We start from the raw sequence: 57,671 nt of genomic DNA, 5'->3' as shown, positions 1-57,671 counted from the left end.
GCGCGGCAGCAGCGCAGCACCTTCCGGCACCAACCGGCCTGAGATCCAGAAGCATGCGCCAAAGCCGCAAAGGGCTGCGATATAGGGCGCCGAATAGGCGTCGCAGGCCGTCTGCAGCATGGCCCTAGGTCCGATGAAGGCAATCCCCGAGACAAGCGCGACCACCACCATGGATATTCCGGTCTCGACCAGCATCCGGCGCGCGAAGGGAACCCGCAACACGAAACCCATGGCAATGAGCGCAAGCGCTACGGCGACGAAGGGCAGGCATTCCAAGCCGATCACGAGAGAGATCGCTGCTCCGGATCCGACGAATCGACCACCGCGCCCCTGGTCTCTGACAAGTCCGTACAGGATCACCATCATCGCCAGGATCTGAGCATTGTGGTGGTCGATGCGTCCCGGTGAAAATTCGAAGGCGGCAAAGATCAGCACGAAGCCGACCACCAGCCAGCCGGGAACGCTGAGGGCCTCCGGCGGTGTCAGCGCCTGCACCGTCCGCACGGTGAGAGCGGCAAACATCAGCAGCATCACCGGCGGCCAGATCTGTGTCGCGAAGACCAAAGCAAGATCGAGCCCGAGGAACGGCTGAAGGAGCAAGGTTAACACCGCATAGGGCAGATCGATCAGGCGCGACCAGGGCGAAAGATAAATCTCGGGCGACTGGACCATAGGCAGAGTGAGGTCATACCAACCGCCTGTCACCATCAAATGTTTGAGCTGCAGCAACCTGAGATCATCGTCGATATCACCGAAAAAGGAGATCCCGTCCATCCTGTCGAAAGCCACCATGACCAGCAGGAGACCGGCCACAATGACGAAGGGCCGCACGCCGCCTGGCCCCGCTGCCGATCGCTCCGTCTCCGCCATGCCTGATCCCCGACCTTCGTTTGATGCGTGGAAGCTAGACGCAAAGGAATGAAAATTCCTTTGCCCTCGATCAAGGCCGTTGATTGACAGACGGGGTACAGCAGGCAACACAAGGGAAAATGCAAGGGGATCCAGATGTTTGCAGAGCGACAGTGGCTCGACAGCCCGAGCGGGGCTCGCCTCGCCTATCACCACCAGCCTGCCGAGACCGCCCCGCGCGGCATCCTCCTCCTCTGCCACGGCCTTGCAGAACATTCGCGGCGTTATGAGGGTTTCGCGGGAGCGCTTTCAGCGTCTGGCTATCACGTCTACGCCCATGATCACCGTGGCCATGGCGAGACCACGGCGGCAGATGCGACGCTAGGATCGTTCGCCCGCAAGGACGGACCTGCAAAGGTCGTGGCCGATGTCATGGCGATGCGCGACCTTGCGGCCGCCAAACATCCGGGACTGCCGATCATTCTGTTCGGCCATTCCATGGGTGGCCTGATCGCGCTGAATGTCGCGACCGAACATCCGCAGGCCTTCGCGGCGCTCTCGATCTGGAACTCCAATTTCAATCCCGGCCTTGCCGGTCGCTTCGCCCAAGGCGTCCTTTACCTTGAGCAGATGCTGAAGGGGTCCGATGTCCCCTCCCTGATCCTGCCGAAGGCGACCTTTGCCGCCTGGGGCCGCGCGATCCCAGGCCATCGCACGGCCTTCGACTGGCTGTCGCATGATCCGAAGGAAGTCGACGCCTATATCGCCGACCCACTGTGCGGCTTCGATTCCAGCGTCTCCATGTGGCGCGACATTTTCCGGCTGACCTTTGCCGGCGCAGACCCGGAACGCCTCGTCCGCCTGCCGCAGCGGCTCCCGGTTTATCTCGTCGGCGGCGCTGAAGATCCGGCAACCAACAAGGGCCGCGAAATCCGCTGGCTCGGCCAGCGTATGCTGGATGCGGGCATGATCGATGTCGAAACCACCGTCTACGAGACCATGCGCCACGAGACGCTGAACGAGATCGGTCGCGAAAAGGCGATCGGCGATTTCCTGAGCTGGCTCGGCAATCTCGGCCCCTGACGCTCCGATCTCTTGCCGAAACGGAATGATGCCATGAGAGAATATCAGGTGCGGACGGCAAAATCCGGCGGTATAGCTCGCTCGACAGTAGTTCTTGTCATGGCCAGCGGTCCGAAAGGGTCAGATAACAGGGCCTGACAACACGGCACAGGATCGCGCCATGACGACCAAGCCCTCCGCCCCTGCCCCGCTCGCCGGCATCCGCGTGATCGAACTCGCCCGCGTGCTTGCAGGCCCCTGGGCGGGCCAGATGCTGGCCGATCTCGGCGCCGATGTGATCAAGGTGGAAAACCCAGAAGGTGGCGACGACACCCGCGCCTGGGGGCCACCCTTCGTCGAGGGCGCCGATGGCGAAAACCTCTCGGCTGCCTATTACCACTCTACCAACCGCAACAAGCGCTCGATATCAGTCGATCTGAAGACGCCGGAAGGCCAGGAAATCGTCCGCCGCCTCTGCGCCTCGGCCGATGTCGTCATCGAAAACTTCAAGCGCGGCGGGCTTGAGAAATACGGTCTCGACTATGAGAGCCTGAAGGCGATCAACCCCAAGCTCGTCTACTGCTCGATAACAGGCTTTGGCCAGAACGGCCCCTATGCCGATTTCGCCGGTTACGACTACATCGTCCAGGGCATGTCTGGCTTCATGTCGATCACGGGCGAGAAGGACGGCGAGCCGATGAAGGCAGGCGTCGCCATTGCCGACATCTTCACCGGCATCTATGCCGTCACCGCCATCCAGGCCGCCCTCATCCATGTCATGAAAACAGGCCAGGGCCAGTTCGTCGACATGGCGCTGCTCGACGTAATGTCGGCGGTGCTTGCCAACCAGAACATGAACTACCTGATCTCCGGCAAGCCGCCTGTTCGCCTCGGCAATGCCCATCCGAACATCAGCCCCTACGAAGTCGTGCCGACAGCAGATGGCCATTTGATCCTCGCCGTTGGCAATGACGGCCAGTTCAAGCGCCTGTGTAAAATCCTCGGCATCCCCACAGTCGCCGAGGACGAGCGCTTCGCCACCAACAAGGCACGTGTCGCCAACAAGATCGAAGTCCGCCAGATCGTCACCGCCGAGACAGAGAAGTGGCAGAAGCGCGATCTGCTTTCCGCCTGTGAGGCGAATGCCGTGCCGGCAGGACCGATCAACTCGATCGAGGAAATGTTCGCCGACCCCCAAGTCCAGGCGCGCGGCCTCAAGATCGAGCTGACCGACGACAAGGGCACCGTGATCCCCGGCGTGCGCACGCCGATCATGCTCTCCGAGACCCCCCTGCGCTACGAGCGCCCAAGCCCGCGCATCGGCGAGCACGGAAACGAAATTCTGGCCGAACTGGCCGAGCTGGAAAGGAAGACGCAATGAAGAGAACCGGCGGTGAACTGATCGTCGAGGCGCTGAAGGCCAACGGCGTCGAACGTGTGTCCTGCGTTCCCGGCGAAAGCTATCTGGCCGTGCTCGACGCGCTGAAGGACAGCGGCATCGAGACGCTGGTCTGCCGCCAGGAAGGCGGCGCCGCGATGATGGCAGACACCTGGGGCCGCCTCACCGGCAAGCCCGGCATCTGCATGGTGACCCGTGGTCCCGGCGCCACCAACGCCTCCGCCGGCCTGCATGTCGCAAAGCAGGATTCGATCCCGATGATCCTCTTCATCGGCCAGATCGGTCGCGACATGAAGGAGCGCGAAGCCTTCCAGGAAGTCGAATACCGCCGCGCCTTCACCGAATTTGCCAAATGGGTCGGCGAGATCGACGACGCCCGCCGCATCCCGGAATTCGTCACCCGCGCCTTTGCGGTCGCCACATCAGGCCGTCCCGGCCCCGTCGTGCTGACGCTACCGGAGGACATGCTGCTCGACGAAGTCGACGCCCCGGAAGCCAAGGCTTACACCCCGGTCGAGGCCCATCCCGGCCCAAGCCAGATCGCCGCCCTCGGCGCGATGCTGAAGACCGCCAAGCGCCCCATGGTCGTCCTCGGCGGCACGCGCTGGAGCGAGACCTCGGTCGCCGGCATCCAGGCATTCGCGGAAAAGTTCAAGCTGCCGGTCGGCTGCTCCTTCCGCCGCCAGATGCTCTTTGACCACCTGCATCCGTCCTACGCCGGCGATGTCGGCATCGGCATTAATCCGGCGCTGGCCAAGGAAGTGAAGGAAGCCGATCTGCTGATCCTGCTCGGCAGCCGTTTCTCCGAAATGCCCTCCTCCTCCTACACGCTGATGGACATCCCCTACCCGGCCCAGACGCTCGTGCATGTGCATCCGGACCCGTCCGAACTCGGCCGCGTCTACCGCGCTGATCTCGCCATCTGCGCGGCCCCTGAGGAATTCGTCGCAGCGCTCGTATCGCTCGATGCACCCGTCGCCCCAGTATGGGCCGAGCGCACAGAAGCTATGCACGCCGCCTATCTCGCCTGGTCGACGCCGCCGAAGGCTGGCCCTGGCGCCGTGCAGATGGGCCCGATCATGGAGTGGATCGAGGCGAACACGCCGAAGGACGCGATCTTCACCAATGGCGCCGGCAACTATGCCACCTGGCTGCACCGTTTCCACCGCTTCCAGGCCTTCAACACCCAGGCCGCCCCGACCTCCGGCTCCATGGGCTATGGCCTTCCGGCAGCCGTTGCTGCCAAACAGCTGTTCCCGGAGCGTGAGGTCATCTGCTTTGCTGGCGATGGCTGCTTCATGATGCATGGCCAGGAATTCGCGACCGCCATCCGCTACAACCTGCCGATCATCACGCTCGTGATCAACAACAGCATGTATGGCACGATCCGCATGCATCAGGAGCGCGAATATCCGGGCCGTGTCAGCGCCACCGATCTGACCAACCCCGATTTCGCCGCACTCGCCAAGGCCTATGGCGGCCACGGCGAAACCGTCGAAAAGACCGAAGACTTCGCCCCCGCCTTCCTGCGTGCCCGCGCCTCCGGCAAGCCCGCGATCATCGAAATCAAGCTGGATCCGGAGACGATCACGCCAAGCCGCACCTTGACTCAAATTCGCAACAAAGCCTGACAGGCAGTTGAGTAGAAACAAAAAAAGGCCGGGATCGCTCCCGGCCTTTTGCATTCTTCACTTGCCCTGAAAAATCAGATGGCAGCGGTGACGATGAACTCGACCTTGTAGTCCGGGGTCGCGAGCGGCGCACCGCTGGTGGCGCGGGCCGGCGGGTTGGCCGGGTCGATCCAGGCTTCCCAGACGGCGTTCATTTCGCCGAAGGTCGACATGTCGGAAAGGTAGATGATCGTCTGCAGGATCTTCGACTTGTCCGAGCCGGCGGCCGCCAGCAGGCGGTCGACTTCGGCGAGAGCCGACTTCGACTGCTCGGTCACGGTCGAACCTTCGCCGACCTGGCCGGCGAGGTAAACGGTGTTGCCGTGGACGACGGCGCCGCTCATGCGCTTGCCGGGCTCGATACGCTTGATGCTCATGGGAAAACTCCTGCTTGAGGCTGGTTTAGAAAACAGACCGGCCGGACACGAAGGTCCGGCCAAGGATGATGGAAAAGGCGCGTCAGCCGCGCTGGCGCTGCGCGTGTTCGTAGGTTGCCGCCGAACGGGCGCCGGAGCGGCAATAGCCGAGCATCGGGCGTTCGAATTCCTCGAGCGCATCGACCATATCGGCGACAGCATCCGGCGTGACACCCATTGGGCCCACTGGCACATGCTTGATCGTGAGGCCAAGTTCTTCCGCGCGCTTGGCAACGGCTGTGAATTCCGGCTGGCCGAATTCTTCACCATCGGGGCGATGGCAAACGATCGACTTGAAGCCGAGCGCCTTTACCTCATCGACCTCATCAACAGTGATCTGGCCGCTGACCGAATATTCCTCGTTGATCTGGCGGATGTTCATCGGTGCACCTCGTCAATTTCTTGGGGCCAAACATCTACGACGGGCATCCGTAGGCGTCAATCTCGACAGCCTCGCCATCCTCCCTCAGACGAAGGAAAACGCGAGCCCGTATTCGCGGCTCTCGCCGGGTTGGAGAATGTCGAACTCGCCGGCGGCTTCGAGCTCGTTTCGGCCGACCCAGCGATGCGAGACGGGTTCGATACCGAGCACATGGGCCGGCAGCCTCTGGTTCCGCCAGACCTGCAGGTGCGGCAGGGTGTCTGTGCGGAAGCGCACCTTCAGCCGCTTGCCGCCGATCGCCTCCATCGGCCCGAGCCGGAACTCCGCCCAGCCACCATGCCCAGCGGGCACGCAGAAGATCCCGCCGTCTCCTTCGCCGAAGGCCCAGGGCAGACCACCGCCCTCAAGCATGGCCCCTTCGAGCCGGGTTCCGGGATCGAAGTGCTTGGCACCCAGATTGATGTGATACATCAGGAAGGTCGGGAACGGGGCCTCGCCCACATTGACCACCGTGTCGGCAAGCTGCACCTCGCCGCTCTCGCCCTTGAGGCGCCACTGACGGCGCAACTGGGCATGTCCGCCGGCCGCAAGCGCAACGTCGACGACGGCCCGCGCCACGAGATCCTCGCCCTCGACCGACAATTCGATCGAATGCGCCGGATTGGCGGAAAAGGAGCCATGCAGCGGATAGGCAGCATCCGTGCCGAATATCGGCTCCCGGTGCCGGATGTGGTCTGGACCGCATGTGAACAGGAAGCCTTCGAGCGAATGATCGATGCGGGGGTCGCCGTCATCGGGAATGGCCCGGCCGGGCGCCACATCAACGCCGTCGACAATGCAGGCGCCGACATCGAAGACGGAGCCTTCGTCGAGAGCAAGACGCGGCCCCTTGGGGCCGGAAAACATGATCATGCGAGCGGTTCCTCGGCCTGCTGCTGCGGCGCTCTGAGGTGACCGGTGGAAATCAGATCCTCCAGTCCGACGAGTCCGCTGTCGAGCGAGGAGAGATAGGCGATGTTGACACTGCGCTCAAGCCAGCGCTGGAAGCCGCTTGCTTCGCCGGCCAGTCGCTCGAAACGCTCTTTTCCCCTCTGCGTCAGGGACAGCAGTTCGAAACGACGATCGGACCTGTCTCGTTTGCGGTGCAGATAGCCCTTGTCCTCGAGAACCTTTACGGCGCGGCTGATCTTGGTCTTGCTGAGACCCGCATAACCGGAAATGGCCTTGGCAGTGGTCGGTGAACGCTCACCCAGAGACCAGAGCACCTGCCACTCCGACCAGGACAGTTCATCCTCCGGACCACAGAAGTGCGCAAAGCCGTTATCGACAGTTTCCGCGACCCGGATCAGCCGGAAGGGTAAAAAGTCTTCCAATCTCAGTCGATCCTGCATCTTCCCCCCTTACAGCCGAACCACAAAGCTCTGTTTTAAAGCGTGTCGGCTCTACTGCCCCCACAGTAAGTTAACCCTATATTCACTATGAATTCACCTTTTCCACATTAGTGTCAAATTTCACGCGTTTGTCGCTGGTTCAGACGAGGAAAAAAGAATCGTGTTCGATATCAAGAATACTGGCCTGGGATTGGCTGCCTTGACCGCCGTATCGCTGACGACGGCGCTTACCGCCTCGGCGCAATCCGTCTATGACGACCGCAATTCGCACACGCTTCTAATCTCGCCGGAGGGCGATATCCTCGATTTCGTGCCGGAAGTGGGCGAAGTCGTGATTAGCCGCGATCGCATGGGCCGCACCGTTCTCATCGACCGCATGGGCAATCTCGTCGCGACCGAAATTCCGGCCGAGAGCTACTACCCGCCACAGAACCGTGGCGGCGATAGGGGCCTGCCGGGCGTCTATGGCCCTTACGGCCAGCCCCAGGAGCCGGAACCGCGCGGCTGGGACGATGACGTGACGACAGCGTCGATCCCCGATGCGATGCCCGGCGACCAGCTTCCGCTGGATCAGATGCCGCAGGACATGCCCTATGGCGGCCCTGATCTGCCCGCCCCCGCCGACAACGCCCCTGCTCGGATCGTCACCCCGGAAATTCCGGTGAAGAGCAATCTGTCGCGGCTCGAGATCACCGCCCTTCAGGTCTTCCTCGATCGCGAAGGCATTTCGCCCGGCGTCATCGACGGCAAGATGGGCCAGAACGTCAACAAGGCGATCGTCGCCTGGGAAGAGATGACCGGCGAAACGCTCGACCCGAACAATGCCGACGATATCCTCGAACGCCTGCGCCTCTCCGGCGGCCTCGCAATCAAGAGCTACACGATCACGGCAGGCGATGCCGCTGGCCCGTTCGTCGCCTCGATCCCGGACGACTATGCCCACAAGGCACAGCTGCCCGCCCTGTCCTACACGTCGACCGTCGAAATGCTCGCCGAGCGCTTCCACATGGACGAAGGCTATCTGCGCGAACTGAACCCCGGCGTCGACTTTTCGATCCCCGGCACAACCATCAAGGTGGTCGAGCCGGGTCCGGTCAAGAAGGGCAATGTCGCACGCATCGTCGCGAACAAGGGTTTGAAGCAGGTCTTTGCCTATGGTGAAGACGGCAGCCTGATTGCCGCCTATCCGGCGAGTATCGGATCGGCCGACACTCCCTCGCCGTCGGGCACCGTCACCATCGAACGCATCGCGCTCGATCCGGGCTATACCTACAATCCGAAGGTCAATTTCCAGCAGGGCAACAACACCAAGGTCCTGTCGATCCCGCCAGGCCCGAACGGTCCAGTCGGCACGGTCTGGCTTGCACTCTCCAAGCCAACCTACGGCATCCACGGCACGCCCGAGCCATCCAAGATCGGCCGCACCCAGAGCCACGGCTGTATCCGCCTGACAAACTGGGACGCGACCGAGCTGGCCAAGATGGTCAAGGCCGGCGTGACGGTGGAATTCGTCGAATAAGACACGGAGCCTGCCCAGACTCGTCTGCGCACTGACAAACTCCGATTTTTATACAAAGAGACCGCCGGCAGCACCGGCGGTCTCTTCGTTTCTGGACTATTGGAAGGGGAGCACTCAGGCGGCTGAGCGCACCAGGCGGAACAGACGACGCGGCTCGCTGGAGCGGATGACCTTCACCGGCAGCAGGCGCATGACTTCCGAGGCAAACGACTTGGCGTTTTCCTGGGCCTTGTCGAGATTGCTGATCTTCGCTGCATCCATCGAATACAGCGTGCCACCACAGTCGAAGATTTCGCGATAGGCGCTGCGCTCGACGATCGGCGTGTTGACGACATTGACGCCCCGCGCGGCGAGCAGGCCCTTGATGGTCAACAAAGCGCGCGTTGTTACCATCGAGGTGACGCGGGTGAGGACCACAGAATGCGGAATGACCAGGTTGCCGGCGTCTTCCATCAGCTTGATCAGGTCAAGGATCTGGGCACCGCCTTTGGCATCCATGGCACAGCCCTGAACCGGGATCATGACATGATCCGAAAGACCAATGGCTGTCGTGACCATGGCGTCACGCGCACCGGCGAGGTCCATGATGATGTAGTCGTTGGTGCGCGACAATTCGCGAATATGCCCCTGAACCGAAGCGACCGTCACTTCGGAGATGACTTCGATATTGCGCTGCGGGCCGGAGATCTCGTGCCACTGGGTGATCCAGCGTTGCGGATCGGCATCCAGAATGGCGACGCGATATCCTTGATGTGCCAGTTCGGTGGCGAGAAGAAGGGCTGCGGTGGTTTTGCCGGCACCGCCCTTGGCATTGGCAAAAGAAATGACTGGCATGCTGCTTCCTTGGGAGGTCGGATCCGAGCGGCTCATCGCTCTTGAGCAGCCAGCATCATCGGCGCCCCATACGTTGATTATGGCGCAAACATGGTTAACAAAGTGGAAACGGGACACTTGGCGCCCTCCCCCTCAATGGGGAGAAGCGACGGAAAAACAAAGTATATTCGCAAATAAGAATGCGTAGGTCCGTCGCTACAGAGCCGCGCACAGCTAGGCATCTGCCGACATGCGACGGCGCGACTCGGCCGGCCCTAACATCTGCCAGCAAAGGGCTGGACGGATCACCAACGCATGAGCAAGACACGAAAAAGACCCCGCCACACATTGTGACGGGGTCCTCAATGCGATCAGCACGCGCTGTTAGAAGCAGTCGGCAAACAGCTTCTTGGTGTTTTCGAGCGTCATCTTCACCGGATTGCCGCCAGCGCTCGGATCCTCGATCGCCATCGCCGAGAGTTCGTCGATCCGGTCATTGGCAATGCCCATGGCGGTGAGGTTCGCCGGCACATGCAGTTCAGCCCGGAGTGCCAGCACGTAGTCGTAGAAGCCGTCGAAGCCGCCGGCGATACCGAGATAGGCGGCGGCCCGCTCGATGCGCTCCTCGATCACATGGCGGTTGAACTTCAGCACCGGCGGCATCACGACCGCATTCGTCATGCCATGATGGGTGTTGTAAACGGCGCCGATCGGATGCGACAGCGCGTGGATGGCGCCGAGCCCCTTCTGGAAGGCGGTAGCGCCCATGGCAGCTGCCGACATCATGTTGGTGCGGGCCTCGATATCCGTGCCGTCGTGATAGGCGCGCGGCAGGAACTCCTTGACCAGCCGCATGCCTTCAAGCGCGATACCCTGGCTCATCGGATGATAGAAGGGCGAGGAATAGGCTTCGAGGCAATGGGCGAACGCGTCCATTCCCGTACCAGCCGTGATCATCTTCGGCATACCGACGGTCAGTTCCGGGTCGCAGATGACGACGCCGGGCAGGAACTTCGGGTGGAAGATGATCTTCTTCACGTGGGTTTCGGAATTGGTGATGACCGAAGCGCGACCGACTTCCGAACCGGTACCAGCCGTCGTCGGCACGGCAACGATCGGAGCGATGGCGTCGGAGTTTGCCCGCGTCCACCAGTCACCGATATCCTCGAAATCCCAGACAGGCCGCGTCTGGCCGGCCATGAAGGCAACGCACTTGCCGAGATCGAGGCCCGAGCCGCCGCCGAAGGCGACGACGCCGTCGTGACCGCCATCCTTGTAGGCCTTGATGCCGGCTTCCAGGTTCTTCTCGTTCGGGTTCGGATCGACATCGGCGAAGAGCGCGCGACCAAGGCCCGCCTCTTCCAGCACGTCGAGCGCCGTCTGCGTGATCGCCATCGGGGCAAGTCCCCGGTCGGTGATCAACAGCGGCTTCTTCATGCCGAGCGACTTGCAGGCGTCCGCCAGTTCCTTGATACGGCCACGTCCCATCTTGACGGCGGTGGGGTAGCTCCAATTGGCGACGATGTTCATTTCGTGACTTTCTTCAGATGGTAGGATTTCGGACGGGTAAGGTTCTGGAAGCCGAGCACCGAGAGCGAGCCGCCCTTGCCGGTTTCCTTGACGCCGGTCCAGCAGAGCGCCGGGTCGAGATAGTCGGCGCGGTTCATGAAGACGGTACCTGTCTCGATGTCGCGACCGATGCGGGCAGCGCGCTCCGGATCCTGCGTCCAGAGCGAGGCGGTCAGGCCATAGGGGCTGTCGTTCATCAGTTCGAGCGCCTGTTCGTCGCTCTTCACCTTCATGATGCCGACGGCCGGACCAAAGGTTTCGTCCTTCATGAAAGCCATGGAGTGATCGACGTTCGTGAGGACCTGCGGCATGATATAGGCGCCGCCGTCATCGGCCGGGAAGAGCTTCGGATCGATCAGCGCCTTGGCACCCTTCGAAACGGCGTCGGCGATCTGCTCGCGCACCACCTTAGCGAAGCGCTTGTTGGCCATCGGGCCGAGCGTCGTTTCCGGATCCAGCGGATTGCCGAGCTTGTAGTTCGACACCCAGGCGACCGACTTCTCGACGAAGGCGTCGTAGAGGCTCTCATGCACATAAATGCGCTCGATGCCGCAGCAGCACTGGCCGGAATTATAGGTCGCGCCATCCATCAGCGTATCGACGGCGGCCTCCAGGTCGGCGTCTTCCATGACGTAACCCGGGTCCTTGCCGCCAAGCTCGAGGCCGAGACCGGCAAAGGTGCCGGCAGCGGCCCGCTCGATCGAGCGCCCGCCTTCGACCGAACCGGTGAAGTTGATGAAGTTGAAATTGCCGGCCGCAATCAGCGCCGAGGTTGTGGCGTGGTCGAGGAAGAGGTTGATGAAGACATCATCGGGAACGCCCGCCTCGACGAACGCGCGCACCATGCGCTCGCCGACGAGAAGCGTCTGGGTCGCATGCTTGATGACGACGGTATTGCCCGCCATCAGCGCCGGCGCGATCGTATTGATCGCCGTCATGTAGGGGTAGTTCCACGGCGCGATGACGAAGACAACGCCATGCGGCTCGCGCTCGATGCGGCGCTCGAATTTGTCGCTGGCTTCCACGACCAACGGCGCAAGCGAGTCGGCGGCGATCGCTGCGACATAGTTCGAGCGCTCGTTGAAGCCTTTGTATTCGCCGCCGTAGCGCACAGGACGGCCCATCATGTGGGCCAGTTCCGGCACCACTTCATCAGACATCTCGTTCAGGCGCGCAACGCCCTTCAGCACCAGCTGAACGCGGTCTTCCAAAGGCCGGCGCGCCCAGGCCTTTTGCGCCTTGCGCGCACGAGCCACAGCCTCGGTCGCCGCTTCCAGCGACATAGCCGGACGTTCCGCGTAAACCGATCCATCGATCGGCGAAATGCATTGGATCATCGTCATGATCGTCTTCCTGTTGTTCTAGAACGAAATGACAGCGGCCGCAGCCGCTGTCCTTGTTTCCACCCATACGCCGGTGATGGTGGCGGGCTCAAGGCCGCCTTTGGTCACGCGCGCTCGAAGCCGCGCGCAACCTCCCAGTCTGTGATCCGGCGATCATACTCTTCCTGCTCCCACTCGGCCGCACGAACGTAATGGTCCACCACGTCATCGCCGAAAGCGGCACGCAGCATGGCTGAGCCGCGAAGCGTTTCAGCCGCCGCCCGCAGCGTCCTTGGAATTTCGCGGGCGCCCTGCGCGCCATAGGCATCGCCTGAGAATTCCGGTTCGAGCGCCATCTTCTTCTCGATCCCGTCGATGCCGGCAGCCAGCAGGGCTGCCATGGCCAGATAGGGGTTGAGGTCGGAGCCGCCGACGCGGCATTCCACACGGATGCCCTTGCTGGCCTCGCCGCACAGGCGGTAGCCCGCGGTGCGGTTGTCCTTCGACCAGATCGCCTTGGTCGGCGCGAAGGTCCCGGCGACGAAGCGCTTGTAGGAGTTGATGTAGGGTGCCAGGAAATAGGTGAAATCGCTGGCATGGGCGAGCAGCCCGGCCATGTAGTGCTTCATGGTATCGGACATGCCGTACTGCCCGTCCTTGTCGAAGAACAGCGGCGTCTTGCCGTCGGCAGACCACAGCGACTGGTGAATATGCGACGAGGAACCGGCAGCGTTGTAATGCCACTTGGCCAGGAAGGTGATGGCCTTGCCCTTCGACCAGGCGATCTCCTTGCAGCCGTTCTTGATGATCACGTGGCGGTCGGCCATTGTCAGCACGTCGGCATAGCGGACGTTGATCTCTTCCTGGCCGGCAGAAGCCTCGCCCTTGGAGTTCTCGACCGGAATGCCGGCGCCCTGCAGACCCTTGCGGATCGCGCGCATCACGTCCTCTTCCTTCGTCGTCTGGAAGATGTGGTAATCCTCGTTATAGCCAGAAACCGGCTTCAGGTCGCGATAGCCCGAAAGCCGCGCCTCGTCATAGGTCTGGTCGAAGAGGAAGAATTCAAGCTCGGTCGCCATGAAGGCCTTCATGCCCATGGCCTCAAGCCGGGCGACCTGCTTCTTCAGGATGGCGCGCGGCGAATGCGGCACTTCGGCATGGGTCGCGTGGTCGAGCATGTCGCAGAGAACCAGCGCCGTGCCTTCGAGCCAGGGAATGCGGCGAAGCGTCGAAAGATCGGGCTTCATCGTATAGTCGCCGTAGCCCTTCTCCCAACTGGTCGCCTTGTAGCCGGAGACGGTCTCCATCTCCATGTCGGTGGCCAGCAGGTAGTTGCAGCTGTGGGTTTCCTTGTAGGCGCTCTCGACGAAGAACTCGGCCTGGAATCGCTTGCCCATCAAACGGCCCTGCATGTCCACCTGACACGCCAGAACCGTGTCGATGCGCCCTTCTGCGACGTCTTTTTTCAACTCTTCGAATGTGTAAGTGGTCATCTCGGTGTTCCCAGGGCAGCGCTCGGCTCATGCCGTCTTGTTTTATGAAGGCGACCCGGCCGAAGCCGGATCGCCATGTCGTGTTATCAGCCGTAACGGTAAGGCTTACCGGCCTTTTCCATGTCGGCATTGTACTTCTTCAGGATCTCGACCACCTTGCCGGTGCGCGGCGTCTGCTTGGCGACCTCTTCCCAGAAGACATGCGCCGCATCTTCGACGGTCTTCCATTCGGCATCCGGGATGCTGGTGAGTTCGAGGCGGCCACCTTCGGCGCGAAGTCGGGCTTCGCCACCCCAGTACCAGTGCAGACGCTTGTAGTGGGATGAATCCATGCACATCTGCCACAAGGTCTGCAGGTGCGGCGGGACTTCATTCCAGCGGTCGGCATTGGCGAAGAACGAACCCGCCCAGCCGCCAGAGACGTTGTTGGTGAGGAAGTACTTGGTCACATCAACCCAGCCCGACGTGAAGACTTCCGTGATGCCAGACCAGGCGATCGCATCGATTTCACCGGTCTGCATCGCAACCGGCACGTCTTCGAACGGAATGGTGACCGGCACGACACCGAACTGCGACAGGAACTGACCGGCCGTCGGGAAGGTGAAGACGCGCAGGCCCTTGAGATCATCGAGCTTGGTGATCGGCTTGTTGGTGGCGAAGTTGCACGGGTCCCATGCGCCTGCCGACAGCCACTTCACTCCGACTTCCGTATAGGCTTCGTCCCAGATCTCGGCGAGACCATATTCGTAAAACAGCGTCGGCACGTCGAGGCTGTAGCGCGAAGCAAACGGGAAGTAGCCGCCAAACACCTTGATATCGACCGGCGAATTCATGGAATCGTCGTCCGACTGGACGGCGTCGATCGTGCCGGCCTGCATGGCGCGGAACAGCTCGCCCGTGGGCACGAGCTGGTCAGCCGTGTAGAGCTGGATTTCCATCTCGCCATTGGCCGCCTTGTTGAAGGCGTCGACGGCCGGGCGGATGACGAATTCGGCAAGTGCCGCACCGGCATAGGTCTGCAGGCGCCAGGTGATCTTGGCATTCTGGGCTTTGACATAAGGTGCGGCCAGAACGGCGGGTGTCGCCATGGCGGCCGTCTTCAGGAATGAACGTCTGCTGTTGGTCATTTCGTTTCCCTCTGTTCTTTGGTTCTCTTAATGCCCACCATCCCTGATGGTCCGGCGGGTAGTCCTGGTGCCGGGCCCGTTTGCCGGGCCTCTTGTCATTCGAACGCTAGCCTCTGAGATAGATCTGGCTTGGTAGCCAGGTCGCGATCTGCGGGAAGATCATGATGATCACCATGCCGAGCAGCATGATCAGCACGAAGGGGATGACGGATCGATAGATGTCGATCAGCCGGAAATCGGGCGGCGCCATCGCCTTCATGAGGAAGAGATTGTAGCCGAAGGGCGGGGTCATGTAGGCGATCTGGCAGGTGATAGTGTAGAGCACGCCGTACCAGATCAGTGCGTTATCGACGCCCAGATCGAGCTTGCCGACCAGCGGGATGTAGAGCGGCGCGACGATGACAAGCATGGCCGTGTCGTCGAGGAAGGCCCCCATCACCAGGAACGACAGCTGCATCATGATCAGGATCTGCCAGGGTGTCAGACCGATATCATTGACCAGCAGGTTCTCGATCGCCTTCACAGCCCCCAGGCCATCGAAGACGGCGCCGAAGCAGAGGGCCGCCAGAATGATCCACATAAACATGCAGGAGATGCCGAGAGTCTGCTCCAGAACCCGGTTCCAGACCGCCTTGGTCAGGCGCCCCTTGTACCAGGCGGCGAAGAGCGCACCCAGCGCACCGACGGCGGAGCTTTCCACCAGGCTGGTAATGCCCATCAGGAAGAGCCCCATCATCAGGAAGAAGATGAGGAACGGCAGGATACCAGCCTGCAGCAGTTTTAGCTTCTCGCGCATCGGCATGTCGCGCTCTTCCTTGGGAAGGGCGGGGCCGAGCGCCGGATTGAGGCGGCAACGGATATAGATGTAGATGCAGAACAGGGTCGCGAGCAGCAGGCCCGGGAAGACACCCGCAAGCCACAGCTGGCTAACCGGCTGGCGCGCGATCATGCCGTAAAGCACAAGCACCACGCTCGGCGGGATCAGGATGCCGAGCGAACTACCCGCCTGAATGACACCGGAGACCATGATCTTGTCGTAGCCGCGGCGCAGCAGTTCAGGCAGTGCGATTGAAGCACCGATCGCCATGCCCGCAACCGAGAGCCCGTTCATCGCCGAGATCACGACCATCAGTCCGATCGTGCCGATCGCCAGACCTCCCGGCATGCCGCCGAACCAGACATGGAAGGCCTTGTAGAGGTCTTCTGCAATGCCCGATTCCGACAGCATGTAGCCCATGTAGATGAAGAGCGGCAGCGTCAGCAGCGGGTACCACTTCATCAGCTTCATGCCGGCCGAGAAGCCCATCTCGAAGCCACCATTGCCCCAGAGCACGGCAGCCGCGACCACACCAACGAAACCGATCGTCGCAAACACGCGCTGCCCTGTCAGCATCGACATCATCATCGATGAGAACATCAGGAGGGCGATCATTTCATAGCCAAGGTACTCGCTCATGCGAACGGCCTCCCCATCGCTGTGGCAAGGTCCTTGATGAAGATCGAGGTGGCCTGCAGGAAGGTGAGGAAGATACCGATCACCATGACAATCTTGATGGGCGCCATGTAGGGCGACCAGGAGGAATAGCTGGTTTCACCATACTGCAGTGCATAGGTCGTGCTCGATACGCCACCCCACAGCAGGAAGAACAGGTAGACGAAGAGCATCATGATGGTGATCACATCCACGATGGCCTTCGTCTTCGGCGACCAGCGGCCGTAGAGCAGATCCATGCGCACATGGCTGTCGAGCTGCAACGAATAGGCGCCGCCCAGCAGGTAGTAGCCCGCCATGACGAACTGCGCCATTTCAAGCGTCCAGCTGGCCGGCAGGAACATGGTTTTGGAGATCGACGAGTAGAGCAGGATGCCCATCATGACGAAGATGCCATGCATGACGATCCGACCGACGCGGCGATTGAAGGCGTCGACGACGCGCACATAGGTCTGCAACGCTTGCGGCATCAGTCCACCGCCGCCCCGGACCGCTTCCGCAGTCCTTGTCTCATCCAATGATATGCCGGCATCCGTTCCCTCTTTGATGTCTGGTTTGCCCAGCGGCTGGAAGTATTTATGCGACCCTTTCGAGTGCTCCTGAAATCAAGTCCGCGAGATAGGAGGAGATTGCCTCCACACCCGCAGCGTCACGCACGAGGTCGTTGCGAACCTCGATCATGACATTGGCAAATCCTTGCGGAATGGCGTGCAGACGAAGCGTATGGGTGACGCCGTCTTCCGGACCATAGGGAGAGTTGCGCTCGACCCGGTAAGGGCCGCCTTGTGCAGCCTCCAGCATCGCATCCGCCAACCGGCTGTCCGTATCATGCAGGATGCCGATCTCGACCTCCCGAGGCTTGCCGAAATAGACGGGCGTAAAGGTGTGCATGGTCACGACAACAGGCTTCCGTCCCTCTGCCTCAAGGCGCGAGATCTCGGCAGAGATGCGGTCGTGGAAGGGAATGTAGAGGGCAGCCGTGCGGGCATAACGCTCCGCCACACTCAGCGCCCGATTGCCGGGGATCTCGAAAATCTCGCTCTTTTCCGGCATGGCCGCCGGCGATTCCGGCGGACGGTTGCAGTCGTAGATCAGCCGCGAGAAGCGCTGATGCACCAGCACCGCATCGAGAGCCTCCGAGACCTTCCGCGCAATCGCAAGAGCGCCCGGATCCCAGGCGATATGGCTGGACAAGGCCTCCGGTGACAGACCAAGGTCGCCCGCAGATTTTGGCAGCACGGAAGACGCGTGTTCGCAGACGATGACAACACCACTGGCGCCCATCGCATTTTCCAATGCAACGACCTCACCTTCTGACGATGTCAGGATCCCCGACCTCAAGAGCATGCTGGCAGTCCCCCGGGCTCGTTGGCCCAATTTATTTTCGAAGAGAATTCTTCACGGTTAAGCGTCTGTCAATCCGCTACTGAAAAATTCTCTTCAAGGGGCGGTTGACTCAATTGTGACAGCGAGGCTTAATCCTGAAAAAGCTGGCGATAGATCGGCTTGAGGGGAGTCAATCGGTCCTTGATGAATGCGTCGACGACGGTGTCGGACGTGATCCATGCCCATTTCGATGGGCTGACGCGTGCCGAACGACAGCTGGCAGAAAGCCTGCTGCAGAACTACCCCGTCTCCGGGCTGGGTAGCATTACGACCGTTGCCGAGAACGCCGGTGTATCGACGCCGACCGTCGCCCGCATGGTTCAGAAGCTCGGCTACAAGGGCTATCCCGAATTCCAGGCCCATCTGCATCAGGAACTCGAAGCGACGATCTCCAATCCGATCGCCAAGCACGATCGCTGGGCGGCCAATGCCCCCAACCGACATATTCTCAACCGCTTTGCCGAAGCCGTCATGGCCAATCTGCGCAACTCGCTCGGAGAACTGCGCACGGCCACTTTCGATGAAGCAGCCCGCCTCATCGGCGACCGCAATCGCAGCGTCTATTTCGTCGGTGGACGCATCACCGGGGCGCTCGCCGAATACTTCTTCACCCATATGCAGGTCATCCGACCGCGCACGACGCTGATGTCGTCGAACGCCAGCTCATGGCCGCAGCACGTCCTGAACATGCAGGATGGCGACGTTCTCGTGATCTTCGACATCAGGAGATACGAGGCGGATCTGACCACGCTGGCCGAGGTCGCACGCGCCAACGGCGTGCAGATCATCGTCTTCACGGACCAGTGGATGTCGCCGGTGGCACAGCATGCCCGCCACTGTTTCAAATTACATATCGAGGCCCCGTCGGCATGGGACAGCTCCGTGGTGACGCTGTTTGTTGTCGAAGCCCTGATCGAAGCCGTTCAGAGCTCGTCCTGGGACGAGACCCGTGAACGCATGAATACGCTTGAAGGACTTTTCGAGCAGGCCCGCCTGTTTCGAAAGCCCCGATGAGGCGGACAGACCGAAACGGAGGATCATTCAGGATACGGGCAAATATCGACAGACCACGCAAGGCCGGTATCCGTCACATAACCATAACAAAGGCCACATAAGTGAACCGCATCGCTTCCAACACCAAGAGGAGAACTACAGTGACCCAATTCCGCAAGATCCTTTCGATGACCACGGCGCTGGTCATGGCAAGCTCGGCTGTCGCCGTCGCAGAACCGAGCGCCGAGCTGATCGAAGCCGCCAAGAAGGAAGGCATGCTGACCACCATCGCCCTGCCCCACGACTGGTGCGGCTACGGCGCCGTGATCGACGCCTTCAAGAAGAAGTACCCGGAAATCACCGTCAACGAACTGAACCCCGACGCAGGTTCGGCTGACGAAGTTGAAGCCATCAAGGCAAACAAGGACAACAAGGGCCCGCAGGCTCCTGACGTCGTCGACGTCGGTCTCGCTTTCGGTCCGCAGATGAAGGCCGAAGGCTTGCTGCAGCCTTACAAGGTCTCCACCTGGGACGAAATCCCGGACAACATCAAGGACGCTGAAGGCTACTGGTACGGCGACTACTACGGCGTCATGTCCTTCCTGGTGAACAAGGACCTCGTTGCCAACACGCCGAAGGACTGGGCCGATCTGACGAAGCCGGAATATGCAGGCCAGGTTGCTCTCGCTGGTGACCCGCGCGCTTCCAACCAGGCCATCCTCGGCGTTCTCGCCGCCGGCATGGCATCGGGCGCAGCTGCTGGCAAGGACGCTGGCGAAGCTGGCCTGAAGTACTTCGGCGAACTGAACAAGGCCGGCAACTTCGTACCCGTCATCGGCAAGTCCGGCACGCTCGCCCAGGGCGCGACCCCGATCGTCGTCATGTGGGACTACAACGCCCTTTCCGCTCGTGACACCCTCGCTGGCAACCCGCCGGTCGAAGTCGTCGTTCCGGCATCCGGCGTTCTGGCTGGCGTCTACGTTCAGGGCATCTCTGCTTACGCACCGCACCCGAACGCTGCCAAGCTGTGGATGGAGCACCTGTACTCCGACGAAGGTCAGCTCGGCTGGCTGAAGGGTTACTGCCACCCGGCCCGCTTCAACGCCATGGTCAAGGCTGGCAAGGTTCCGCAGGACCTGCTCGACGCTCTGCCGCCGGCTGAATCCTACGAAAAGGCCTACTTCCCGACGCTCGAAGAAGTCGACGCCAACAAGGCTGCCGTTGTCGGCGGCTGGGACAGCGTCGTCGGCGCCAACGTCCAGTAAGTCGAGACCTTGATGTGCCGCCCCGGTCTTGTCTAAGGTCGGGGCGGCGCTTGCATTTTAAGAAGATCCGCCCAGAGGCGGACAAGAGGGGCAGATCGAATGTCGACAGAGGCAGTGGGCCCGGGCCACCAGGCACGGCCACGAACGAAACTTCCACTTCACTGGCTGGGCGTCCTGCCTTTCGCAGCCTTCGTGATACTCTTTCTGATCATGCCGACCATGAAGATCGTCATCGGCGCATTCCAGCGTCCAGACGGCTCGTTCACGCTCGACAATATCGGTGGGCTCTTTACGCCCTCGATCATGGCGGCCTACTGGATCTCCATCAAGATCAGCCTCGCCTCGGCCATTCTGGGCTGCCTCATCGGCTTCGGCGTTGCCGCAGCCGTGGTCCTTGGCGGTCTGCCGCAATGGATCCGCGGCCCGCTCCTGACCTTCTCGGGCGTCGCCTCCAACTTCGCCGGCGTTCCGCTCGCCTTCGCCTTTCTGGCGACCCTCGGCCCGGTCGGCCTGCTCACCGTCTTCCTGAAGACCCAGCTCGGTATCGATCTTCGCCTGCTCGGCTTCAATCTCCTGTCTTTCTGGGGCCTGACAGTCACCTATCTTTTCTTCCAGATCCCGCTGATGATCCTGATCATCACCCCGGCCCTTGACGGTCTGAAGCGCGAATGGCGCGAGGCCGCCTCGATCCTCGGCGCGACCAATGCGCAGTACTGGCGCCTCGTGGCCTTCCCGATCCTGCTGCCCTCGATCCTCGGCACGATGGCACTGCTTTTCGCAAACGCATTCGGCGCTGTCGCAACCGCGATCGCATTGACCGGCTCTTCGCTGAATATCGTGCCAATCCTGCTCTTCGCCCAGATCCGCGGCGACGTGCTGGGCGACCCCCATCTCGGCTACGCGCTCGCCTTTGGCATGATCGCGGTCACCGGTGTCGCCAATGCTCTGTATATCTGGCTGCGCGCTCGCAGCGAAAGGTGGCTGAAATGAAGCGCTTTTGGGCCTGGGGGGCCCTGATCTTCGGCCTCCTCTATTTCTTCCTGCCGCTGATCGGCATGACCAACTTCTCGCTCAAGATGCGGCGCGGAGAATACTCCTTCGACGCTTACGTCAAGGTTCTGACCGATCCGCGCTTCCAGGAGACCTTCACTTATTCGGTCACGATGGCGCTGGTCACCATCCTCTTCGGCGTCTTCCTGGTGGTCCCGACCGCTTATTGGGTACGCCTCAAGCTGCCGCGCCTACGTCCCTATATCGAGTTCGTGACGTTGCTGCCGCTGGTCATTCCGGCGATCGTCATCGTCTTCGGCTATATCCGCCTCTACAACACATCGAGCTGGCTGCCGCTGACGGGGTCCGCCTTCGGCACGGACGTGCTGCTGATGTTCGGCTATGCGACGCTCGCCCTCCCCTACATGTACCGCGCCGTCGACACGGGCCTGCGCACCATCGACATCGGCACGCTGACGGAGGCCGCCCAAAGCCTCGGCGCTGGCTGGTTCACGATCATCTCGAAGATCATCCTGCCGAACGTACTCGTAGCTGTGCTCTCGGGCGCCTTCCTGACCTTCGCCATCGTCATTGGCGAATTCACCATGGCAGCGCTCCTGAACAAGCCGGCCTTCGGACCCTTCATGCAGCTTCTCGGCGCCAACCGCGCCTATGAGCCGGCTGCACTCGCCGTCATCGCCTTCGGCATCACCTGGGGCTGCCTCGGTCTGATCCAGCTCGTGTCCCGCCTCCAGAAAACAGCCCCGCGCCAGGCCTGAGGAATTCTTTTCATGACCTTCCTGACACTCTCCCACCTCAAGAAATCCTTCGGCGCCACTCAGGTCGTGCACGACTTCAACATGGCGATCGAGAAGGGTGAATTCATCTCCTTCCTCGGCCCATCGGGCTGCGGCAAGACCACCGTCCTGCGCATGATTGCCGGCTTCGAGACGCCCTCGGGCGGCACGATCGAAATCGCCGGCAAGGACCAGACCTACCTCAAGCCGAACCAGCGCAACATCGGCATGGTCTTCCAGGCCTATGCGCTCTTTCCGAACATGAACGTCGCCGACAATGTCGCCTTTGGCCTGAAGATCTCAGGCATGCCGAAGGCCGATATCGACAAGCGCGTGAAAGAAATGCTGGCGCTGATCCATCTCGACCATCTCGCCGAGCGCTACCCTTACCAGCTCTCGGGCGGCCAGCAGCAGCGCGTGGCGCTTGCCCGCGCGCTGGCACCGAAGCCGCAGGTGCTTTTGCTTGACGAACCGCTCTCGGCGCTCGACGCCAAGATCCGCGTTTCGCTGCGCGAGGAAATCCGCCACATCCAGCAGCAGCTGGGCATCACCACCGTATTCGTCACGCATGACCAGGAAGAAGCGCTCTCGATCTCCGACCGCATCGTCGTCATGAATGCCGGCAAGGCCGACCAGATCGGCACGCCCTTCGAGATCTACAACCGCCCGACCACCCGCTTCGTCGCCTCCTTCGTCGGCACGCTCAACGTGCTGGACGCTGTTGTAACGGACCAGAGCGCGGGCATCGTTCAGATCGGAGACAAGACGCTGGCGATCAAGGAAGCCATCCCGGCGACGAACGGCTCGACCATTCAGCTCGCCATGCGCCCGGAAGCCGGCACGCTCGCCAGCGCCGACGTGGCGACGGTTCACGGCGAAGTGGCGTCCAGCCAGTTCCTCGGATCGGTCATCCGGACCCGCATCAATGTCGGCGGCAAGACGCTCTCGTTCGACACCTTCAATGACCCGGGCATCAAGCCTCCGGTCGTCGGGGACACGGTCGGCGTGAAGATCGACCCGACTGCCTTGATCCTGCTCGCCGACTGAGGCAAACCGAAACGAACGGAAGAACGGTCTGAATGCCGCCCGCCAAGGCGGCATTCTCGCATTTGGAGGAAGCCCATGCGCGCGATGTATTACGAAGCCTTCGGAGCAGCGCCGGAAATCCGGACCCTACCCGATCCGACGCCGACCAATGCAGGCGTGGTCATCTCCGTCAAGGCAACAGGCCTATGCCGCAGCGACTGGCACGGCTGGATGGGTCACGACCCCGATATCCAACTGCCCCACGTACCCGGCCATGAACTGGCCGGCACGATCGCGGCCGTCGGGCGCGATGTCCGCCGCTTCAAGGTTGGCGACCGCGTGACCGTCCCCTTCGTCTCTGGTTGCGGCCACTGCATGGAATGCCGCTCCGGCAACCAGCAGGTCTGCGAGGAACAGTTCCAGCCCGGCTTCACCCATTGGGGCTCGTTCGCGGAATATGTGGCGATCGACTATGCCGACCAGAACCTCGTGCATCTCCCGGAAGAGATCAGCTATGAAACGGCCGCCAGCCTTGGCTGCAGGTTTGCCACCTCCTTCCGCGCCGTCGTCGACCAGGGTCGGCTCCGGGGCGGCGAATGGCTGGCCGTGCACGGCTGCGGCGGTGTTGGCCTCTCGGCCATCATGATCGGCGCGGCCCTCGGCGCCAATGTCGTGGCAATCGATATCGCCGACGACAAGTTGGCGCTCGCCAAGGCGCTGGGCGCATCTGTCACCATCGACAGCCGCTCGGTCGCCGATGTCTCGGAAGCCGTGCGCGAGGTAACGGGCGGCGGTGCCCATGTCTCCGTCGATGCGCTCGGCCATCCGCAGACCTGCTGCAATTCGATCCTCAACTTGCGCCGCCGCGGCCGCCATGTGCAGGTCGGCCTGATGCTCGCCGATCATGCAACGCCGGCGATCCCGATGGCGCGCGTCATCGCCCACGAACTTGAAATCTACGGCAGCCACGGCATGCAGTCCTGGCGCTACGATGCCATGCTGCGCATGATCCTCTCCGGCAAGCTTTCGCCGGACCGCCTGATCGGCCGCCGCATCACACTGTCTGAGGCGGCACCGGCTCTCGCCACCATGGACAGCTTCCGCGAAAACGGCATCAGCATCATCGATCGGATGGTTTGAAGGCGCTTACCGCAAGCAAGATCCATCTTATGGTGTGATAGCGTTAACTCGTTTGTGGTGAACTTCGTCTGCGCGAAACCGGTAACGGATCGAGAGCAGTCGTGGACGAGCAGAAGACATCACCGGAGATAAATGCCGAAGGCTTCATGGCAGAGTTCATGCGCCTGAAGCGCGGCTCCGTCACGCGTCGGCACTTCCTCGCCGTGACCGGGCTTGGCGCAGCGGCCCTTCTGTTCGGCGGCGCTGGACGCACGAGTATCGCGACGTCCAAAGGCTCGCCGCTCGGCAAGAAGGTGAGCCTCGCTACCTGGCCGAATTATCACGATCCCCAGACCTTCGAGGACTTCACCGCCCGATACGGCGTTGAAGTTGACATCTCGATCATCGGCTCCAACGAGGGCATGATGAAGGCGCTTGAAAGTGGCCGTACCTGGGACATCATCGTGCCGACGCAATACGCGATCTCGCCGTATTTCCATCGCGACATGCTGACCCCGCTGGACCTGCGTCTGCTGCCCAATCTGGATATCGGCGCGCATTCCGACCGCTTTCTCAAGCCCGGCGTTTTGGCCGGAGCCTTCTATGCCGTGCCGAAGAATGCTGGCACCACAGGCATTGCCTATAACACCGCCCAGCTCGACCCGGTCGGCAGTTGGCGTGATTTCTTTGACCGCGCGGTGACAGAAGCCTCCGGCAAGACCATCGTCCATGACTACCAGTTGACCGCGATCGGCGGTGCGCTGGTGGCGCTGGGCCACGGCTTCAACTCGCTGGATCCGGCGGAACTTGGCCGCGCCGAGGACCTGCTGATGCAGGTGAGGCCGCATCTTCTGGCGGTTGAGAGCGATTATCAGCCCGCCATGCGCACCGGTGAAGCCTGGATGACGATGTGCTGGAGCAACGACGCAGTCCAGATGCATCGCGACGTGCCGGAGATTGCCTTCGAGATCGCAAGCGATGGCGGCGAGATCTGGACGGACTATTATGCCATCCCGGCCAAGGCGCATAACAAGCCCGCGGCCCATGCCCTGATCAACCACCTGATTGACCCTGACATTGCCGCCCGCGAGCACATCGTCCATGGCGGCACGGCTACCGACAGCCGCATCCGCGCCCTGCTCCCGCCCGAAATCCTCTCCGACGAGATTGCCTATCCAGACGAGGCCAAACTGACCCCGCTGGAATTTGGCCTGGCGGTCGTCATGACCGATCCAAACCGCGCCGAGATCATGAACCGCTTTCGCGCCGCCCGCGGCTGACGCGAACCTCCCGCCATGCTAGTCACGGAACGTGCCGGAGGTGTCCGGCACGACGTTTCAGCACGAGGTTCTAATGCCGCAGATTTCGATTATCGACACCATTTCCGATCCCGGTAAGCAGGGCCGCGCGAACGAGGACAGGCTCGGCTACAACAGGGATGCAGCCTTTGTCATCGACGGCGCGACAGGCCTTGGCGATCGCCAGTTCATGGAGGGCTACGGCTCGGACGCTGCCTGGATCGCGGAATTTGCAGGCATCCGTTTTGAGCAGAGGCTCGACCGAAGAGCCGATCCGAAGACAGTTCTACGACAGGTCTCTGAGGAAGCCCGCGACGCCTTCCTCGCAACGGCGGGCGACCAGCCGCGCTACGCCTGGCCGCTCTGCAGCCTGACCGCCCTGCAGGCAACCGACAGCGGCTTCCGCTGGTTCGGCCTTGGCGACAGCTGCATGTACATCCTGCATGACGACGGCCAGTCCGATTTCGTCATCCCGATCCCCGGCGCCTATGAATGGGAGCAGCACCGAGCTGCCCAGCACATCGCTCGTGTCGGCGGCATCGGAGCCGCAGGCGTCGCCAATGACGACCCGCAGACGCTGGAAGATCTGCGCCGTGGTCGGGCGCTGCAGAATACCCACGGTGGCAGCACCTGGACGTTCGGTGTCGTGCCGGAGGCTGCCGAGCACCTGGCAATGGTCGACGTGCCCGTCCATGGCGGTGGAGCCACCGCCCTCCTCTGCTCCGACGGCCTCGCCGATCTTGTGGCCCTCTACAAGCTTTACGACCCCGCCACGCTGATCCAGCGCGCCGCAACAGCAGGGCTGAAGTCGCTGGTCTCGGAGCTGCGCCACCTGGAGCGCGAAATCGATCCGGATGGGCTGAAATACCCGCGCTACAAGCAGAGCGACGACACGACTGCCATCCTGCTGAGGCTGGAGACATGAAGGCAATTAGGAATCTGCCTCAATAACTTATCGCCGAAATCGGAATCTGTTTGTGAGCATTTTAATGCAGAGGGTTAGCGCCGAGGCTAACCCCTCATCCGCCCCTTCGGGGCACCTTCTCCCCGCAGGCGGGGAGAAGGAGACGCCGCCGGCCGTATTCGCTCTTCTCCCCGTTCACGGGGAGAAGGTCCCGGCAGGGGGATGAGGGGCCGTAGCGCCAATCAATCCTCAGACATCCGCCTTCGGCACATAATTCAACACCGGCCCCAGCCAGCGCTCGACCTCCCGCACATCCATCCCCTTGCGCGCTGCATAGTCCTCGACCTGGTCTCGCTCGACCTTGGCAACGCCGAAATAATAGCTCTCGGGATGGCCGATATAGAGACCAGACACCGACGAGCCCGGCCACATGGCATAGCTCTCCGTCAGCGTCACACCGGTCGCTTTGGTCGCGTCCAAGAGCGAGAACAGCGTCACCTTTTCTGTATGGTCGGGCTGCGCCGGATAACCGGGGGCCGGTCGGATGCCGCCATAGGTCTCCGAGATCAGTTCCTCCGGCGTAAAGGCCTCGCCCGGCGCATAGCCCCAAAATTCGCGGCGCACCTGTTCATGCATGCGCTCGGCAAAGGCCTCCGCAAAGCGATCGGCCAGCGCCTTGACCAGGATCGACGAGTAATCGTCGTTCGCCCGCTCGAAGCGTTCTGCGATCGCCACTTCCTCGATACCGGCCGTAACCACGAAGCCGCCGACATAGTCAGGAACGCCGCTCTCGAGAGGTGCGACGAAATCGCTGAGCGCCACATTCGCCCGCCCCTCGCGCTTGGCGATCTGCTGACGCAGCGTGAAGAAGGTTGCGAGTTCCTCGGTGCGGCTATCGTCCTTGAACAGCCGGATATCGTCGCCGACCGTATTGGCAGGCCAGAAACCGATCACCGCACGCGGCCGGAACCAGTTTTCCGCAATGATCTTCTTGAGCATCGCCTGCGCATCGGCAAACAACTGCCGCGCCGCCTCGCCCTGCTTCTCGTCCTCAAGGATCGCCGGATAGCGCCCCTTCAGCTCCCAGGTCTGGAAGAAGGGCGTCCAGTCGATATAGCGGGCCAGTTCGGCAAGGTCATAGGTCTCGAACACCTTGGTGCCGGTAAAGCTGGGCTTCGTGGGCTTGTAAGCGCTCCAGTCGACCTTGACCGCATTCTCCCGGGCAGAGGCCAGCGGCTGGCGCTGCTTCTCGGCTTCCGCCCGCGCATGGGCCACGGCCACCTTGGCATATTCGCCCTTGATACCGTCTACGTAGGTCTCGTTGCCGTCCTCGGCCAGCAAGGCTGAAACGACGCCAACGGCACGGCTGGCATCGGTGACATAGATCGCCTGGCCAGCCTTGTATTGCGGATGGATCTTCACCGCCGTATGCACCCGGCTCGTCGTCGCACCGCCAATCAGCAGCGGGACAGTGAACCCCTGGCGCTGCATTTCGGATGCCACATGGACCATCTCGTCGAGCGACGGCGTGATCAGGCCGGACAGGCCGATGACGTCGACATTCTCCGCTTTCGCCACTTCGAGGATCTTGGTCGCCGGCACCATGACGCCAAGATCGATGATCTCGTAATTGTTGCAGGCAAGAACGACGCCGACGATGTTCTTGCCGATGTCGTGTACGTCGCCCTTCACCGTCGCCATCAGCACCTTGCCCGCCGCCTGGCGCTCGCCGGTGCCGCCATTCAGCCGCTTTTCCTCTTCCATGTAGGGCAGCAGAACGGCCACGGCCTGCTTCATCACACGCGCCGATTTCACCACCTGCGGCAGGAACATCTTGCCGGCACCGAAGAGGTCGCCGACGACATTCATGCCGGCCATCAGCGGCCCCTCAATGACATGCAGCGGACGCTCGGCCTTTTGACGCGCCTCTTCCGTGTCGATCTCGATGAATTCGGTGATGCCGTTGACCAGCGCATGCTCCAACCGCTTCTCGACCAGCCATTCGCGCCAGCTCATGTCCTGCGTGCGGGCCTTGGCCTCGCCCGTGCCGCGATAACGCTCGGCAATCTCCAACAGCCGCTCGGTCCCGTCCTTGCGACGGTTGAGCACCACGTCTTCGCAGGCCTCCCGCAAATCCTTGTCGATGCTCTCATAGACCGCGAGCTGGCCCGCATTGACGATGCCCATGTCCATGCCCGCCTGGATGGCATGGTAGAGGAAGACCGCATGCATGGCTTCCCGCACCGGCTCATTGCCGCGGAAGGAGAACGAGAGGTTCGACACCCCGCCCGAGATATGCACCAGCGGCATTTCCTGCCGGATCGTCCGCGTCGCCTCGATGAAGTCGACGCCGTAATTGTCGTGCTCCTCGATGCCGGTCGCGACCGCAAAGACATTCGGATCGAAGATGATGTCTTCAGGCGCAAAGCCCGCCTCTTCGGTCAGGATCTTGTAGGCGCGCCGGCAGATCTCGACCTTGCGATCATAAGTGTCGGCCTGGCCCTTCTCGTCAAAGGCCATCACGACGACGGCAGCACCATAATTGCGTATCAGCTTGCCCTGGGCGATGAAATTCTCCTCGCCCTCCTTGAGCGAGATGGAATTCACCACCGCCTTGCCCTGCACGCATTTGAGACCGGCTTCGATGATCGGGAACTTGGAGCTATCGATCATTACAGGCACGCGGGCGATATCAGGCTCGGCGGCGATCAGGTTGAGGAACTCCACCATCGCCTGCTGCGAATCGATCAGGCCCTCGTCCATGTTGATGTCGATGATCTGGGCGCCGTTTTCGACCTGATCACGCGCAACCACCAAAGCCGCAGAATAGTCGCCAGCGGTGATCAGCTTGCGGAACTTGGCCGAGCCCGTGACATTCGTCCGTTCGCCGACATTGACGAAGGGAATATCCTTGGTGAGCTCGAAGGGCTCGAGCCCCGAGAGCGACATGAAGGGCCGATGCTCGGCGGGCGCACGCGGCACCCTGCCCTTCACGGCCTCGGCAATGGCCGCGATATGCGCGGGCGTCGAGCCGCAGCAGCCGCCGACGACATTGACGATGCCCTCTTCGGCAAAGCCAGCCACGAGATCCGCCATCTCCTCCGGGCTCTGATCATACTGCCCGAATTCATTCGGCAGGCCGGCATTCGGATAGGCAGAAATCAGCGTATCGGCCACGCCGGACAGTTCCTGCAGATGCGGCCGCATGGCATCCGCCCCGAGTGCGCAGTTGAGACCAACCGCGAAAGGCCGGGCATGGCGCACCGAGTTCCAGAAGGCCGTCGGCGTCTGGCCAGACAGCGTACGGCCGGAGAGATCGGTGATCGTGCCCGAAATCATCACCGGCAGGCGGATGCCCTTGGCGAGGAAACGCTCCTCGCAGGCAAAGATCGCCGCCTTGGCATTCAGCGTGTCGAAGATCGTCTCGATCAGGATGAGATCGGCACCGCCGTCGATCAACCCGTCGATCTGCTCGCCATAGGCGGCGCGCAGGCCATCGAAGGAAACGGCGCGGTATCCGGGATTGTTGACGTCAGGCGAGATCGACGCCGTACGATTGGTCGGCCCGATGGCACCGGCGACGAAACGCCGCTTGCCGTCCTCGCGCTCGGCCCGGAAGGCCGCCCGGCGCACGAGCTCGGCGCCATGGCGGTTGAGATCGTAGACCGCCCCTTCCATCTCGTAATCCGCCTGCGCAATGCGGGTCGAGGAGAAGGTGTTGGTCTCGAGAATATCGGCACCGGCCATCGCATAACGGAAATGGATGTCTTCGATCGCGTTCGGCTGCGTCAGGATCAGCAGGTCGTTGTTGCCCTGCTGGTGGCAGGCGCAGCCAAGGAAACGTTCACCCCGGAAGTCGTCCTCCGTTAATCCGAGGCCCTGGATCTCGGTGCCCATGGCCCCGTCAAGGATCAGGATACGTTCGCGGGCAGCCTGTTGCAGCGCCTTCAGGATATCCGCGCCGTCACGGTTTGCGCCCTCGCGGCCGAACAGTTGATCGAGCATCTGCGAACTCTCCTATTGCGTATGCGACACGAGCCAAATCACATAAAGACATCTTTATGTCAACATGCGATCCGACTGTGCGTGACCTCGGTCAACCGGTGGCAGGCGCACCGCTGATCGGCTATAGAACCTGCAACGATGTAGCCCGGGAGGAAGAAATGTCGGAAAATCAGTCGCAGCCATCGCCATCCACCCCCTGGAGCGCCCGGCCCTACCACCGCAAATGGCTGCTGAACCGCGCCGACGACCTTTTCGATTTCTTCTCAAGGTCGGCCATCAACCCGAAGGGCGGCTTCTACGACCTGTCGCGCGACGGCAAGCCGCTTTCGACCGACAATCCCGCCCGCGGTATCCATGCCAGCGCCCGCATGGTCCATTGCTTTGCGATCGGCCACCTGCTCGGCCGCCCGGGCTCGGCCGACATCGTCGACCACGGCATGCGCTATCTCTGGGAGCGCCACCGGGACCAGAAGAACGGCGGTTACTTCTGGCAAGCCAACGACACAGGAGCTGCCGACGACACGAAGCAGGGCTACGGCCACGCCTTCGTCCTGCTCGCGGCCGCCTCCGCTAAATGCATCAGCCATCCGCTGGCCGGCGCCATGCTGGCCGACATTACTGAAGTGATCGAGGAGAAATTCTGGGAAGAGAACCACGGCGCCATCGCTGAGGAATTCTCTGCCGACTGGCAGCCGGTGCCCGGCTATCGCGGCCAGAACTCCAACATGCATCTGACCGAAAGCCTGATGGCAGCTTTTGAGGCAACCGGCGAGCGGCATTACCTCACCAAGGCGGAGCAGATCGCCGACCTCATCATCAACCGTCGCGCCCGCGAGGAAGCCTTCCGCGTCGCCGAGCATTTCGATGAAAACTGGGTGGTCGACCGCACCTACTACCATCCGAACGAAATGTTCCGCCCCGCCGGCACCACGCCCGGCCATTGGCTCGAATGGGCCCGTCTGATCCTCCAGCTCTGGGTTCTCGGCGGAAAGAACCACGACTGGATGCCGGAAGCCGCACGCGGCCTCTTCTTCCAGTCCATGGCGCTCGGCTGGGACAAGGACAAAGGCGGCTTCTTCTACACGCTGGACTGGGAAAACGCCCCCGACAAGCGCGCAAAACTGTGGTGGCCGCTTTGCGAAGGCGCCGCCGCAGCACACTTCCTCAACCAGCACCAGGAAAGCGACTTCCACGAGGAGAGCTACCGCAAGATCTGGAACTATATCGCGGCCAACAATCTCGACCGGGAGTATGGAGGCTGGCACGAGGAACTGACCGAGGGCGGAAAGCCAGCGAATAGCCTCTTCCCCGGCAAGGGCGACATCTACCACGCGCTGCAGGCCTGCCTGATACCGCTTTTCCCGGCGGAAGGCAGCCTGACCAGCATGATTGCAGAGCATCCACTCGATGTTTGATGGAAGCACCACGTAGACATGCAAAAGGGCCGGAAAACCGGCCCTTTCTTCGTTCTAGTGCTGTCTTCGAAGCTTACTGCTCGATCGCATAGGTGATGTTGACGGTCACCGTATAGAGGTTCTCGCCGGACGCGATCGGCACGGATTCATCCGCCATCTTCGCCATGGGTGCTGCCGCATAGACCTGCGGCATCGGCCGGGCGAAATTCTCGGAAATCTCAACCACGCGTCCGAGCTTGACGCCGGCGGCTTCCGTCAGCGTCTTCGCCTTGGCGGCAGCCTTCTCGACCGCCTGCTTGCGCGCCGCTTCGACCGCTGCTTCCGGATCGTCATTGGTGAACGAGATACCGCCACCCTGGTTGACGCCAAGTTTCACCGACCGATCGATGATCTCTCCGAGCTTGGCGAGATCCCGCACCCGAACGGTCAGCCCGTTGCTGACCGTGTAACCGACAATAACAGGCGCCTCATAAGTGCCGTCAGTGCGGGTTTCCTGCTTGTATTTCGGCTGGATCGAGAAATCCGTGGTCTGCAGGTCCTTGTCCGCAATACCCTGAGCCTTGAGGTCGGCCAGCACCTCGGCCATGGCGGCACTATTGGCCGAAAGCGCCTCGCCCGCCGTCTCGGCATCGCGCATGACTGCCAGCGAAATGACGGCCATATCGGGCGCGATCGCAGCCTCCCCCTCGCCCGACACCATGATCGTCGCCTCGCGACGCTCCGTCTCTGCAGCAAACACCGGCGCGACAAATCCGACCGAGAGAACAGAACCTGAGAGTGCCGTTGCCATGACGAGAGCGCGTGTAATTTTCAGCATGAAATCTTTCCTTGTGTCCCGCAGTGCCGGCGGACCTCTTCGTCTCACCCGGCACCATGCCCTTCCGGCATCTGTGATGACGCGTGATTGTGAAGCCATTGCGGCAGAGACTTGTCGCATACCGGAAATTGCGTTAGAGCCGCTGCACGGCGCGGGGTGACCATAACCCGCCCGTCGGCGATCCGCCGGGCTGGGCCCGTAGCTCAATGGTTAGAGCCGGCGGCTCATAACCGCTTGGTTGGGGGTTCGAGTCCCTCCGGGCCTACCATTTGATCTTGACATCTGCCGATACAGCACAAAGCCGGCAGCCAGAACAATTCCCAAGCCGAGGCCGAAAAGGCCGCCGCCGAAGATGCCGGCGATCAGCAGAACCTTGCGGCCGGGGCCGTCGGGGGCCTGGGCCGGGAAGGCTTCGGCGACAACGCGGACATTGCTCGAATAGAGGCTCATCTCGGCTGCCGTCTCTTCGCTGCGCTTGAGCACGGCCTCGTAGACGTCGCGTGCCGCTTTTGCCTTGCGCTCCAACTCGCTGAGTTCGATCAGCGCCGTGGAGTTGGTGGTCTGGGATGCCTTTTGAACGTTCAGTTCCTTGAGCAGGTCAGCTTCTTCCTTCTGCGCCGATTCGTAGGCGCTGCGGGCGGCAACCACCATGCGTTCGAGTTCAAGCCGGATCTGTCGCTCGATATCGCCGAGCGACGCCTTTGCCGACTGCAATTGCGGGTGGCGCGGGCCAAGACGCTCGGTCAGGCTGCTCACATTGGCCGAAAGGCTCGCATACTGGTTGCGGAGATCTCCGAGCGTCCGCGAGGCCGCAGCGTCGCCGACGAGAACGTCGTTGATGTCGAGCCTGGACACGGTATCGAGCTGCGCCTTAGCCTCGATGATCTTCTGCTGTGCGGCAACCAACAGGTCGTCGAGAGACTGCAGCCGCTTGTCGGCGATCTGGTCACCGCCCACGGCATAGAGATCATTCTGCGCGGTAAACGCGCGCACCTCGGCTTCCGCCGCGATCACCGCCTTGCTCAGCGCCGTCAACTGGTTGACCAGGCTCGTATTGACGCTGCCGAAACTGTCTTCGGCATTCACGCGGCTGTCCTTGAGATAGGCTGCGACCAGTGAATTCGCAATTTCGGCCGACTTCTCCGCCTCTCCGGTCGTCACCTTCACCTGGAAGATGAACGTGCCTTCCTGGCGCGACACCAGGATCTGCTTCTGCAAGGCGGAGATCACGCGGTTCAGGTCATTCGCCGGATTGTCCGAGGGGCGACCGAGAAATTCGGGATCCGTCGTCAGCTTCAGATTGGCCGCGACGGTCTCGAGCACGGTGCGCGATGTGATGATCTGGGTCTGGCTGTCGATGGTTGCGTTCAACACTTCCGGCGACGTCGCCCGGTCGTTTTCAACGAGTTCCACCGCAAGCTTCTGCGGATCGAAATAAAGTGTCGCGGCAGCGCTGTATTTCTTGGACAGCAGTGTGGTCATGGCACCGCCTAAGAGCGCGCACACGACGGCACCGGCAAGCACTGCCGTCCGATAGCGCCACGCAGCAAGTGCAACGAACTTCAGGTCGATGACCGGTGCGGCAGCGGACGCCGCGGGCGGCTGAATTGAGGCCGAGCGCTCTTCCGGCATGGGCTCGCGCACTGCACCGCCCTGCCCTTCGTCCGGCGCATCATTGCCGCCAGACAGATCCCAGCCGAATCGCTCCCGGGCCCGCTGCTCGATGTCATCCATCGTCAGCGGCCGACCGGATCGCGGCTTCTGGACGTCGCGTTCGTCGACCGACGCGCCGAGATAGCGGCGCAAGCTGACATTCGCACCACCCGCGGACGACGTCGATTGAGCGCCAGCGTCACGGCCGCGAGAATGAAATTCGCCCAGCCCTCGGGTTAGATCTTTCACGATTGGCTTGCCCATGCATGTAGAGGTCCAGCGGGCGCCTGCGAGACGCCCGTTTCTTGCTGAACTATGAGTATTTACGGTTAATTAAGTCTTATCCCGCGGGCGGAATACGCACGCATGCACCCGGATCTGCGGCAGCGGGCTTGAGCGCCGGAAGAAGGACGGAGAGCTGGGCGCGGTCCCCTTGCGCATCCGGCTGGATGTTGTTGCCCTCTTCAGGCGACCACCAGTCCCCACCGGCCCAATAAGTCCAGCCGAGCCAGACATCGGGCTCTTTCGCCATCTGATCCAACATGCGCGTCAGCCCGGCGAGACATTCCGGCTCCTTCGACCCACCGAACTCGCCGAGAAAGGCGCGCTTGCCGTGTGTCCGCAGCCACTCCGAGAGTTTCACCATCCCATCGACCGCAAGATCCGCGTTCACGCAGGCCTCGTTGGTGCCCGAGAGGTCCTTGTCCATGTACTGATGGACTTCGAAGGCATAGTTGTCGATTGGATCGACGACACCGAGCATGACGACGGCATTCGACCCACGGCCGAAATCTTCAGGCCAGGTGACCACACCGCTCCAATGTGTGCCGGGCACGAGAATGAGATTGCGCGCGCCGACCGCCCGAATGCCCGCAATCGCCTGATTGGCAGCATCGAGCCAGACAGCCGGGGCGATATCATGCGGTTCATTCATCAGCCCGAAGGCGATGCCGTCCTCATTGGCAAATTCGGCTGCCAGTCGGATCCAGAACTGCGCGAACTGTCGCGGAGACACTTCAGCGGATCCGATATTGCTGCCGGAATAATAGCCGAAGTTATGCGGATCGAGGATGACGATGAAGCCTTTCTCCCGAAGCCCGGCCACGCTGGTCTTCAGCCGCTCAAGCTCGGTTCGGTCGAAGGCTTCGCCCAGCGTCGGCTGGAGCCGCTCCCACTTGAAAGGCAGCCGCACGGTATCGAAGCCCTTGTCGGCGAAATAGGCAACCGTCGGCGCCGAGGGATAGGTGAAGTTGACCCCTTCCACCCCGTCGACTTCGCCATACTCCGCACCGGATATGTTCAATCCGCGAAAGCACAGGTCCGCCGGGCTAGCATGGCTGGTGGAACTGCCAATAAGAGCCGCAAGCATGGTGCAGACGACGGCGCGACGGTGCCTTGATTGCATGGTCTTGTCCTTCATGCCGCCTGCCCTCTCATGCATTGCTGGGCTTTGCCGACTGATCGACCCGCGAGCGCTTGTCCGATGACAGATAGCGCCCGACAGGCACTTCGAAGAGATAATAGCTGGCAAGCCCGACCAGGGTGGACATGACGATCATCACCACCACGAACAGCATGTCGCTCTGCAGCGTGCCGATCACCCAAGGATAGACCATGCGGGAGCCTGCCAGCGTAAAGATGTGGGTGAGGTAGATGGAATAGGAGGCATCCCCGAGGATGCGCAGCCAGCGCCAGGCCTTGAGATCCGGGATCCGGATGGCCGTTGCAAAAAAGATGATGAAGGCCGCCGGAATACCGATGGTGATCAGGCGCGGCAGATCGAAGGCGCGATAGTCGTTGAACACCAGGACGGCAAAGCCGAGGGCGAGCGCCAGAATGACGGTAGGTGCCGAGAAGGCGATCCCTGACTTGTAGATGCGACCGAGAATGACGCCGGCGACGAATTCGAAGATGACCGTATCGCCGTAAAAGCGCGCTGCCGTGCTCTCAGGCGCCATATTGGCGGCCAGGAAGATGAGACCGATGAGAGCCGTGATGGCCAGGATGCGATGACGCACCGGCACGAGAAGGCAGAGCCCGAACAGGAGATAGAAATACATCTCGTAGTTCAGCGTCCAGCCCGGAACGATCAGCGGCGCGATCATCTCGCCTGCGGGATCGGAGGGATTGATCCAGGGCAGGAAAGCCAGCGAGGCAAGGATGTGCGGAATGTCGAACTGGGTGGATTTAAGAATCTGCGGAACGATCAGGGCGACGAATGCAGCGGCGAGCGTCACAGCCCAGTAGAGTGGCACCACGCGACGGACACGTTTCCACCAGAAATCGGCAACGGTCTGCGGCTTGTCCGAGGTGGTGATCCACATGACGAAGCCGCTCAGAACGAAAAACAGATCGACCCCGCTCTTGCCGAACAGATAATCCGTGATCCAAGCATCCGGATTGAGTTTCTCCAGCTGCAGGATCGCATGAAAATAGACGACGAGCAGAGCGGCAATCGCCCTGATATACTGCAATTGAACGCACATGAGTGTTGGCAATCCGTCGGATAAGAACCCTGCACCGTGGTCTGCTTATAGCCTTCGAGCAGCACAATTGTCCTGCCAGACCTTGCAACGCGGTTAACTGCGCTCTTTCTCTGCGACGCGCATGTGGCCGACGAGCAGCCAGAGAAGCGAGGCAACCTTGATCGAGAAGATTGCCGTTCCCCCGATCATCATGTTGAGGGAGATAAAGATGCCAAGCGCAAAGGCACACCGCTTCTGAGCCGCGGTCTGACCCGCCGGATAAAAACTGACAAAGAGCCAGAAAGTCAGGAGCCCGAAGACCGTGCTGGCATTGATCACGTAGATATAGCCGCTGTCGGCAAAGCTCGCGATATTGCTCACATCAAGTGCCAGCAGCTCGACGAAATCGAGGCTGAAGAAGCCTTTCATGGTCAGCACGATACGCCCGTCGAACGTGTCGCCGCTCGCATCCGGACGCATTAGGTAGACCAGAGCCCCGGCGCAGATGACGACCGGCATGATGAACGGGCGGATGCCATTGCTGGTCTTTGGAAACAGGAAATAGCCGAACAGGCAGATGAACGCGAAAGCCAGCATGCTGCGCGAGTCATTGGTCAGAAGGATGAAGGCAACCGTTGCCAGAATGAGAACGCGGTCGAAGCGCGTGATCTGGTTGAACCGGCTGACGAGATAGATGCAGAGCACGCCGGAGAAATTGGCAAGCGAGACCTGCTCAAGAAACAGCGACGAGGTGCGGTGGTCGCTGAGCCCGAAAGAGAAGCGCCCCGGGATATTGATCGCATTCTGAAAGATCTTAGCGCCCCCAAACGCGACCTGCTCCAGCCCGCGCGTGTTGGTGAAATAAAGCGCCGGATAAAACAGATCCTCGTAGATGCGGGTAAAGAAGATCTCGACCAGCAACACCGACAGAATGAAGGCGCAGCAGACCCGGAAAACGAAAGCGAGACTGCGCCTGTTCGTCATCATGCCAAGCTGGCAGAAGACCCCGATGATCAGGATGTTGCGGAAGAAGTCGACGAAGGCCGTGCCATTGACAACAGAGGTATAGACCATGACCAGAGCGAAGAAGCCGACCAACGCCACAATCGGCAGCGCTTCCTCGGACAGTCCGCGATACAGCAGATAGAGCAGCGTAACGAAGAGCAGCGTGATTTCGACCAGCGCGACATGGGAGAAGCCGAGCGGCATGACATGCGCGTTGATGATGGCGAGACACCCATTATACATCACCGCCAGGGGCACGACGACGCGCACAAGCCGACCGTGCTCCCGGACGGGCTCGGGTACGGACCGGGTCAATGGGTCTTGAAGGGTGCCGATGCTCATGAGCAAGGGGTAACCGACTCGCGGCAAGGCGAGAAGTGGAAGTAGTTCTGAAGGCTTCATGGTTGAGCGCCCTAGCCAATACGGCACAACCAGCTAGAACGGCCGGCCCCAGCGCTTTCGGTGTCCCATCAGCGCGGCGGAACGGCACAAACCTAAAGAGTTGAGTCAGTTGGAGGGACTCTCCACCAGGTGGTCAAGCGCTACCGCGCACGATACCGCCCCACTCTCACCTAGGTGGAAATAGTGCTCAAAGAGGATGACATGGCGTAAGCTGCCTTCGAGTTCAAAAAAGCTGAAAGCCTCTTGGACATTCCTCTCGCTGAAAGCCATACAAGGTTTGCTTGACAGACAAGGAGCAATCTTGGAATGCCCAGCGAGTTGCCGCAGTGGCGCCCAAGTGCTAACGAGCCGTGGCCACAGGCCGACCATTTGGACTGCGGCCATTTTGGCTGAACGGGAACCATGATTGCGAAAGCTCAACAACCAGATTGAGTGAATGACGGCGAACCATTCGATGTGATGTTCGACGTGTTCCTAAAAAATGGCAAAGAGCTTGCCGAACCAAGGAGCTGACGCTCATTTTGTAACTAGAGATGTTCTGGAATCTCTCGTGCTCGGTCTCAGTGATTTTTTCGGAGATTTTAAACACCATGACCATAAAGCGCCTGTCTGATATGTTTGTTTCAGCATGTGCGGCGCTGGCCTTCGCAATCCCGATGGCAATCGTTGCGCTTGCGGTGCGTCTGACCTCGCCGGGACCTGCGCTCTATTGGTCCAAACGCGTAGGCAAGGGTAACAGCATTTTCCTGATGCCGAAGTTCCGAACCATGCGCACCGACACGCCCGTCGTCGCCACCCATCTCCTGAACGATCCCTCAAAACATCTTACACCCATTGGCGGCTTCTTGCGGAAAAGCAGTTTGGACGAGCTTCCTCAGCTTTGGTGTATCCTCAAGGGCGAGATGAGCCTAGTCGGCCCCCGGCCAGCCCTTTTCAACCAGGATGACCTCATCACAGCCCGCACAGCGGCAGGGGTTCACGCTCTCAAACCCGGGCTCACAGGCTGGGCTCAGGTAAATGGCCGGGATGAACTGGAAATTCCCTTGAAAGTTGCCTATGACGCCGACTATCTGCGACGTCAGAGTTTCATGTTCGACCTGTGGATATTAATCCTTACGGCACTGAAGGTCGCCGGAGCCAGAGGCGTAGCCCACTAGAGCGGACAACCCGTCAGAAAGTATCGGCGATAGCCCATGACAAGAGCCGACCTCGTTCAGCACCCTTTCATCCGCGCGATACGCGAACGGATCATACGGACGCCGCGCCCTTGGAAGCGGGTGATAATGATTCTGATGGACGCCGTCCTGCTTCTGGTCGCGATATGGGCATCCTATGCCTTACGCCTTTCCAACTGGTCGCCAGCGATAACTCCTGAACGTGTCATTCTGGCATTCTTCGCCGTCGCCGTGGCAATACCAGTCTTCATTCGCCTAGGTTTATACCGGTCAGTCATCCGCTATCTGCCGGAAGCAGCGATCTGGACGGTGCTGCGTGCGATGATGATCGCAACGATGTGCTGGGTCATCATCATCTTCCTGACCGAGATGACTGGCAGGGGTATCGTACCTCGCTCGGTGCCGGTTCTCTATTTCGCGCTCGGGACCCTACTGATCGGCAGCACTCGCTTTGCTGCCAAATGGATTTTGAATGCAGGCACCGGCATGCGCCGCGATGAAGAGCCGATCTTCATCTATGGCGCTGGCCCCAGAGCCGCTCAGCTGGCACGTGCGCTGCGCGGGCATGGAAACCGCTACGTCATGGGACTGATTGACGACGATCCCGCCAATCACGGCCATGATGTGGGCGGGTACCGCGTCTTCCCGCCTCGGGACCTGCCAATACTGGTCGAACGCTACGGCATTCGGGAGATTGTGCTGTCTATGTCATCGATACCGGCAGACGCGAGACAGGCGGTCATTGCCCGCGTGTCAGGGCTCGGGATCAAAATCCGGAGCGTACCCGATATCTCCGACATCGTCGACGGTCGCTACATCGTAAACCAGATCCGCGAGATCGAAATCGACGAACTCTTGGGACGCTCCTTCGTCCCACCAGACAACGATCTACTGGCGAGGGCACTAAGCGGCAAGACGGTGATGGTCACCGGTGCCGGCGGATCCATTGGTTCAGAACTCTGTCGATTGATCGCAACCTGGAAGCCGGAAAAGCTGGTGCTTTTTGAAGCGAGCGAATATGCCCTCTACCGCATCGAACAGGAGCTGATGACGAAGGGCGGCCCTGACATAGTGCCCGTTCTCGGCTCGGTCACTGATGAGCAACTGGTGCGACGGACGATACGGACACATCGGATCGAGGTTCTCTATCATGCAGCAGCCCACAAACACGTCCCGCTCGTAGAAGCGAACGTTCTGGAAGGTATTCGTAACAACGTCTTTGGCACCCAGACGCTTGCTCAGGCTGCCGCAGCGGAGAACGTCCAGAGCGTTGTCCTTATCTCCTCCGACAAGGCTGTTCGCCCAACAAACGTCATGGGGGCAACTAAGCGTTGGGCCGAACTCATTGTGCGCCAACTCGCAATCCAGGCCCGCAGCAGCGGCAGCAAGCAGACCTTTTGTGCCGTCCGCTTTGGCAATGTCATCGGCTCCAATGGCTCGGTTGTACCGCTCTTCAAGGAGCAGATCGCCAAGGGCGGTCCAGTCACCGTCACCGATCCGGATATGACGCGGTACTTCATGTCCATCCCGGAAGCAGCCGAGCTGATCGTGCAGGCGGGTGCGATGTCGGAAGGCGGCGACGTCTTCCTGTTGGACATGGGCGAACCCGTGCGCATAGGCGATTTAGCAGAAAACATGATCCGACTCGCGGGCTTCAAGGTCAGGAACGCCGACAACCCCGATGGCGGCATTGCCGTCAAGGTGATCGGCAAGCGCCCGGGCGAGAAGCCTTTCGAAGAGCTCTTCTACAACCGGGACCATGCCAAACCGACGGCCCATCCAAAAATCATGCGAGCGGACGCCTCGACGATTGGTCATCAAGACCTCGAAGGCGCGCTGGTAGCGCTGGAGAACGCCGTCGCGCAAGAGAATGAACAGGATGCGAGAACCGTTTTGTTTTCCCTGATTGATGGCAATGACGCAACTCTTCAGTGAGTGATCGGAACACTCTGACGGGCATTTGGAGACGGGATGAAGTCGACTTTGGTAACCGGAGCGTCAGGCTTTGTGGGAAGTTTCCTCATGAAGGAACTTCAGCGCAATGGGATCCCGACGATAGGGGTCTCCCGTACTGAAAAGGCTGGCCTCCTGAAGATCCCGAGCTACGGCGAGGAGATGGACTGGGCCCCCATCCTCGAAAAGGTTGATACGGTCATTCATCTCGCCGCACGCGTACACGTGATGAAGGACCGTGCCTCTAACCCTCTTTCCGAATTCCGGCTCGCAAATGTGGACGCGACGCTTCATCTGGCCCGTGCGGCGATAAAGGCGGGTGTCCGGAGGTTCATCTTTGTCAGCACCATCAAGGTGAATGGCGAGACGACCCGACCAGGCCAGCCGTTTAGATCGGACGATCCCCGCAAACCTGAGGGGCCTTATGCGGTATCGAAGGCGGAAGCCGAAATCGCGCTCCTCGAACTGGGCAGGCAAACCGATCTTGAAGTCGTCATTTTGCGTCCAACGCTGGTTTACGGCCCGGGCGTGAAGGGAAACCTGGCGGCGTTGAAGAAATGGGCACGCTTCCAGCTGCCTTCGCCGTTCGGAGCCGTCCAAAATCGCCGCTCGCTGGTGCACCTGTCAAACCTATCAAGCGCGATCATGGCCGCCCGACGAGAGCCAAGATCTGCCGACCAAGTCTTTCTGGTCGCAGACAGTACCCATATCTCCACACACGAGCTGCTGTTGGACCTTGGATGGAAGCGCCCACCGAGAATTCTCGACTTCGTCTTCGCATGCACTTTCCTCGCTGCTTTGGCCGTACCACGTTCGACACGAAACAGGCTTATGAGCAATCTCGAAGTGGATGTTGAAAAAACCCGCACTCTGCTGAACTGGGACCCGCTGCCATTCGTCAGCCAGAGCACCTTTCGACCGTTACACGACTAACGACCTTTCCTTCACACTAGGCTTGGAAGTGTGGTCAATGTATTGGCCCATATGTCCGCAAGGTCTGGTCTATGACCTGCTCGACAGAGTATTCGGCGATCACCATTTTGCGGGCTTCTTGGCCGGCGAGCGCCAGACGGTCCGGCTTTGAGAGCAGGCCCTCAATGGCTCTCGCCAATGACTCCGCGTTCCTCCGTTCGACCAGCGCACCAGTTCGACCGCTTTCGACCAGTTCACGGCATCCGGGCATGTCAGTTGTAATGATCGGTCGACCGACCGACATCGCCTCAAGAAGGATCTTAGGAACACCCTCGCCGTAATAGGTCGGAAGACAAACCACCGTGGCCTCAGCCAGCGTGTCGGCCATGTCGGCTCTGTGGCCCCACCATTCAATGGTGCCCTCGCGATTCCATTTTACCAACAGCGTCTCGGGCACCGAAGCCGCATTCTCACAATCGGGCCGGCCGACCAGCACGAAACGGACATCCGTCTTTTCCTTGACCTTGATCGCCGCATCCACGAATTCCTGTACTCCTTTCGGCCAGATCATCCTGGAGGCCAACATCACGACCGGAACCCCATCAGGGATGGGTCTTGCGGCATACTGCTCCGTGTCCACCCCTGCGCCGCGCACAAGGACAGAATTTCCTTCGAGTAAACCGCAGCCACGAGTCATCACATCTAGGTCGTTCGCATTCTGAAGAATGACCCGCGTGTTTTCTCTGTTGAGCAACAGGCGAAACAGTCCCTTGACCAGAGGTCTGAGCAGGCGTGCCTTTAACCCGCTGTCCGAGAATATTGAACCAAGCCCGCCCAATGCGGCCACGAACCGCGGCACCTTTAAGACATGGCTACAGATTGCCGCGTAGATGACAGGCTTGATTGCAACTGCATGTACGACGGTCGGTTTCTCTTGTCGAATGATGCTAAGGATTTCCGATAGGCATTTGATCTCGTTCCAGATGTTAGCACTAGACCGCTTCATCTGGGCGAGTGGCACCACGCGCAGTCCGAGAGCCTCCATGGCTGTCCCATGAGTAGACACCCGTGTGGCAACGACGACACCATACCCGGCATCTCGTGCCGCCAGCGCCAATGCGAGGCGATGGGACATGAAGTACCAGTCCTCGGAAACTAGGAAGAGGAGCTTGGGTTTCGCGGCTGCATGCGGGATCGAGGGTTTGGAATTACGACTCAAGGAAAGCCTCCCAGTCATCGAGGACGGCATCCAGCCGGGGACCCGGCACATGCGCCAGAGCGCCCAGTGCAAGCGACGACCTGCGCTGCTCATCCTGCATCATCGCTTTCAACCCCTGCGCCAAGGCTTCCGGCCGATTGGGGTGTGGATCGATCAGGATGCCGTTCAGCCCGTCGGCAATAATGCTGTTGGTACCTGGACAATCGCGAAAGCCGACGGCCGGCAGTCCGTGAGCCATCGCCTCCACCGTGGCCAGTCCTTGGCTCTCGTACAGCGATGGTATGACATAAAGCTGCGCCGCCGTGTATTCCGCACTCATATCCAAGACGGCGCCCGGCATCTCTACGCGGCCAGCAAGGCCCAGTCGTTTGATCTCGTGCTCAAGCATCGACCGCTCGTCTCCTTCGCCGAGAATACGCAGATGCCAATCGGGCATGGTTTCGGCAATGACAGCGAAGGCCCGGATGAGGGTGACGTGGTCCTTTTGTGGATGTAGCCGGCCCACCGCCAGCAGCCGTTTTGAACGCCCGAACGCAAAGACGTCGGCTAACTCGGTACCTGTTCCTGATACCGGGTTCTCAACCACGGTCATCTTGCGGCGGATCCACCACGGGTAGGCATCCTTCATCTGGGCAGAGACGGCCGTGAAGCGATCGATGGCCGGAACAGAGGCGTTCAGCACGCCCCACTTTGCCGGAGAAGATCGGTAACGGGCCGGGACATTGTGTTCGCTCGCCCTCACGGCAGCCCCACTACCCAGCAGCGCGAACGCGGTTGGAACGTAACTAGACGGCATGAATGCAACGATCTGTGTCGGCTTCATTCGAAGGATGGCGCGTCTCAGTGCCAGAAGTCTTACAGGATGGAGGGATTGCGGGCCCAAATCATGCTTTGGCACATCTTCCCGCAGGGGATAGAACGACCTAGCACCGGGGGGATCGAAGGTCACCACCTCGATGTCGTAACCGCGAGTTCGAAGCCCTGACGTAATCTCGACGAACACGCGTTCAGCGCCTCCCCCGGGCGTCTCAAGAGACTTGACGATGAACGGGATAGTCATCGTCCTGCGCCCTCGCGAAGAACTGCCTCCCAACGATCGAAGCAGAGCTCGGGCCGGTAGCGTTTCATGGCCAAGACCGCGTTTCTACCCATCTGTTGTCGAAGCGCATCATTCGACATCAGGCTGGCCAGAGCGTCGGACAGCGCATCGACGGAACCGTTTCCAGGTGCAAGTCTACCCGTTACTTCCGGTGTGATCAGATCGGGCACGCCCGCGCACCCCTCGAAGCCGACAGAGGGCAATCCATGAGCGAGCGCTTCAGCCAGCGCGTTTGGAAAGCCTTCCCAACGCGACGGAAGGCAAAAGAGATTGGCCGCAGCATAGGCCTCGGAGATCCTATCCGTCTTACCCGGCATGACTACCCGGTGGGGGTCTAGGGAAGAGTTTTTCAAGGCATTCTCTAAAGCCGATCTGTCTTCCCCCTCGCCCACAACCCTTAGGTCCCAGAGCGGAAACTGGGGCGCAATTTTTGCGAAGGCTTGGACAAGCGCCGAGTAGTTCTTCTGGTAACTCAGCCGGCCCACCGACAACAGGGTGTAGCGTCCCTCAAGGCTCGGCACATCTGGTTGGGCATGCTGGGAAGCCTCCGGGACCGGGTTGGGGGTCTCGACGATCAGGTCTTGCAGATTGCGGGGATAATATTCCCTGTATCTGTCGAACTGCACGGTTATTCTGGCGGCGAACTGAAACGTCCAATGTTCCAGTTTCCTCAGCCGCGTATTGTTTGCATGATCATAAAGGGTCGGCGCCGTTCTCTCGGCCGCTACAAGCGGAATCCGAAGCCCCCAAGTGTAGCCGAGCATCGCCCGAAACGGCCCGCCTTGAAAGCATGTGACGACATCCGGCTTGAAGCCCGTCACCATGCGGCGGACCTTCGACACGCGCAGCAGCCGCTCGGAAAGGCCTGCGCGTCGGCTCGGATCGCCGGAAGCCAGTTTGAACCAGGAAACCCTCGGATCGATGGGGTAAAAAGCTACGGCATCTTCGCGGTCCCAACTGAAGAGCGCGACCTCATGCCCTCGCGAAACCATTTCGTTCATAACCGAAATGATCATCCGCTCCACGCCGCCTGCCATATCGTGCAACGCGCGAGCCACGAACAGTAACCTCATTTCTGGCGTTTCCTCATCTGAAGTTCGTGCCGCAAGCGTCTTGGGCCGGTATGGAGAATATGGCGGCTCGCCGCTAGGGGATTTCGGGCAACGATCTGGAGGAACTCGACAAGAAAAGCCGCATATCTGCGCTTGAAGTGCAGGTAACGCAGATTCGGCCACCGGACAGCATAGTGATATCGCCCGATGGATGTCAGATAGCCTTTGTGCTTCCGCGCCAGACTGACCTCGGCGTCCCGGTTGGCTTCCGGACTCTTGTCAACCCCGACCGTTGCATGCTGGCGGAACAGGCTGTCCCGCGTACCAACAAAATACCCACCCGCCAATGCCAACCGAACCGCAAAATCGACATCCTCCACTCGCCGAAGAGTAGGATCGAACCCTCCCACTTGCTCGAACACCGAACGTCGCGCCATGAGCGCGCAGGTTGGCGTTCCTGCTCCGAAGAAGAAGCCCTTAGGGCGGGAATAGAACAGCAGATAGTTTGCCACCGCATAGCCATGCGGCGGTGGCCCCTTTGAACCGATGGCAGCAAGCGGTTTGATATAACCGTTCGGATAGAGCCGTTCACCACCCGCGTAACAGGCCACGAGCAGGCCGGGGCGCGATGCTTCGAGCGCGCGCAAAGTCTCCACCTGTCGCGCGACACGCGTCGGATGGCTTTCATCGTCATCGTCAAAGAAGATAACGAATTCGCCGGTTGCGGCTTCAATAAGGGTATTGCGTGTCGCGGCCGCCCCACCATTTGTCGCGCGGCGAACCAGTCTTGCCCGCCGATCATCCGCAATCAGCGACGCCACGAAGTCAGCCGATCCGTCCGTGGAACAGTCATCCGCAATCAAGATTTCGAGCGCGGGCCAGTCTTGTGAACGCGCGCTCTTCACCGCACGCTCGATCGTCTGAATCGCATTGAAGCAGGTGATGGCAACGGTCACCGTCGGATAAAAATCATTCATGGACAATCACCGCGTGAAATGCGCAAGGTTCGGTTTGCTTGCTCCCCGCCGAATTGCCTGATCCAGCCTATCAGTCGTCAGCACCGGATGTGTCACGAGCAGTTGTAAGAGGCAGATCAGCGCTGAAAATCTCGCGCGTCGCTGCAAGGCATACTTAAATCGCAGAAAACCACTCGCTGCGGAAAAATGGCCCGGAGTGGGAGCAGTTTGCTTGTGTTTCGCCAGCAGCATCAGCTTGTACTTCAATTCATTGTCGAGCGTTTTGTCTGCGCGCGCCGTCAACTTTTGGCGAACCAACGGACTGTCGATACCGACGAAATGCCCCCCCATCAGAGCCAATCTCACACAGAATTCAGTATCTTCCGACCGTCTGAACGCAGCGTCGAACCCGCCGGTCGCGCGATAGGTGGACGTCCTGGCCATCTGAGAGCAGGTCGCGACAGCGCCGAAGCCCTGATCGAGACGCGTCCCCCACAATATCCGCGAAGCGACCGCAGGTCCATGTGGCGCAGACGCCCCCTCGCGGCACCCCATGGTCGGTTCGACCCGTTCAGCCCCGTCGCCGGTCGTCTGCAGCCGCGCCGTATGGCAGATCACCGGCGCCCCCATCGCGAACTTCATTTCATACCGCATAATCCGCGCCCATTGTGCCCCTATACGGCTCGCCTCACTCTCATCGTCGTCGTCGAAAAAGGCCACGAACTCGCCAGAGGCCGCGTTGATGATGGAATTCCGCGCAGCACCAACGCCCAGGTTCTTAGCATGCCGTACCAGGCGCACACGGCTGTCTTTCAGAACAATGCGCTCGACGATCTCGCCGGTCTGATCTGAGGACGCGTCATCCACCACCACGACTTCAAGGTTGGACCAATCCTGCTGCAGGGCTGACCGTACGGCGCGTTCAATATTGTCTTGCGCGTTGAAGGCCGTGACGCCGATGGTGACGAGTGGGGGCATGGGCGGGTAAGGGATCCGGGACGTGTCAGCGAGGGATTTCAAGGCTCGGCGTCAAACCTCTTTAACGACCGGGTTGCTGCCGGGCAATGGCTGGTCTTGTCCCCTGGCACCAAAGGAAAAATATTGCCACAGGATGTGGGTACCGCATAATCCCATCGCGAACAGCACGGGCCCCGGCTGCAACCATGCCTGCGTCTGATTGAAAATGGCATTGACGATAAAGAAGACTGTGAGTGGGGTCCATGCATCCGGAGGCCGGACACTCAGGACCCACAGCCCGACAAGACAGACCGCACCGATGAAACCCATCGCCAGCGCCAGAAGAGCAGGGCCATAGCCGGCGCCGAAACCGACATAGGGCGACTGTACGGTCCCGATCCGCATCCATTCCTCCCGAGTCACGCCATAGCGGTCATTGACGCCCCACGGGTTGGCCTTCACAATCAACTCCGCGAATTTTTCTGGGGTATCCGGATAGCGGGAACCGGGAAAGCCCCCTTCCAGGGTCATCCAGAGCCCGGCCACCGCGCTCAGCGTCCGCATGCGGAATGGTCTCTTAACCTTCCGATCGAAGCAATTCGCTATCCGGCAATCGCTGAATCCGCGCCTGGTTGGCTCAAACAAGGAAATGGAACTCTCTAGATTGAAATGGAGAATAGCACTGTTAGCCGCCCTTATCGCGTGCGATGAAGTGCTGACCACTACGAAATACACTATAACACCACCTATTAACGAAAGGCCGATAGAAGGAGCGATCCTGGATTGTTCTCGCCGCCAACTACCAATGATAAAGAGCGCTTGGATAGCAACAAGGATGAGCCCTATACGCCCGCCGGAAAGGAAGGCTGCTCCGGCCAAGCCGATCGCGAGGAGACGCTGCCGCCTCAAGACGGAGAAGAGGTATAGCGGTGCGAGCCACGTTGTCAGATCATCGCCGAAATACCAGAAGGCGCGCTTATAATATTCGGAGTAAGAGTAAACCTCGCCGACATCGAGCGATGCGCTGAAGGACACCAGAACAGCGACCCCTGTTGCCAGACAAACCAGGACAACTCGTCCAAGCAATGGATAGACAAGGGCTGCGGCAACAAGTACCAGAAAGATTTTCAGGAGGTTAGATCCAAAAATCTCGATCTGTCCCTCCGTCCGCCCTACATTAGCTGACCATATGACGCTTAAGCCTGTGGAAGCTCGAATGCCTCCAAGGGACGTTTTCCCGCAAGTAGGCGCCTGCGGCAATATCTAATTCTAACAGGCGATAGTTTGCCCCTTAACGCAGCATGGACTACCACTGAGCCTGTCAAGACTAACAGAGTTTAGATGGCCCCGATTTGAGAATTCCCTGCACTCTATCGCAAATATGAAAATATAGCCGCGTTTGCCTGCTCCAGCATGAAGCGAGAGACACCTGGAAAATAAAAATCAACGCGAATACATGAAGTCCCGCTTCTTTTTCTTCAAAACGTGTAGAAAACCGTGAACTGCAGGAAGCTTCGTCCTCAGCTTAGCTCGAGCAGCGAAGCCGAACTCCATGAGTCTATACTTGGGCCTTTTAAATTCTCGTTTGAATACCTCCAAAGCAGATTCAATCTCACCGCTTGACGGAACCGGTGGCGACATACTTCGCGTAGTGAAGATTGGCAGCTCCCCCCCACTTAAGAACTGGTCCGAAATCAGCTGATTTTCCCTGACGCTAAAGTCAATTATACGATCACGCAAACCATCTGATATCACATAACGCGAACTAAAATTACTCGACTTACTCAACTCAAGGAGACATTTTATTATGGTGCGCTCGCGATGTACGCTCTTAACACTGCCATCGAGGATTTTTTTGACTTCTATAAACTCGCGCGTGACAGACTCGTTCACGGAAAGACGAGGAGAACCGAAGGCTTCAGAGAGATGGGCTAGACCAGTTCTGTGAATGAAATCAGTGATTGAATTCTGCCCAATCAATTCACTGCGTATATAGGGTACGACCTCTATTTTCGCAGTCGGAAAATTCGTCCGCCAAACTTTTAAGATTCGGCTATATTTCAAGAGTGGCTCCATTAACGTAAGAAACGATTCGTCGTCGCGATAAATCGTTTTTCGTTTCGATAGACCCTGAACTCTAATTGTTTGGCTGATCGCGCTCTCGAACCAATCGACTTGCGGACGCAAATAAACTAGAATTCTTACCGTTTTCCCCGAGAAAAACTCTGAAGCTCGCCTCACTTTTCCTGAATACTTCTCGAAGTAGTCGTCTTCACCCTCACAATCCCATACCCTCGGCTCGCCGCCGAAAAAATGCTCGCCACTCAAGATGATCTTTTTGTATGCACCGTGCGAGTGAAACAATTGCCTATGGAACTCGTCGGCAGTGACGTACGGATATATCAACTTTCCTGCGATCGCATCTGCAAGAAAATTGTGGGCACCAACAGCAATATCAAATCCACCAACATTTACCGACGGAAAGTCAATATCCGCTCTGTTCAGAGCCCTCTTATTAAGCGTCAAAAACGACTGTATGGCTGAGGTGCCGGTCTTAGACTGGCCGATATGCAACAGAACTTCCATGTATGTTCAATCCCTGCATACAATGAGGGGCTTATTCGACTTTCGGCCGCCTACGTAGTCGATCTTGTCAAAACGGCCGCGCAATGTTTCCACCACCCGGTCGACGTCACATAGATTGGGATGCAGCTCGACGACTAGGCACTTCACAAAACTCAGGGCCTTTTGTTTTCCCGCAAGGAAAAGTTCCTCCGCCCCTTCAATGTCAATTTTCAAGACATCTATTTCGCGGCCTTGGCCAGCCGTATCTAACAGAGCCTCAAGAGCTATGCTTTGTACTTCAACTCGACCTGTAGCAGAGACCCGATGACTCATTGAGGGACCATCGTCCGAGAATAAAAGTGTCTCGCCGTTTTTGTCTGACGCGGCCCTATGAATAGTATGCCAAGCACCGCGGGCCAAGGCTCTATTATGTTCTAACACGCCAAATGTCTGAGGGTCGGCTTCGACACTTAAGATTTGTGCGCGGGGGTTGAGCGCCAATGTCCAAAGAGCGAATGTGCCTATATGGGCGCCTACATCGATAACGAGTGGGGCTTGCGCGCCCATGATGTCCGCCTGAAGGAAGCCATACTCATTGTCGCCAAAGACCTCGAAAAGAGCATTACAGTCAATGCGTCTAAACAAAAACTTCTGAGACCTATAGCTCCCTTTCAAAAGTGAGTCGGGCCGTAGTTTCCGAAGCACCACAACACGCAGCGCAGCAAGCCACGAACCTGTGAATGGCTTGAGATTTTTCATGGCTTCTAAGAGCCGAGCCGACCGTGTAATTTTTCTCATTCGTAGTCCTTGATCGAACAGTTTGATGTCAAGATCCAGCTGACCTCATAGCATACGGGCACCTTCTGCGAGTTCTCGAAACATGTCACTGTTGGCCAGTAGTTCATCGTAACGGCCGAATCCAGCAACGCTACCTTGGTTGATATGGCAAATCAGTTCGCAGGACACGATACTCGTAAACCGGTGGGCAACGAGAAGCACAGTCTTTTCCTTACCGAGTTGCTCGATAGCGTCCATGACCGCGGCCTCCGTTTGGTTGTCTAATGCGCTAGTGGCTTCATCAAACACCACGACACTTGGATTTCGATATAACGCCCGCGCTATCCCAAGCCGTTGTCGCTGTCCACCTGACAAGCGCGCCCCCCTCTCACCGATTCTTGTGGAGAAACCCGAGGGTAAGCCGGCAACAAATTCGAATATTTGTGCTTGCCTGGCGGCGCGCTCAACGCTCGCATGATCGACTTCATTTTCGGGAACGCCAAAGGCAATGTTTGCCGTCACCGTGTCATCAGATAGATAGATTTGTTGCGGAACGTAACCTAGGTTTTCTTGCCAAGCACGGACATTGTCGCGAGTAAGAGGAATTCCATCAACAGTAACTTGGCCAGAGGTGGAAAACAGCAGTCCCAGCACCAAGTCGGCGACGGTACTCTTGCCAGCACCCGTAGAACCAACCAACGCAATCCGCCCCCGCGCCGGAATCGAGAGATTAAAGTTGGTAAGTGTGTCTTCCTTTGCTCCTTGGTATCGGAACGAAACTTGCTCAAACTTGAGAGCCCGCTCGAAGGATAGAGGCGTGACAGTACCCTGCCTGCCTGCCACGCAAACAGATTGCATTAGCACGTCGTTGACAAGCTGCTCAAGCGCAGGCAGAGCAAACCGCACCTGTCCGACCGAGCGATAGACGTCCTGGAAAGCAGGAAGCAATCGATATCCAGCGAAGGCAAAGAAGCTGATGAGAGGTAGCATTCGACTAAGATCGTCACCCCTTGCAATACCCCACAAAAGGAATGAGAGCATCGCACCGAAGCCAATCGCCTGTATAACGTAAAACGGCATCTCCCGAGTGCTAAGCATGATTGCTTGGTGACGCGAATAGGTCCGGGAAGGCGTCCGGAAGCGCTCCACGTAGTCGGCCTCGCGCCCCAAGACACGTAATTCCTTAAGCCCTTGGATTGCCTCGGACGCAATCCGGTATTGGTCATCGTTTGCTTGAACCCTCAATCTCCCGCTGAGGCGAACTCGCTTTCGCGTAAGAAGGTCCACGGCAAGATAACTGCTCACGAAGACAATCGCGATTAGCAGGGACGCGGCAGGCTCAACAAAAATCAAAACGGCCACAATCGCGGTAGACACTATAAGGCCCGACAATGCACGCATCGCCGGCATTAGAACGCTGCTAGCAACTGTGGCAACTTCTGACAGTAGCGACTTGGCGAGGCTCGAGCTGTTGCGGTTAAGGAAAAACTCATACGGTTGTCCCATGTAAATTCGCAGCAACCTCAAGCCAATGGAGTGAATGCGCATGAGTGCGAAGCGCTGGATCGCGTAAACAGTCAATGCTCTGAACACGAGGCTGGAGATGAAGGCAACGAGGACAACAGCTCCCAGAAAAACGAGGAAGTCACGCTGATTGGCGAAACCGAAGCCATCATACGCATACGCTAGCCAGACATTCCGCTCGATCAGCGAGGGATCGGTCAGCACCCCGATAAAGGGAAGAATGCTCGCCACCCCGGCAACTTCCAACAGTGCTGCGACAATCATAGTGATCAGAACTAAGATTGCTCTCCTTCTTTCCCCGGCATCGAGGATGGTAGCAAGGTTCTTGATCAGCTTGTTCACTTCATACCCCTTCGGTCGCCGAGTCGGCTAAGTAGCAATCGACTATGAGGAGCGCAACGTCCAACTCGGCATTTACGTCCCAGCAGCGACCATGCCCAAAGCAAATGCGGCAGTCCCGTGTTGACCTAGTGCCCTGGATGATGTCCGATGCAAAAAACGAAGCATTGCGGCCAATTTGCAGAGAGCCCACTCGGAACCAGCAAACCGATAAGGCTAAAGATGCGATCCAATAAAGTAGTCAAAACGAAGCAGGAGAACGATTTTGAGGGGCCTTATCAGATACCTGAATCGGATGAGGTTGGGGCAGCAAGCTGTTTACTTAGAATATGCATACGATTTCCAAAGAAGATGGGGGCAAAACGGCCACCCGCAATTGGTCGACTTGATTGGCAGCAATGAAGCTAACTTCAAAGCGAATTTGAAGGAAATGGCGCAACTACATTCTTTGATCGCCGCGTTTAACAATTCGGGAAATCCGAATCTGGACTTTGATAACAGCTTCATGCCGGTGCTGGATGGGCTATCCGTGGCATGGGCAGCGGCGCGAGCACACAAAGTCTACCTGGAGATTGGCTCCGGCTTCTCGACCATCTATGCACGAGCAGGCATCGATCAGGCAAAGGCAAAAGTCAGCATAATCTCCATTGACCCGCGTCCGCGCGCTGAGATCGACAAATTATGCGACGAGAGCATCAGATCCCCCTTGGAAAGGGTGGATCTAGCTCTGTTCGAAAAACTTGAGGCAGGTGATACCGTATTTTTCGATGGCTCGCATAGATCGTTCACCAATTCAGATGTGACGATCTTCTTTACGGAGGTTCTACCCCGCCTACAGGCAGGTGTGCTGGTAGGCATACATGATATATTCTTGCCTTTCGACTATCCAGAAAGCTGGAGAGCGCGCGCTTACAATGAGCAATACCTTCTCGCCACCCTTCTCCTAGCGAACCCTTCTTACTTTAACATGCAGCTGTGCAACCATTGGATTGGCACTCGTGGCTTGCATCGTAACTCATTGGACAAGATCTGGAACATAGCGGGGACCAAAGCCAAGGAGCGCGCGGGTTCGGCTTGGTGGGGGACCAAAAACTAGAGCCTCTGCGCGGTTAACAATGTTCTTTTTTAGTTCATTGCTGCAGCCCGGCCTAACCCGTTTCGCCCAGCGATTAAGTCAATCAATCCGCACTCGCAACGAAGTGCGGATTGGCAAAGTCAGCATCCATCGACAAGTTGCGCTTGCCGTAAACGAGTGGAACCCCATCGAGGGTGAGCACGTTGCCGCCCGCGGCCCGCAGCACGGCGTCGCCCGCAGCGGTATCCCACTCCATGGTGCGCCCCAGCCTCGGATACACGTCCGCCCTGCCTTCCGCAACGAGACAGAACTTGAGCGACGACCCGACCGAGATCGTTTCGTAGACACGGTGCTCATCCAGCCAGGCCGCAGTCGCGGCGTCAGCATGCGAACGGCTTGCGACCGCGACAAGGCTGGTAGGCCGCTGCCGGACTGCGATAGGTTCGGCGGGCTTACCCTCTTTCGGATGGCGCGCATCAATGCTGCGCTTGGTCGCCGAGGTCCCTGCCCCGGCATACATCACACCGAGCGCAGGCGCGTAGACGATGCCTGCCACAGGGATTCCATCTTCGATGAGTGCAATATTGACGGTGAACTCATCCCTCCGGTTGATGAACTCCTTGGTTCCGTCAAGCGGATCGACGAGAAAGAACCGCGTCCCGAGGTTATCCGGTGTACGACCGGCGGCACACTCTTCCTCGGCGACGACCGGGATCTCCGGATAGCACCGCCGCAGGCCATCCAGGATTATCGCTTCGGCCTCGCCATCAGCCCGCGTGACGGGCGACGCGTCGGCCTTCGTATGGACATGGATCACGTCATCGTAGATCGCCATGATCGCCGCACCGGCAGCGATCGCCAGCGGCTCGATTTCCGACAGCACGCTATCCATCAGTCTCTCCCCGCCAGGAATTCGACGATCTCAAGCGCAATCTCGTCGACCTTCCGGCCAACCGTGCGAACGTGTATGTCGGGCCGTTCGGGCGCCTCGTAGGGAGAACTGATACCCGTGAAATTCTTGATTTCACCGGCCTGAGCCTTCTTGTAGAGGCCTTTCGGATCACGACGGGCACATTCGTCGATGGGCGTATCAACGAAAACCTCGAGGAATTCCCCTTCGTCCATCAGGTCTCTTGCCAGCCGGCGCTCTGCCGCGAACGGCGAGATGAACGCTACGAGCACGATCAGGCCAGCGTCGGCCATCAGTTTCGCAACCTCCGCGACCCGACGAATATTCTCGACACGGTCTTCGGCGGTGAACCCGAGATCGCGATTGAGGCCATGGCGGACATTATCCCCGTCGAGCAAATAGGTGTGCCGCCCCTCCGCGTGAAGCATGGCTTCGACCCGGTTCGCGATGGTCGACTTGCCAGACCCCGATAGACCGGTGAACCACAACACTGCTGGACTTTGCACCTTGATCTCGGCACGTTCCTTCTTCCCGAGACTTGTGCGTTGCCAGTGGACATTTGACGCCCGACGAAGCGGGAAGTCGATGAGACCTGCACCAACGGTCTCGTTAGTGAACCGATCCAGCAAGATGAAATTACCGGTCGATCTATTCTGTTTATAAGCGTCGAATGCAATAGGCCGCTGAAGTGAGAAATTGCAAACGGCGATACCGTTCGTCTCAAGGAGCTTAGCGGCATCGTGAGCGAAGCTGTTGACGTCCACCTCATACTTCAGATTGGTGATCGTGGCGCCAACCATATCGTTCTCGGTTCGCAGCAGATAACTACGCCCAGGCATCATGGGCTTTTGGCCGAACCAGATCAGATGTGCCTGCAGTTGATCGGCCACATGCGGGCGATCACTCGGTGCAGCCAACAGATTTCCTCTTGATATGTCGATTTCGTCCTCGAGCAAAAGGGTGACGGCATCACCGCTTCTCGCCTCTTGGAGAGGCCCGTCCTTCGTGACGATTTCGCTTACCCTCGACTGACGACCGGAATTTGCCACGACCAATTCGTCGCCGACCCGGATTGCACCCGAGGCGACTTGCCCCGCAAAGCCGCGAAAATCGAGGTTGGGGCGGACCACTAGTTGCACCGGGAAACGGAACGGCCCCTCGCCGGAGAGCTCTTCGACCTCGACATCCTCGAGCTGTTCGAGAACGGAAGGCCCGATATACCAAGGCATGTTGATGGATCGTACGGTAACATTGTCCCCATGGCGGGCGGACACGGGTATCGGGCAGATGGATTGGAACCCCAGAGGTTCTGTAAATTGCCGATACTCCGATGCGATTTCAGCGAACCTTGCCTCGTCAAACCCTACCAAGTCGATTTTGTTCACGGCTAAGACCACGTGCCGGATCCCGAGAAGCGAAGCGATATAGGTATGCCGCCGGGTCTGGGTCAGGATGCCTTGACGTGCGTCCACCAGCACAATGGCCAGATCCGCCGTAGAGGCGCCGGTCGCCATATTCCGCGTGTACTCTTCATGCCCCGGCGTGTCGGCGACAATGAACTTGCGTTTTGCGGTTGAGAAGAAGCGGTACGCCACGTCGATCGTGATGCCCTGCTCACGCTCGGCCTCCAACCCGTCCAGCAATAATGCGTAATCGATCTCGCCACCGGCGGTGCCGAATCGCTGGCTCTCATCCTGAAGCACAGCCAGTTGATCCTCATAGAGAGACTTGCTGTCATGCAACAATCGTCCAATGAGAGTGGACTTCCCATCATCGACAGAACCACATGCAAGGCATCTGAGAAGCGACTTCTTCTCGTGTTGGGCGAGAAAGGACTGCACATCTGGCTGCCCCGATTTCAAGTCACCGGCGCCCATCAGAAATATCCCTCACGCTTTTTCTTCTCCATCGAGCTCGCGCTGTCCTTATCGATCATCCGCCCTTCGCGCTCGGACGTACGGGTCACGAGCATTTCCTGAACGATCTCCTCGACGGTCGATGCCGAAGAGACGACTGCAGCGGTGAGCGGATAACATCCCAGCGAGCGGAACCGAACCACCCTTTCCTGTGCACGGTCGGCGAGCTCGACAGGCATCCTGTCGTCGTCTTTGAGAATGAGCATCCCATTGAGCTCGACTATCGGCCTGGCAGCGGCAAGGTAGAGCGGAACGATCGGGATGCTCTCCCGCATAATATACTGCCAGACATCCAGCTCCGTCCAGTTCGAGAGCGGAAAGACTCTAATCGATTCGCCTTCGTTCACCCGCGTGTTGTAGGTTTTCCACATCTCTGGACGCTGTTTTTTGGGGTCCCAGTTGTGCATCGCGTTGCGAAATGAGAGCATCCGCTCCTTAGCTCTGGACTTCTCCTCATCGCGCCGTGCCCCTCCAAAAGCAGCATCGAAACGGTAGTGATCAAGCGCCTGACGGAGGCCGAGCGTTTTCCAAACATGAGTGTGGTGACTAGATCCGTGCACGAATGGATCAATTCTCTCGGCCAGGCCATCTGGATTAATGTGAACGATCAGGTCGAAGCCGAGTTGGTCAGCCATTTGATCGCGAAATTCGATCATTTCCCTAAATTTCCATGTCGTATCCACATGCAGGAAGGGAAAGGGCGGTGGCGCGGGATAGAAAGACTTGAACGCAATATGAGTAAGGACGGAAGAATCCTTACCCACCGAGTACAACATCACAGGTTTCTTGCAGGTCGCAGCTACTTCGCGAAAAATGTGAATTGCCTCAGCCTCAAGTCGGTCCAAATGTGTAGAGCCAGCCAATTCAATTCTCCTTGTGACGAGATATCAGTTGCACGCAGTATCCTAAGCGACCGATGAGGTCAAAGTGACCAGCGGCAAACGGCGCGCAAAGTCGAGGCTCAGACGATCGGCGAGTCCATAGGTTCAGCCCCGCAGTTCGGGGCGGGCCTCGAGATACCATTCGACGAAGGCCTTCACGCCGTCTTCGAGCTTCGTGGTCGGCATGTACCCGGTCAACGCCTGCAGGAGATCCGGGGCAGCATAGGTGCGCGGCACGTCGCCCTTCTGCATCGGCAGCATGTGGCGGATCGCCGGCTGGCCGAGCGCCTTTTCTACCAATTCAACGAAGTCCATCA

General features: G+C 59.6%; 48 protein-coding genes, 1 tRNA gene and 1 pseudogene (1 of these 50 running past the window's edge). 19 read left to right on the top strand and 31 right to left on the bottom strand.

Going from position 1 to position 57,671, the window contains the following annotated elements; all coding sequences use genetic code 11:
- Nucleotides 1-870, bottom strand: partial view of a hypothetical protein gene (locus C0V73_RS21390; RefSeq protein ID WP_102022048.1) — the beginning only. Its footprint begins 915 nt before the window's first position; only the first 870 of its 1,785 coding nucleotides appear in the window; its start codon is at nt 868-870; its stop codon lies beyond the left edge, outside the window.
- Between the two features lie 135 nt (nt 871-1,005).
- Between C0V73_RS21390 and C0V73_RS21385 the strand changes: the two genes are divergently transcribed.
- The 3 genes from C0V73_RS21385 (at nt 1,006) to C0V73_RS21375 (ending at nt 4,941) form a co-directional block, all read left to right on the top strand.
- Nucleotides 1,006-1,932, top strand: coding sequence for an alpha/beta hydrolase (locus tag C0V73_RS21385; RefSeq protein ID WP_102022047.1), 927 nt, complete (start codon nt 1,006-1,008; stop codon nt 1,930-1,932).
- Between the two features lie 160 nt (nt 1,933-2,092).
- Nucleotides 2,093-3,292, top strand: coding sequence for a CaiB/BaiF CoA-transferase family protein (locus C0V73_RS21380; RefSeq protein ID WP_102022046.1), 1,200 nt, complete (start codon nt 2,093-2,095; stop codon nt 3,290-3,292).
- Nucleotides 3,289-4,941 carry a thiamine pyrophosphate-binding protein gene (locus tag C0V73_RS21375; RefSeq protein WP_102022045.1) on the top strand — a complete coding sequence of 551 codons (1,653 nt, stop codon included), beginning with the start codon at nt 3,289-3,291 and terminating at the stop codon, nt 4,939-4,941. Before C0V73_RS21380 ends, C0V73_RS21375 begins: the two co-directional genes overlap by 4 nt.
- Nucleotides 4,942-5,015: 74 nt before the next feature.
- Here the strand turns inward: C0V73_RS21375 and C0V73_RS21370 are convergent, their stop codons facing one another.
- From C0V73_RS21370 to C0V73_RS21355, 4 genes are all read right to left on the bottom strand, one after another.
- Nucleotides 5,016-5,357: a RidA family protein gene (locus C0V73_RS21370; RefSeq protein ID WP_102022044.1), complete on the bottom strand. Its 342-nt coding sequence runs from the start codon at nt 5,355-5,357 to the stop codon at nt 5,016-5,018.
- Between the two features lie 82 nt (nt 5,358-5,439).
- On the bottom strand, nt 5,440-5,778 hold the full coding sequence (locus C0V73_RS21365) for a TIGR01244 family sulfur transferase (RefSeq protein WP_102022043.1): 339 nt from the start codon (nt 5,776-5,778) through the stop codon (nt 5,440-5,442).
- 84 nt (nt 5,779-5,862) lie between these two features.
- Entirely contained in the window at nt 5,863-6,690 is an 828-nt protein-coding gene (locus tag C0V73_RS21360) for a DUF4432 family protein (RefSeq protein WP_102022042.1), read from the bottom strand.
- Nucleotides 6,687-7,169, bottom strand: coding sequence for a MarR family transcriptional regulator (locus C0V73_RS21355; protein ID WP_245408063.1), 483 nt, complete (start codon nt 7,167-7,169; stop codon nt 6,687-6,689). Before C0V73_RS21355 ends, C0V73_RS21360 begins: the two co-directional genes overlap by 4 nt.
- Nucleotides 7,170-7,383: 214 nt before the next feature.
- On the opposite strand from C0V73_RS21355, the gene C0V73_RS21350 reads away from it, so the two are divergent.
- Nucleotides 7,384-8,688, top strand: a complete 1,305-nt coding sequence (locus tag C0V73_RS21350; protein WP_245408066.1) for a L,D-transpeptidase — start codon at nt 7,384-7,386, stop codon at nt 8,686-8,688.
- A 114-nt stretch (nt 8,689-8,802) separates the two neighbouring features.
- Here the strand turns inward: C0V73_RS21350 and C0V73_RS21345 are convergent, their stop codons facing one another.
- The 8 genes from C0V73_RS21345 to C0V73_RS21310 form a co-directional block, all read right to left on the bottom strand.
- Nucleotides 8,803-9,522: a ParA family protein gene (locus C0V73_RS21345; protein WP_102022040.1), complete on the bottom strand. Its 720-nt coding sequence runs from the start codon at nt 9,520-9,522 to the stop codon at nt 8,803-8,805.
- 363 nt (nt 9,523-9,885) lie between these two features.
- Nucleotides 9,886-11,031 (bottom strand): iron-containing alcohol dehydrogenase, encoded by a 1,146-nt coding sequence (locus tag C0V73_RS21340; protein WP_102022039.1) that lies wholly within the window; start codon nt 11,029-11,031, stop codon nt 9,886-9,888.
- Nucleotides 11,028-12,413: an aldehyde dehydrogenase family protein gene (locus C0V73_RS21335; protein WP_102022038.1), complete on the bottom strand. Its 1,386-nt coding sequence runs from the start codon at nt 12,411-12,413 to the stop codon at nt 11,028-11,030. The genes C0V73_RS21340 and C0V73_RS21335 overlap by 4 nt, the downstream gene beginning before the upstream one ends.
- Nucleotides 12,414-12,517: 104 nt before the next feature.
- A complete protein-coding gene (locus C0V73_RS21330) occupies nt 12,518-13,885 on the bottom strand; it encodes a glutamine synthetase family protein (RefSeq protein WP_102022037.1) in 1,368 nt (455 codons plus the stop codon).
- A gap of 86 nt (nt 13,886-13,971) precedes the next feature.
- A complete protein-coding gene (locus tag C0V73_RS21325; protein WP_102022036.1) occupies nt 13,972-15,012 on the bottom strand; it encodes a TRAP transporter substrate-binding protein in 1,041 nt (346 codons plus the stop codon).
- Nucleotides 15,013-15,118: 106 nt separating this feature from the next.
- A complete protein-coding gene (locus tag C0V73_RS21320) occupies nt 15,119-16,468 on the bottom strand; it encodes a TRAP transporter large permease subunit (RefSeq protein WP_102022035.1) in 1,350 nt (449 codons plus the stop codon).
- On the bottom strand, nt 16,465-16,974 hold the full coding sequence (locus C0V73_RS21315) for a TRAP transporter small permease subunit (protein ID WP_102022034.1): 510 nt from the start codon (nt 16,972-16,974) through the stop codon (nt 16,465-16,467). The genes C0V73_RS21320 and C0V73_RS21315 overlap by 4 nt, the downstream gene beginning before the upstream one ends.
- Before the next feature lie 106 nt (nt 16,975-17,080).
- On the bottom strand, nt 17,081-17,851 hold the full coding sequence (locus tag C0V73_RS21310; RefSeq protein WP_102022033.1) for an N-formylglutamate amidohydrolase: 771 nt from the start codon (nt 17,849-17,851) through the stop codon (nt 17,081-17,083).
- Between the two features lie 180 nt (nt 17,852-18,031).
- Here C0V73_RS21310 and C0V73_RS21305 point away from each other — a divergent pair, with 180 nt between their 5' ends.
- The 8 genes from C0V73_RS21305 (at nt 18,032) to C0V73_RS21270 (ending at nt 26,303) form a co-directional block, all read left to right on the top strand.
- Nucleotides 18,032-18,904: a MurR/RpiR family transcriptional regulator gene (locus C0V73_RS21305; RefSeq protein WP_102022032.1), complete on the top strand. Its 873-nt coding sequence runs from the start codon at nt 18,032-18,034 to the stop codon at nt 18,902-18,904.
- A gap of 167 nt (nt 18,905-19,071) precedes the next feature.
- The gene (locus tag C0V73_RS21300; RefSeq protein WP_102022140.1) at nt 19,072-20,148 is read left to right on the top strand and encodes an ABC transporter substrate-binding protein; all 1,077 of its coding nucleotides are present in this window, start codon (nt 19,072-19,074) and stop codon (nt 20,146-20,148) included.
- Between the two features lie 99 nt (nt 20,149-20,247).
- Nucleotides 20,248-21,138, top strand: coding sequence for an ABC transporter permease subunit (locus tag C0V73_RS21295; RefSeq protein WP_102022031.1), 891 nt, complete (start codon nt 20,248-20,250; stop codon nt 21,136-21,138).
- The gene (locus tag C0V73_RS21290) at nt 21,135-21,917 is read left to right on the top strand and encodes an ABC transporter permease (RefSeq protein WP_102022030.1); all 783 of its coding nucleotides are present in this window, start codon (nt 21,135-21,137) and stop codon (nt 21,915-21,917) included. Before C0V73_RS21295 ends, C0V73_RS21290 begins: the two co-directional genes overlap by 4 nt.
- Nucleotides 21,918-21,929: 12 nt before the next feature.
- Nucleotides 21,930-22,982, top strand: a complete 1,053-nt coding sequence (locus tag C0V73_RS21285) for an ABC transporter ATP-binding protein (RefSeq protein WP_102022029.1) — start codon at nt 21,930-21,932, stop codon at nt 22,980-22,982.
- Nucleotides 22,983-23,057: 75 nt separating this feature from the next.
- Nucleotides 23,058-24,101 (top strand): zinc-dependent alcohol dehydrogenase family protein, encoded by a 1,044-nt coding sequence (locus tag C0V73_RS21280; protein WP_102022028.1) that lies wholly within the window; start codon nt 23,058-23,060, stop codon nt 24,099-24,101.
- A gap of 146 nt (nt 24,102-24,247) precedes the next feature.
- Nucleotides 24,248-25,360: a spermidine/putrescine ABC transporter substrate-binding protein gene (locus C0V73_RS21275; protein WP_172450265.1), complete on the top strand. Its 1,113-nt coding sequence runs from the start codon at nt 24,248-24,250 to the stop codon at nt 25,358-25,360.
- Between the two features lie 73 nt (nt 25,361-25,433).
- A complete protein-coding gene (locus tag C0V73_RS21270; RefSeq protein ID WP_102022026.1) occupies nt 25,434-26,303 on the top strand; it encodes a protein phosphatase 2C domain-containing protein in 870 nt (289 codons plus the stop codon).
- Nucleotides 26,304-26,531: 228 nt separating this feature from the next.
- Here the strand turns inward: C0V73_RS21270 and metH are convergent, their stop codons facing one another.
- A complete protein-coding gene (gene metH, locus C0V73_RS21265; RefSeq protein ID WP_102022025.1) occupies nt 26,532-30,287 on the bottom strand; it encodes a methionine synthase in 3,756 nt (1,251 codons plus the stop codon).
- A 158-nt stretch (nt 30,288-30,445) separates the two neighbouring features.
- On the opposite strand from metH, the gene C0V73_RS21260 reads away from it, so the two are divergent.
- Nucleotides 30,446-31,702: an AGE family epimerase/isomerase gene (locus C0V73_RS21260; protein ID WP_102022024.1), complete on the top strand. Its 1,257-nt coding sequence runs from the start codon at nt 30,446-30,448 to the stop codon at nt 31,700-31,702.
- A 73-nt stretch (nt 31,703-31,775) separates the two neighbouring features.
- Here C0V73_RS21260 and C0V73_RS21255 read toward each other — a convergent pair whose 3' ends face one another.
- Nucleotides 31,776-32,519: an SIMPL domain-containing protein gene (locus C0V73_RS21255; RefSeq protein ID WP_102022023.1), complete on the bottom strand. Its 744-nt coding sequence runs from the start codon at nt 32,517-32,519 to the stop codon at nt 31,776-31,778.
- Between the two features lie 192 nt (nt 32,520-32,711).
- On the opposite strand from C0V73_RS21255, the gene C0V73_RS21250 reads away from it, so the two are divergent.
- A tRNA-Ile gene (locus C0V73_RS21250) sits at nt 32,712-32,787 on the top strand.
- Nucleotides 32,788-33,092: 305 nt separating this feature from the next.
- On the top strand, nt 33,093-33,638 hold the full coding sequence (locus C0V73_RS21245) for a hypothetical protein (RefSeq protein WP_102022022.1): 546 nt from the start codon (nt 33,093-33,095) through the stop codon (nt 33,636-33,638).
- Nucleotides 33,639-34,512: 874 nt separating this feature from the next.
- On the opposite strand, the gene C0V73_RS21235 is transcribed toward C0V73_RS21245, so the two are convergent.
- The 3 genes from C0V73_RS21235 to C0V73_RS21225 form a co-directional block, all read right to left on the bottom strand.
- On the bottom strand, nt 34,513-35,592 hold the full coding sequence (locus tag C0V73_RS21235; RefSeq protein ID WP_245408062.1) for a glycoside hydrolase family 5 protein: 1,080 nt from the start codon (nt 35,590-35,592) through the stop codon (nt 34,513-34,515).
- A gap of 13 nt (nt 35,593-35,605) precedes the next feature.
- Entirely contained in the window at nt 35,606-36,658 is a 1,053-nt protein-coding gene (locus tag C0V73_RS21230) for an acyltransferase (protein ID WP_102022021.1), read from the bottom strand.
- Nucleotides 36,659-36,751: 93 nt separating this feature from the next.
- The gene (locus C0V73_RS21225) at nt 36,752-37,984 is read right to left on the bottom strand and encodes a hypothetical protein (RefSeq protein WP_143708363.1); all 1,233 of its coding nucleotides are present in this window, start codon (nt 37,982-37,984) and stop codon (nt 36,752-36,754) included.
- A gap of 650 nt (nt 37,985-38,634) precedes the next feature.
- Between C0V73_RS21225 and C0V73_RS21215 the strand changes: the two genes are divergently transcribed.
- From C0V73_RS21215 to C0V73_RS21205, 3 genes are read left to right on the top strand one after another with little or no spacing between them, the layout of a single operon-like run.
- Nucleotides 38,635-39,201, top strand: a complete 567-nt coding sequence (locus tag C0V73_RS21215; RefSeq protein WP_172450259.1) for a sugar transferase — start codon at nt 38,635-38,637, stop codon at nt 39,199-39,201.
- 36 nt (nt 39,202-39,237) lie between these two features.
- Nucleotides 39,238-41,154: a nucleoside-diphosphate sugar epimerase/dehydratase gene (locus C0V73_RS21210; protein WP_102022017.1), complete on the top strand. Its 1,917-nt coding sequence runs from the start codon at nt 39,238-39,240 to the stop codon at nt 41,152-41,154.
- Between the two features lie 36 nt (nt 41,155-41,190).
- Complete coding sequence (locus C0V73_RS21205; RefSeq protein ID WP_102022016.1) at nt 41,191-42,105, top strand: NAD-dependent epimerase/dehydratase family protein; 915 nt, start codon at nt 41,191-41,193, stop codon at nt 42,103-42,105.
- A 34-nt stretch (nt 42,106-42,139) separates the two neighbouring features.
- On the opposite strand, the gene C0V73_RS21200 is transcribed toward C0V73_RS21205, so the two are convergent.
- From C0V73_RS21200 to C0V73_RS21160, 9 genes are all read right to left on the bottom strand, one after another.
- The gene (locus tag C0V73_RS21200; RefSeq protein ID WP_280951020.1) at nt 42,140-43,321 is read right to left on the bottom strand and encodes a glycosyltransferase family 4 protein; all 1,182 of its coding nucleotides are present in this window, start codon (nt 43,319-43,321) and stop codon (nt 42,140-42,142) included.
- On the bottom strand, nt 43,293-44,363 hold the full coding sequence (locus C0V73_RS21195) for a glycosyltransferase (RefSeq protein ID WP_102022014.1): 1,071 nt from the start codon (nt 44,361-44,363) through the stop codon (nt 43,293-43,295). Before C0V73_RS21195 ends, C0V73_RS21200 begins: the two co-directional genes overlap by 29 nt.
- Nucleotides 44,360-45,475: a glycosyltransferase family 4 protein gene (locus tag C0V73_RS21190; protein WP_102022013.1), complete on the bottom strand. Its 1,116-nt coding sequence runs from the start codon at nt 45,473-45,475 to the stop codon at nt 44,360-44,362. Before C0V73_RS21190 ends, C0V73_RS21195 begins: the two co-directional genes overlap by 4 nt.
- Nucleotides 45,472-46,431, bottom strand: coding sequence for a glycosyltransferase family 2 protein (locus C0V73_RS21185; protein ID WP_102022012.1), 960 nt, complete (start codon nt 46,429-46,431; stop codon nt 45,472-45,474). Before C0V73_RS21185 ends, C0V73_RS21190 begins: the two co-directional genes overlap by 4 nt.
- Before the next feature lie 6 nt (nt 46,432-46,437).
- Complete coding sequence (locus C0V73_RS21180; RefSeq protein ID WP_102022011.1) at nt 46,438-47,388, bottom strand: glycosyltransferase; 951 nt, start codon at nt 47,386-47,388, stop codon at nt 46,438-46,440.
- Between the two features lie 51 nt (nt 47,389-47,439).
- Nucleotides 47,440-48,402 (bottom strand): hypothetical protein, encoded by a 963-nt coding sequence (locus tag C0V73_RS21175; protein ID WP_102022010.1) that lies wholly within the window; start codon nt 48,400-48,402, stop codon nt 47,440-47,442.
- Between the two features lie 408 nt (nt 48,403-48,810).
- Nucleotides 48,811-49,953, bottom strand: a complete 1,143-nt coding sequence (locus C0V73_RS21170) for a hypothetical protein (protein WP_102022009.1) — start codon at nt 49,951-49,953, stop codon at nt 48,811-48,813.
- A 6-nt stretch (nt 49,954-49,959) separates the two neighbouring features.
- Nucleotides 49,960-50,730 (bottom strand): FkbM family methyltransferase, encoded by a 771-nt coding sequence (locus C0V73_RS21165; RefSeq protein WP_102022008.1) that lies wholly within the window; start codon nt 50,728-50,730, stop codon nt 49,960-49,962.
- A gap of 45 nt (nt 50,731-50,775) precedes the next feature.
- Nucleotides 50,776-52,575 (bottom strand): ABC transporter ATP-binding protein, encoded by a 1,800-nt coding sequence (locus C0V73_RS21160; RefSeq protein WP_102022007.1) that lies wholly within the window; start codon nt 52,573-52,575, stop codon nt 50,776-50,778.
- A 298-nt stretch (nt 52,576-52,873) separates the two neighbouring features.
- Here C0V73_RS21160 and C0V73_RS21155 point away from each other — a divergent pair, with 298 nt between their 5' ends.
- Nucleotides 52,874-53,668: a class I SAM-dependent methyltransferase gene (locus C0V73_RS21155; protein ID WP_172450255.1), complete on the top strand. Its 795-nt coding sequence runs from the start codon at nt 52,874-52,876 to the stop codon at nt 53,666-53,668.
- Nucleotides 53,669-53,750: 82 nt separating this feature from the next.
- On the opposite strand, the gene cysQ is transcribed toward C0V73_RS21155, so the two are convergent.
- The 4 genes and pseudogenes from cysQ to C0V73_RS21135 form a co-directional block, all read right to left on the bottom strand.
- Complete coding sequence (gene cysQ / locus C0V73_RS21150) at nt 53,751-54,539, bottom strand: 3'(2'),5'-bisphosphate nucleotidase CysQ (protein ID WP_102022005.1); 789 nt, start codon at nt 54,537-54,539, stop codon at nt 53,751-53,753.
- A complete protein-coding gene (gene cysN / locus C0V73_RS21145) occupies nt 54,539-56,434 on the bottom strand; it encodes a sulfate adenylyltransferase subunit CysN (protein WP_102022004.1) in 1,896 nt (631 codons plus the stop codon). The genes cysQ and cysN overlap by 1 nt, the downstream gene beginning before the upstream one ends.
- Nucleotides 56,434-57,336 carry a sulfate adenylyltransferase subunit CysD gene (gene cysD, locus C0V73_RS21140; RefSeq protein ID WP_172450254.1) on the bottom strand — a complete coding sequence of 301 codons (903 nt, stop codon included), beginning with the start codon at nt 57,334-57,336 and terminating at the stop codon, nt 56,434-56,436. The genes cysN and cysD overlap by 1 nt, the downstream gene beginning before the upstream one ends.
- 123 nt (nt 57,337-57,459) lie before the next feature.
- Nucleotides 57,460-57,671: pseudogene (locus C0V73_RS21135) on the bottom strand (UDP-glucuronate 5-epimerase); the annotation flags it as partial.

The organism is Rhizobium sp. TH135, assembly GCF_002855515.1.
Classification (GTDB): domain Bacteria; phylum Pseudomonadota; class Alphaproteobacteria; order Rhizobiales; family Rhizobiaceae; genus Allorhizobium.
Note: the sequence above shows the minus strand (reverse complement) of the source record. Positions and strands in the feature narration are given on the sequence as shown.

What these genes read in the sequence shown, in the direction of transcription:
- C0V73_RS21200 (WP_280951020.1), bottom strand. Translation starts at nt 43,321, where the DNA reads ATGACTGGGAGGCTTTCCTTGAGTCGTAATTCCAAACCCTCGATCCCG.
- metH (WP_102022025.1), bottom strand. Translation starts at nt 30,287, where the DNA reads ATGCTCGATCAACTGTTCGGCCGCGAGGGCGCAAACCGTGACGGCGCG.
- C0V73_RS21370 (WP_102022044.1), bottom strand. Translation starts at nt 5,357, where the DNA reads ATGAGCATCAAGCGTATCGAGCCCGGCAAGCGCATGAGCGGCGCCGTC.
- C0V73_RS21170 (WP_102022009.1), bottom strand. Translation starts at nt 49,953, where the DNA reads ATGGAAGTTCTGTTGCATATCGGCCAGTCTAAGACCGGCACCTCAGCC.
- C0V73_RS21345 (WP_102022040.1), bottom strand. Translation starts at nt 9,522, where the DNA reads ATGCCAGTCATTTCTTTTGCCAATGCCAAGGGCGGTGCCGGCAAAACC.
- C0V73_RS21380 (WP_102022046.1), top strand. Translation starts at nt 2,093, where the DNA reads ATGACGACCAAGCCCTCCGCCCCTGCCCCGCTCGCCGGCATCCGCGTG.
- C0V73_RS21310 (WP_102022033.1), bottom strand. Translation starts at nt 17,851, where the DNA reads ATGCTCTTGAGGTCGGGGATCCTGACATCGTCAGAAGGTGAGGTCGTT.
- C0V73_RS21270 (WP_102022026.1), top strand. Translation starts at nt 25,434, where the DNA reads ATGCCGCAGATTTCGATTATCGACACCATTTCCGATCCCGGTAAGCAG.
- C0V73_RS21205 (WP_102022016.1), top strand. Translation starts at nt 41,191, where the DNA reads ATGAAGTCGACTTTGGTAACCGGAGCGTCAGGCTTTGTGGGAAGTTTC.
- C0V73_RS21340 (WP_102022039.1), bottom strand. Translation starts at nt 11,031, where the DNA reads ATGAACATCGTCGCCAATTGGAGCTACCCCACCGCCGTCAAGATGGGA.
- C0V73_RS21185 (WP_102022012.1), bottom strand. Translation starts at nt 46,431, where the DNA reads ATGAATGATTTTTATCCGACGGTGACCGTTGCCATCACCTGCTTCAAT.
- C0V73_RS21275 (WP_172450265.1), top strand. Translation starts at nt 24,248, where the DNA reads ATGGCAGAGTTCATGCGCCTGAAGCGCGGCTCCGTCACGCGTCGGCAC.
- C0V73_RS21165 (WP_102022008.1), bottom strand. Translation starts at nt 50,730, where the DNA reads ATGAGAAAAATTACACGGTCGGCTCGGCTCTTAGAAGCCATGAAAAAT.
- C0V73_RS21260 (WP_102022024.1), top strand. Translation starts at nt 30,446, where the DNA reads ATGTCGGAAAATCAGTCGCAGCCATCGCCATCCACCCCCTGGAGCGCC.
- C0V73_RS21285 (WP_102022029.1), top strand. Translation starts at nt 21,930, where the DNA reads ATGACCTTCCTGACACTCTCCCACCTCAAGAAATCCTTCGGCGCCACT.
- C0V73_RS21195 (WP_102022014.1), bottom strand. Translation starts at nt 44,363, where the DNA reads ATGACTATCCCGTTCATCGTCAAGTCTCTTGAGACGCCCGGGGGAGGC.
- C0V73_RS21325 (WP_102022036.1), bottom strand. Translation starts at nt 15,012, where the DNA reads ATGACCAACAGCAGACGTTCATTCCTGAAGACGGCCGCCATGGCGACA.
- C0V73_RS21335 (WP_102022038.1), bottom strand. Translation starts at nt 12,413, where the DNA reads ATGACGATGATCCAATGCATTTCGCCGATCGATGGATCGGTTTACGCG.
- cysN (WP_102022004.1), bottom strand. Translation starts at nt 56,434, where the DNA reads ATGGGCGCCGGTGACTTGAAATCGGGGCAGCCAGATGTGCAGTCCTTT.
- C0V73_RS21180 (WP_102022011.1), bottom strand. Translation starts at nt 47,388, where the DNA reads ATGCCCCCACTCGTCACCATCGGCGTCACGGCCTTCAACGCGCAAGAC.
- C0V73_RS21280 (WP_102022028.1), top strand. Translation starts at nt 23,058, where the DNA reads ATGCGCGCGATGTATTACGAAGCCTTCGGAGCAGCGCCGGAAATCCGG.
- C0V73_RS21230 (WP_102022021.1), bottom strand. Translation starts at nt 36,658, where the DNA reads ATGTGCGTTCAATTGCAGTATATCAGGGCGATTGCCGCTCTGCTCGTC.
- C0V73_RS21225 (WP_143708363.1), bottom strand. Translation starts at nt 37,984, where the DNA reads ATGAGCATCGGCACCCTTCAAGACCCATTGACCCGGTCCGTACCCGAG.
- C0V73_RS21290 (WP_102022030.1), top strand. Translation starts at nt 21,135, where the DNA reads ATGAAGCGCTTTTGGGCCTGGGGGGCCCTGATCTTCGGCCTCCTCTAT.
- C0V73_RS21385 (WP_102022047.1), top strand. Translation starts at nt 1,006, where the DNA reads ATGTTTGCAGAGCGACAGTGGCTCGACAGCCCGAGCGGGGCTCGCCTC.
- C0V73_RS21210 (WP_102022017.1), top strand. Translation starts at nt 39,238, where the DNA reads ATGACAAGAGCCGACCTCGTTCAGCACCCTTTCATCCGCGCGATACGC.
- cysQ (WP_102022005.1), bottom strand. Translation starts at nt 54,539, where the DNA reads ATGGATAGCGTGCTGTCGGAAATCGAGCCGCTGGCGATCGCTGCCGGT.
- C0V73_RS21295 (WP_102022031.1), top strand. Translation starts at nt 20,248, where the DNA reads ATGTCGACAGAGGCAGTGGGCCCGGGCCACCAGGCACGGCCACGAACG.
- C0V73_RS21300 (WP_102022140.1), top strand. Translation starts at nt 19,072, where the DNA reads ATGACCACGGCGCTGGTCATGGCAAGCTCGGCTGTCGCCGTCGCAGAA.
- C0V73_RS21255 (WP_102022023.1), bottom strand. Translation starts at nt 32,519, where the DNA reads ATGCTGAAAATTACACGCGCTCTCGTCATGGCAACGGCACTCTCAGGT.
- C0V73_RS21355 (WP_245408063.1), bottom strand. Translation starts at nt 7,169, where the DNA reads ATGCAGGATCGACTGAGATTGGAAGACTTTTTACCCTTCCGGCTGATC.
- C0V73_RS21375 (WP_102022045.1), top strand. Translation starts at nt 3,289, where the DNA reads ATGAAGAGAACCGGCGGTGAACTGATCGTCGAGGCGCTGAAGGCCAAC.
- C0V73_RS21215 (WP_172450259.1), top strand. Translation starts at nt 38,635, where the DNA reads ATGACCATAAAGCGCCTGTCTGATATGTTTGTTTCAGCATGTGCGGCG.
- C0V73_RS21315 (WP_102022034.1), bottom strand. Translation starts at nt 16,974, where the DNA reads ATGCCGCAAGCGTTGCAGACCTATGTGCGCGTCGTCGACGCCTTCAAT.
- C0V73_RS21330 (WP_102022037.1), bottom strand. Translation starts at nt 13,885, where the DNA reads ATGACCACTTACACATTCGAAGAGTTGAAAAAAGACGTCGCAGAAGGG.
- C0V73_RS21365 (WP_102022043.1), bottom strand. Translation starts at nt 5,778, where the DNA reads ATGAACATCCGCCAGATCAACGAGGAATATTCGGTCAGCGGCCAGATC.
- C0V73_RS21360 (WP_102022042.1), bottom strand. Translation starts at nt 6,690, where the DNA reads ATGATCATGTTTTCCGGCCCCAAGGGGCCGCGTCTTGCTCTCGACGAA.
- C0V73_RS21235 (WP_245408062.1), bottom strand. Translation starts at nt 35,592, where the DNA reads ATGAAGGACAAGACCATGCAATCAAGGCACCGTCGCGCCGTCGTCTGC.
- C0V73_RS21320 (WP_102022035.1), bottom strand. Translation starts at nt 16,468, where the DNA reads ATGAGCGAGTACCTTGGCTATGAAATGATCGCCCTCCTGATGTTCTCA.
- C0V73_RS21190 (WP_102022013.1), bottom strand. Translation starts at nt 45,475, where the DNA reads ATGAGGTTACTGTTCGTGGCTCGCGCGTTGCACGATATGGCAGGCGGC.